The 57,671-nt window shown below is 35.3% G+C and carries 53 protein-coding genes, 2 tRNA genes and 1 riboswitch (2 of these 56 cut by a window edge); of the genes, 29 read left to right on the top strand and 26 right to left on the bottom strand.

The window, feature by feature from the left end; all coding sequences use genetic code 11:
- Nucleotides 1–883, top strand: partial view of a cell wall anchor protein gene (locus tag LY01_RS00560; protein WP_104513871.1) — the 3' portion only. The gene continues 590 nt to the left of window position 1, outside the view; only the last 883 of its 1,473 coding nucleotides appear in the window; its start codon lies beyond the left edge, outside the window; its stop codon occupies nt 881–883.
- Nucleotides 884–972: 89 nt separating this feature from the next.
- On the opposite strand, the gene LY01_RS00555 is transcribed toward LY01_RS00560, so the two are convergent.
- Nucleotides 973–2,358: a dipeptidase gene (locus LY01_RS00555; protein WP_104513870.1), complete on the bottom strand. Its 1,386-nt coding sequence runs from the start codon at nt 2,356–2,358 to the stop codon at nt 973–975.
- A 110-nt stretch (nt 2,359–2,468) separates the two neighbouring features.
- On the opposite strand from LY01_RS00555, the gene LY01_RS00550 reads away from it, so the two are divergent.
- Nucleotides 2,469–2,550 (top strand) — tRNA-Leu (locus LY01_RS00550).
- Nucleotides 2,551–2,737: 187 nt separating this feature from the next.
- Here the strand turns inward: LY01_RS00550 and LY01_RS00545 are convergent.
- The 3 genes from LY01_RS00545 to LY01_RS00535 all read right to left on the bottom strand — a co-directional run bounded on the left by LY01_RS00545 (nt 2,738) and on the right by LY01_RS00535 (nt 4,689).
- Nucleotides 2,738–3,166, bottom strand: coding sequence for a hypothetical protein (locus LY01_RS00545; protein ID WP_104513869.1), 429 nt, complete (start codon nt 3,164–3,166; stop codon nt 2,738–2,740).
- A gap of 136 nt (nt 3,167–3,302) precedes the next feature.
- Complete coding sequence (locus LY01_RS00540) at nt 3,303–4,385, bottom strand: heparan-alpha-glucosaminide N-acetyltransferase domain-containing protein (RefSeq protein ID WP_104513868.1); 1,083 nt, start codon at nt 4,383–4,385, stop codon at nt 3,303–3,305.
- Nucleotides 4,386–4,615: 230 nt separating this feature from the next.
- Nucleotides 4,616–4,689: transfer RNA gene (locus LY01_RS00535), tRNA-Asp, on the bottom strand.
- 281 nt (nt 4,690–4,970) lie between these two features.
- On the opposite strand from LY01_RS00535, the gene LY01_RS00530 reads away from it, so the two are divergent.
- Nucleotides 4,971–5,774, top strand: a complete 804-nt coding sequence (locus tag LY01_RS00530) for a Cof-type HAD-IIB family hydrolase (RefSeq protein ID WP_104513867.1) — start codon at nt 4,971–4,973, stop codon at nt 5,772–5,774.
- A gap of 53 nt (nt 5,775–5,827) precedes the next feature.
- Here LY01_RS00530 and LY01_RS00525 read toward each other — a convergent pair whose 3' ends face one another.
- Nucleotides 5,828–6,334 carry a dihydrolipoamide dehydrogenase gene (locus tag LY01_RS00525; RefSeq protein ID WP_104513866.1) on the bottom strand — a complete coding sequence of 169 codons (507 nt, stop codon included), beginning with the start codon at nt 6,332–6,334 and terminating at the stop codon, nt 5,828–5,830.
- 51 nt (nt 6,335–6,385) lie between these two features.
- On the opposite strand from LY01_RS00525, the gene LY01_RS00520 reads away from it, so the two are divergent.
- Both LY01_RS00520 and LY01_RS00515 read left to right on the top strand, forming a co-directional pair.
- Nucleotides 6,386–7,510: a tetratricopeptide repeat protein gene (locus LY01_RS00520; RefSeq protein ID WP_104513865.1), complete on the top strand. Its 1,125-nt coding sequence runs from the start codon at nt 6,386–6,388 to the stop codon at nt 7,508–7,510.
- A gap of 20 nt (nt 7,511–7,530) precedes the next feature.
- A complete protein-coding gene (locus LY01_RS00515) occupies nt 7,531–8,019 on the top strand; it encodes a hypothetical protein (RefSeq protein WP_146080349.1) in 489 nt (162 codons plus the stop codon).
- Here LY01_RS00515 and LY01_RS00510 read toward each other — a convergent pair.
- Complete coding sequence (locus LY01_RS00510) at nt 7,991–9,133, bottom strand: glycosyltransferase (RefSeq protein WP_104513863.1); 1,143 nt, start codon at nt 9,131–9,133, stop codon at nt 7,991–7,993. The two genes, LY01_RS00515 and LY01_RS00510, sit on opposite strands and share 29 nt — an antisense overlap.
- Complete coding sequence (locus LY01_RS00505; RefSeq protein ID WP_104513862.1) at nt 9,130–10,044, bottom strand: lysylphosphatidylglycerol synthase domain-containing protein; 915 nt, start codon at nt 10,042–10,044, stop codon at nt 9,130–9,132. Before LY01_RS00505 ends, LY01_RS00510 begins: the two co-directional genes overlap by 4 nt.
- An 18-nt stretch (nt 10,045–10,062) precedes the next feature.
- On the opposite strand from LY01_RS00505, the gene ruvC reads away from it, so the two are divergent.
- Nucleotides 10,063–10,617, top strand: coding sequence for a crossover junction endodeoxyribonuclease RuvC (gene ruvC, locus LY01_RS00500; RefSeq protein WP_104514695.1), 555 nt, complete (start codon nt 10,063–10,065; stop codon nt 10,615–10,617).
- Between the two features lie 3 nt (nt 10,618–10,620).
- Nucleotides 10,621–11,133 carry a rhodanese-like domain-containing protein gene (locus tag LY01_RS00495; protein WP_211289252.1) on the top strand — a complete coding sequence of 171 codons (513 nt, stop codon included), beginning with the start codon at nt 10,621–10,623 and terminating at the stop codon, nt 11,131–11,133.
- A gap of 3 nt (nt 11,134–11,136) precedes the next feature.
- Here the strand turns inward: LY01_RS00495 and LY01_RS00490 are convergent, their stop codons facing one another.
- The 5 genes from LY01_RS00490 to rplM all read right to left on the bottom strand — a co-directional run bounded on the left by LY01_RS00490 (nt 11,137) and on the right by rplM (nt 15,022).
- Nucleotides 11,137–12,042: a hypothetical protein gene (locus LY01_RS00490; protein ID WP_104513861.1), complete on the bottom strand. Its 906-nt coding sequence runs from the start codon at nt 12,040–12,042 to the stop codon at nt 11,137–11,139.
- 147 nt (nt 12,043–12,189) lie between these two features.
- Nucleotides 12,190–13,155 carry a translation elongation factor Ts gene (gene tsf, locus LY01_RS00485; RefSeq protein WP_104513860.1) on the bottom strand — a complete coding sequence of 322 codons (966 nt, stop codon included), beginning with the start codon at nt 13,153–13,155 and terminating at the stop codon, nt 12,190–12,192.
- A gap of 38 nt (nt 13,156–13,193) precedes the next feature.
- Nucleotides 13,194–13,994 (bottom strand): 30S ribosomal protein S2, encoded by an 801-nt coding sequence (rpsB, locus tag LY01_RS00480; protein WP_104513859.1) that lies wholly within the window; start codon nt 13,992–13,994, stop codon nt 13,194–13,196.
- Nucleotides 13,995–14,178: 184 nt separating this feature from the next.
- Nucleotides 14,179–14,565: a 30S ribosomal protein S9 gene (rpsI, locus tag LY01_RS00475; protein ID WP_104513858.1), complete on the bottom strand. Its 387-nt coding sequence runs from the start codon at nt 14,563–14,565 to the stop codon at nt 14,179–14,181.
- A 1-nt stretch (nt 14,566) separates the two neighbouring features.
- A complete protein-coding gene (rplM, locus tag LY01_RS00470; RefSeq protein WP_104513857.1) occupies nt 14,567–15,022 on the bottom strand; it encodes a 50S ribosomal protein L13 in 456 nt (151 codons plus the stop codon).
- Between the two features lie 302 nt (nt 15,023–15,324).
- On the opposite strand from rplM, the gene LY01_RS00465 reads away from it, so the two are divergent.
- The gene (locus tag LY01_RS00465) at nt 15,325–15,837 is read left to right on the top strand and encodes a hypothetical protein (protein ID WP_104513856.1); all 513 of its coding nucleotides are present in this window, start codon (nt 15,325–15,327) and stop codon (nt 15,835–15,837) included.
- Between the two features lie 83 nt (nt 15,838–15,920).
- Here the strand turns inward: LY01_RS00465 and LY01_RS00460 are convergent, their stop codons facing one another.
- The 11 genes from LY01_RS00460 to LY01_RS00410 all read right to left on the bottom strand — a co-directional run bounded on the left by LY01_RS00460 (nt 15,921) and on the right by LY01_RS00410 (nt 25,320).
- The gene (locus LY01_RS00460; RefSeq protein WP_104513855.1) at nt 15,921–16,202 is read right to left on the bottom strand and encodes a DUF427 domain-containing protein; all 282 of its coding nucleotides are present in this window, start codon (nt 16,200–16,202) and stop codon (nt 15,921–15,923) included.
- A 1-nt stretch (nt 16,203) separates the two neighbouring features.
- Nucleotides 16,204–17,166, bottom strand: coding sequence for an L-histidine N(alpha)-methyltransferase (locus tag LY01_RS00455; RefSeq protein WP_104513854.1), 963 nt, complete (start codon nt 17,164–17,166; stop codon nt 16,204–16,206).
- Nucleotides 17,163–18,329, bottom strand: coding sequence for an ergothioneine biosynthesis protein EgtB (gene egtB, locus LY01_RS00450; protein ID WP_104513853.1), 1,167 nt, complete (start codon nt 18,327–18,329; stop codon nt 17,163–17,165). Before egtB ends, LY01_RS00455 begins: the two co-directional genes overlap by 4 nt.
- A gap of 126 nt (nt 18,330–18,455) precedes the next feature.
- Entirely contained in the window at nt 18,456–18,749 is a 294-nt protein-coding gene (locus LY01_RS00445) for a hypothetical protein (RefSeq protein ID WP_104513852.1), read from the bottom strand.
- A 176-nt stretch (nt 18,750–18,925) separates the two neighbouring features.
- Nucleotides 18,926–19,585: a hypothetical protein gene (locus LY01_RS00440; RefSeq protein ID WP_104513851.1), complete on the bottom strand. Its 660-nt coding sequence runs from the start codon at nt 19,583–19,585 to the stop codon at nt 18,926–18,928.
- 9 nt (nt 19,586–19,594) lie between these two features.
- Complete coding sequence (locus tag LY01_RS00435) at nt 19,595–20,419, bottom strand: thymidylate synthase (protein WP_104513850.1); 825 nt, start codon at nt 20,417–20,419, stop codon at nt 19,595–19,597.
- Nucleotides 20,420–20,527: 108 nt separating this feature from the next.
- Nucleotides 20,528–20,929: a thymidylate synthase gene (locus tag LY01_RS00430; RefSeq protein WP_104513849.1), complete on the bottom strand. Its 402-nt coding sequence runs from the start codon at nt 20,927–20,929 to the stop codon at nt 20,528–20,530.
- A gap of 81 nt (nt 20,930–21,010) precedes the next feature.
- Complete coding sequence (locus LY01_RS00425; RefSeq protein ID WP_104513848.1) at nt 21,011–22,738, bottom strand: NupC/NupG family nucleoside CNT transporter; 1,728 nt, start codon at nt 22,736–22,738, stop codon at nt 21,011–21,013.
- A gap of 13 nt (nt 22,739–22,751) precedes the next feature.
- The gene (locus tag LY01_RS00420) at nt 22,752–23,363 is read right to left on the bottom strand and encodes a bifunctional nuclease family protein (RefSeq protein WP_104513847.1); all 612 of its coding nucleotides are present in this window, start codon (nt 23,361–23,363) and stop codon (nt 22,752–22,754) included.
- A gap of 104 nt (nt 23,364–23,467) precedes the next feature.
- Nucleotides 23,468–24,436 (bottom strand): electron transfer flavoprotein subunit alpha/FixB family protein, encoded by a 969-nt coding sequence (locus LY01_RS00415; protein ID WP_104513846.1) that lies wholly within the window; start codon nt 24,434–24,436, stop codon nt 23,468–23,470.
- Nucleotides 24,437–24,573: 137 nt separating this feature from the next.
- A complete protein-coding gene (locus LY01_RS00410) occupies nt 24,574–25,320 on the bottom strand; it encodes an electron transfer flavoprotein subunit beta/FixA family protein (protein ID WP_104513845.1) in 747 nt (248 codons plus the stop codon).
- Between the two features lie 293 nt (nt 25,321–25,613).
- Here LY01_RS00410 and LY01_RS00405 point away from each other — a divergent pair, with 293 nt between their 5' ends.
- The 3 genes from LY01_RS00405 to LY01_RS00395 all read left to right on the top strand — a co-directional run bounded on the left by LY01_RS00405 (nt 25,614) and on the right by LY01_RS00395 (nt 32,130).
- A complete protein-coding gene (locus LY01_RS00405) occupies nt 25,614–26,594 on the top strand; it encodes a pyruvate dehydrogenase complex E1 component subunit beta (RefSeq protein WP_104513844.1) in 981 nt (326 codons plus the stop codon).
- A 137-nt stretch (nt 26,595–26,731) separates the two neighbouring features.
- On the top strand, nt 26,732–29,260 hold the full coding sequence (locus tag LY01_RS00400) for a DUF5686 family protein (RefSeq protein WP_104513843.1): 2,529 nt from the start codon (nt 26,732–26,734) through the stop codon (nt 29,258–29,260).
- Nucleotides 29,261–29,427: 167 nt separating this feature from the next.
- Nucleotides 29,428–32,130: a BspA family leucine-rich repeat surface protein gene (locus LY01_RS00395; protein ID WP_104513842.1), complete on the top strand. Its 2,703-nt coding sequence runs from the start codon at nt 29,428–29,430 to the stop codon at nt 32,128–32,130.
- A gap of 164 nt (nt 32,131–32,294) precedes the next feature.
- Here the strand turns inward: LY01_RS00395 and metK are convergent, their stop codons facing one another.
- Nucleotides 32,295–33,551: a methionine adenosyltransferase gene (gene metK, locus LY01_RS00390; RefSeq protein ID WP_104513841.1), complete on the bottom strand. Its 1,257-nt coding sequence runs from the start codon at nt 33,549–33,551 to the stop codon at nt 32,295–32,297.
- Nucleotides 33,552–34,092: 541 nt separating this feature from the next.
- On the opposite strand from metK, the gene ilvD reads away from it, so the two are divergent.
- The 14 genes from ilvD to argH all read left to right on the top strand — a co-directional run bounded on the left by ilvD (nt 34,093) and on the right by argH (nt 50,451).
- Nucleotides 34,093–35,769, top strand: coding sequence for a dihydroxy-acid dehydratase (ilvD, locus tag LY01_RS00385; protein ID WP_104513840.1), 1,677 nt, complete (start codon nt 34,093–34,095; stop codon nt 35,767–35,769).
- A 68-nt stretch (nt 35,770–35,837) separates the two neighbouring features.
- Nucleotides 35,838–37,571 carry a biosynthetic-type acetolactate synthase large subunit gene (gene ilvB, locus LY01_RS00380; RefSeq protein ID WP_104513839.1) on the top strand — a complete coding sequence of 578 codons (1,734 nt, stop codon included), beginning with the start codon at nt 35,838–35,840 and terminating at the stop codon, nt 37,569–37,571.
- Between the two features lie 185 nt (nt 37,572–37,756).
- Nucleotides 37,757–38,287, top strand: a complete 531-nt coding sequence (gene ilvN / locus LY01_RS00375; RefSeq protein ID WP_104513838.1) for an acetolactate synthase small subunit — start codon at nt 37,757–37,759, stop codon at nt 38,285–38,287.
- Nucleotides 38,288–38,297: 10 nt separating this feature from the next.
- Nucleotides 38,298–39,767: a ketol-acid reductoisomerase gene (ilvC, locus tag LY01_RS00370; protein WP_104513837.1), complete on the top strand. Its 1,470-nt coding sequence runs from the start codon at nt 38,298–38,300 to the stop codon at nt 39,765–39,767.
- Between the two features lie 174 nt (nt 39,768–39,941).
- Entirely contained in the window at nt 39,942–41,201 is a 1,260-nt protein-coding gene (ilvA, locus tag LY01_RS00365) for a threonine ammonia-lyase IlvA (protein WP_104513836.1), read from the top strand.
- A 474-nt stretch (nt 41,202–41,675) separates the two neighbouring features.
- On the top strand, nt 41,676–42,299 hold the full coding sequence (locus LY01_RS00360) for a GNAT family N-acetyltransferase (protein ID WP_104513835.1): 624 nt from the start codon (nt 41,676–41,678) through the stop codon (nt 42,297–42,299).
- Entirely contained in the window at nt 42,289–43,485 is a 1,197-nt protein-coding gene (locus tag LY01_RS00355; protein WP_104513834.1) for an argininosuccinate synthase, read from the top strand. Before LY01_RS00360 ends, LY01_RS00355 begins: the two co-directional genes overlap by 11 nt.
- Nucleotides 43,482–44,459, top strand: a complete 978-nt coding sequence (argC, locus tag LY01_RS00350; RefSeq protein WP_104513833.1) for an N-acetyl-gamma-glutamyl-phosphate reductase — start codon at nt 43,482–43,484, stop codon at nt 44,457–44,459. The genes LY01_RS00355 and argC overlap by 4 nt, the downstream gene beginning before the upstream one ends.
- A gap of 10 nt (nt 44,460–44,469) precedes the next feature.
- Nucleotides 44,470–45,270 carry a pyrroline-5-carboxylate reductase gene (gene proC / locus LY01_RS00345; RefSeq protein WP_042247998.1) on the top strand — a complete coding sequence of 267 codons (801 nt, stop codon included), beginning with the start codon at nt 44,470–44,472 and terminating at the stop codon, nt 45,268–45,270.
- The gene (locus LY01_RS00340; RefSeq protein WP_104513832.1) at nt 45,267–46,391 is read left to right on the top strand and encodes an aspartate aminotransferase family protein; all 1,125 of its coding nucleotides are present in this window, start codon (nt 45,267–45,269) and stop codon (nt 46,389–46,391) included. Before proC ends, LY01_RS00340 begins: the two co-directional genes overlap by 4 nt.
- Nucleotides 46,388–47,326: an N-acetylornithine carbamoyltransferase gene (locus LY01_RS00335; protein WP_104513831.1), complete on the top strand. Its 939-nt coding sequence runs from the start codon at nt 46,388–46,390 to the stop codon at nt 47,324–47,326. Before LY01_RS00340 ends, LY01_RS00335 begins: the two co-directional genes overlap by 4 nt.
- Nucleotides 47,326–48,102 carry an acetylglutamate kinase gene (gene argB / locus LY01_RS00330; RefSeq protein WP_104513830.1) on the top strand — a complete coding sequence of 259 codons (777 nt, stop codon included), beginning with the start codon at nt 47,326–47,328 and terminating at the stop codon, nt 48,100–48,102. Before LY01_RS00335 ends, argB begins: the two co-directional genes overlap by 1 nt.
- Complete coding sequence (locus LY01_RS00325; protein WP_104513829.1) at nt 48,102–49,166, top strand: M20 family metallo-hydrolase; 1,065 nt, start codon at nt 48,102–48,104, stop codon at nt 49,164–49,166. The genes argB and LY01_RS00325 overlap by 1 nt, the downstream gene beginning before the upstream one ends.
- Nucleotides 49,167–49,176: 10 nt before the next feature.
- Nucleotides 49,177–50,451: an argininosuccinate lyase gene (gene argH, locus LY01_RS00320; RefSeq protein WP_104513828.1), complete on the top strand. Its 1,275-nt coding sequence runs from the start codon at nt 49,177–49,179 to the stop codon at nt 50,449–50,451.
- A 50-nt stretch (nt 50,452–50,501) separates the two neighbouring features.
- On the opposite strand, the gene LY01_RS00315 is transcribed toward argH, so the two are convergent.
- On the bottom strand, nt 50,502–51,560 hold the full coding sequence (locus LY01_RS00315; RefSeq protein ID WP_104513827.1) for an isocitrate/isopropylmalate family dehydrogenase: 1,059 nt from the start codon (nt 51,558–51,560) through the stop codon (nt 50,502–50,504).
- Between the two features lie 225 nt (nt 51,561–51,785).
- Between LY01_RS00315 and LY01_RS00310 the strand changes: the two genes are divergently transcribed.
- The 4 genes from LY01_RS00310 (at nt 51,786) to LY01_RS00295 (ending at nt 57,091) form a co-directional block, all read left to right on the top strand.
- Nucleotides 51,786–53,333 carry a hypothetical protein gene (locus tag LY01_RS00310; protein ID WP_104513826.1) on the top strand — a complete coding sequence of 516 codons (1,548 nt, stop codon included), beginning with the start codon at nt 51,786–51,788 and terminating at the stop codon, nt 53,331–53,333.
- Between the two features lie 100 nt (nt 53,334–53,433).
- A riboswitch (SAM riboswitch) is annotated at nt 53,434–53,554 on the top strand.
- A gap of 126 nt (nt 53,555–53,680) precedes the next feature.
- Nucleotides 53,681–54,973, top strand: coding sequence for an O-acetylhomoserine aminocarboxypropyltransferase/cysteine synthase family protein (locus LY01_RS00305; RefSeq protein ID WP_104514693.1), 1,293 nt, complete (start codon nt 53,681–53,683; stop codon nt 54,971–54,973).
- Nucleotides 54,974–55,984, top strand: coding sequence for an alpha/beta fold hydrolase (locus tag LY01_RS00300; protein ID WP_104513825.1), 1,011 nt, complete (start codon nt 54,974–54,976; stop codon nt 55,982–55,984).
- Nucleotides 55,985–56,005: 21 nt separating this feature from the next.
- On the top strand, nt 56,006–57,091 hold the full coding sequence (locus LY01_RS00295; protein WP_104513824.1) for a homoserine dehydrogenase family protein: 1,086 nt from the start codon (nt 56,006–56,008) through the stop codon (nt 57,089–57,091).
- 61 nt (nt 57,092–57,152) lie between these two features.
- Here the strand turns inward: LY01_RS00295 and LY01_RS00290 are convergent, their stop codons facing one another.
- Nucleotides 57,153–57,671: the end of a sensor histidine kinase gene (locus LY01_RS00290; protein WP_104513823.1), read on the bottom strand. Its footprint extends 687 nt past the window's final position; only the last 519 of its 1,206 coding nucleotides appear in the window; the start codon falls outside the window, past its right edge; the stop codon is at nt 57,153–57,155.

The raw sequence follows: 57,671 nt of genomic DNA, 5'->3' as shown, positions 1-57,671 counted from the left end.
TTTAGGTGCCAGCGCTGTAGGTACTCTAGATTCTTTGGGTACTGTGTTTTTTAGTATTTCGCAATTTGTAGGTAATACAGATGGTCTTGCAGTTTCTAATATGTCTACCTTTTTAATGAGTAATGTATTCTGGACGGCATCAAATACAGGAACGTTTATTGCTTTTTCTGGTACGTTCAATAATTTACAAATGAGTAGTGGTAGAATAGAGGCAGATACTGGTGAAGTAGGTGTGGATGTAAGTGCAAATCCTACTATTAATAATGATGCTACACTGTCTCAATTAAGTTTTGTAGGATCTGGTATGCATGTAAATCCTTATACCGTTGGTACTTATACAGGTTTTAATTTTACAAAACACTGGAATGTTAATTGTTCTGGACTTCCTGTAGAAACAGATCAAGTATCCGTAGCCGATATTAATTTTAATTTTACTGCTGGTGGTGGTGCTGGGACGACTTTTGGTAGTGTTAGTAATGGTACTCCTATAAAATTAGCCGGTGCAACAACATCTAATAATTTATTTAGGTTCTCTAGTTCTGGTAATAATAGAGTAGTTTATGAAGGGAAGAAAAAACGTTTTTTTAATGTTTCTTCTAGTGTCTCCTTTGAAGGAAGTACGCCAGGAGATCGTTATATCTTTTATATAGCTCGTGGACGTGCTGGAGATCCAACACCTACGGTAATAGACGCTACAGGTGTGTGGAAAGTAGTAAATAACGCTGCTTCTGTGCCTCCTTCTACAACGGTGCGCGATATTAGTGCCGTCCCTATTGTGGGTGTATTTGATCTCGAGCCTAACGATTATATTGAGGTATGGGTAGAGCGTTTTAGTGGTACTGGGCAAATATTTACCGTGGCGTTAAATCTAGCAATCAATTAAATTATATATCGCTTTCGCGAAAGCGTAACATGAAAAAATCCCATTCTATATAGAATGGGATTTTTTTGTTTACCAGTAAGCAACTATATCTATTTACTCATCTCAGTAAAGTGTTTATAGAAATGAGGTATGGTTTCTATACCTTTAAGATAGTTCCATACACCAAAATGCTCATTAGGTGAGTGAATTGCATCGCTGTCTAGTCCAAAGCCCATTAAAATAGATTTAGAGTTTAGCTCTTTCTCAAATAAGGCAACAATTGGTATAGAGCCACCACTACGTTGTGGTATAGGTGTTTTACCGAATGTATCTTCATATGCTGCACTTGCTGCTTTATATCCTAAAGAGTCAATAGGTGTTACATAAGCAGTACCACCGTGATGTGGGTTTACTTTAACCTTTACACCAGCTGGTGCAATGCTCTCAAAATGTTTTTTGAAAAGGTCAGTAATTTCATGCCAGTCTTGATCTGGTACTAAACGCATAGAGATTTTTGCATAGGCTTTGCTAGCAATAACAGTTTTTGCTCCTTCACCAGTATATCCACCCCAAATACCGTTTACATCTAGTGTAGGTCGTATGCTGTTGCGCTCATTAGTGGTATATCCTTTCTCACCATGTTCTTGTGCGATGTCTAAGGCTTTATTGTAAGCTTCTTGAGAGAATGGAGCTTTAGCCATTTCAGCACGCTCTTCGGCGCTTAATTCTTCTACTTTGTCATAGAATCCAGGAATGGTGATGCGGTTATCCTCATCTTGTAACTGTGAGATCATATCACAAAGAATATTGATAGGGTTTGCAACGGCACCTCCATAAAGTCCAGAGTGTAGATCGCGATTGGGACCTGTAACCTCTACTTCTACATAACTTAAACCACGAAGTCCAGTGGTTATACTAGGTACGTCTTTTGCTATCATACCAGTATCAGATATAAGGATAACATCGTTAGCTAGTTTTTCACGATTGCGTTCTAAGAACCATCCTAGTGACTCACTACCTACTTCTTCTTCACCTTCTATCATGAATTTTACATTACAAGGTAAGTCGTTATTTGCGGTCATGTATTCCATGGCCTTAACGTGCATGTACATTTGTCCTTTATCATCGCATGCTCCACGAGCAAAAATAGCACCTTCTGGGTGTAGGTCTGTTTTTTTAATTACAGGCTCAAATGGTGGGCTGTCCCATAGATTGATAGGATCTGGCGGTTGCACGTCGTAATGACCGTAGACTAATACCGTAGGAAGGTTAGGATCTATGATTTTTTCTCCATAAACGATAGGGTAACCAGGGGTCTCACAAATTTCTACTTTGTCACAACCTGCTTCTAGAAGAGAGTTTTTTATAACCTCACTAGTCTTAATTACATCATCTTTATAAGCTGGGTCTGCACTGATAGATGGGATTTTGAGTAATTCTACAAGCTCGTTTATAAAACGATCTTTGTTTTTCTCAACGTATGATTTAGTGTTCATTTCAATTGTGTTTGATGTAAAGATAAGAAAGGTTGAAAATTTTTCTAATAAAGAATTTGTAATTGTCGAAAAGAGTGTATATTTGCCGTCCCAAATAGGGACACCAGTAAGCGGATGTGATGGAACTGGTAGACATGCTAGACTTAGGATCTAGTGCTTCACGGCGTGCAGGTTCGATTCCTGTCATCCGCACAAAGGAAAAGCTCTTCATTTATGAAGAGCTTTTTTTTGATTTATAGTTATTTGTAAAATATTTAATTAGTGTTGTTGTGTTTTGAATTTCAATAATTTATCGGTAGCGTGTGTTTTACTTTGATTTAAAAATTGGGCATAAAAAAAACCGCTATAAAGCGGTTTTTAAAATATGAATGACCAGTTTTTAGTTACCGTTCATTTTATCTTTTAAGCTGTTAGTAGCTTTGTCAGTTGCGTCTTTAGCCTTAGTAGCAGCATCATCTACCGCTTTTCCAGCTTTGTCCATACCTTCTTGTGCAGCTCCTTTTACAGTTTCTCCAGCTTCATTAACACCTTCTTTTACTGCTTCCATTCCGTTGTTAGCTCCTTCTTTAACAGCATCTATACCGTCATTTGCAGCTCCTTTTACAGATTCTCCAGCTTCGTTTACGCCTTCTTTTACTGAATCTAATCCGTCAGCGGCAGCATCTTTCATGTCTCCTGCAGCGTCTTTCATAGAATCACCAGCTTCTTCCATTCCAGCTTTTGCGTCATCCATTCCTTTTTCTACTTCTCTACAGCTTACTGTGAAGATTAATCCTAAAGCTACTGCTCCTAAAAATACTTTTTTCATGGTTATGTTGTTTTAATTGTACGCAAATTTACATATTTATAGAACTTCTAAAATTTTGTTTTTATAATTATACAAATAGTCGTTTAAAAGCTGTTTTAACAGTTTAAATGCGTTATGATTACTTGTTTATGGTCGGTTAATTACGTCCTAGCAGTTTTCTTAATTGTATATAGATAAACTGGTTGGTCTTAACTCTATAAAGAGATAGTGCGCAAACAGTGGCAACAAATATGATTGCACCGGCGCCAGCCTGGTATGGATTGAGGTTTTTACCTATGATTTGATGTAGGCCTACACCTGTTAGGCTTCCATAAATAATTACAAAGTGTATGACGTATATGGATAGTGTTTTTTGACCTATTTTAAGTATCAACGATTGTTTGATATATTTTTCAAAACAGTAAAATATTCCCAATAGAATAAGTACGTTACCTAGCCTAGTGAAGAGATAGTTATAATAAGCGACTTTTTCAAATAGATTTATATCGGACTGAAGGTAGATCCAATTAAAAGATTTAGAAGAATACCATATAAGAGTTGTTCCTATTGTTAATAAGCTTGTGACTAATATAGTTTTAAATTTATTTTTTTCTAAAAAACCGTAGAATAAAGTAGCAATGAAAGCGCCGTATGCCATATAGCCAAACCATGGAATGATAGTGAATACAGAGCCATTTGTTTTAGTAAAATAATTTGCAATAAATAATGGTAGGTGTGAGGTGTCTAGAGATCTGTACAAGGGCTCGCAAAGAAATACCGTTGTCCCGATACTAATCATGACTAGTGAGAATACTGCAGACTTTTTAAAAGTAGCTAGATATATAAGTATGGTAAGTAGTATAGAAAGTCCTATACATTGTAGTACGTCTACAATTAAAAAGTAATCTTTAAACACACCTTGTATCCAGTCAAAAACAGGAGCTCTTAATGCGTAGCCTATTGCTATAAGCATCGCGCCTCTTATAGCGCCTTTTTTAATACGGATGTTGCTGGTTCCATTCTTCTTTGACTTCATCAATAAGTATGTAAAGATGATTCCAGAGATGGTGAAAAAAGTAGGTGCTGTAATGCCTCTAAAGTATTTCCAGATTTGAAAAGCTAGATTATCCTCGTCTCTGTATTCTACAGCAAGTAATGTATCTACAAAGTGACCTTGTAGCATCATTATGATAGCAAAGGCTCTAACGGCATCAATGAAAAATAAACGATTGGCTTTCAAGGGAGGTTAATTGGTATTACAAAACTACGGTATTATTTCGATTGGAAGTGTTTGTAGGAAAAAGGAAAGGATTTAAATATTGAATAGAATGCTTAAAATCTTAAACTTCTATAAAACAAAAAAGCCTCTCCGTTTGGAAAAGCTTCTCAAAAAGTAATCTATGATTACCTTCAAAGTCCTCAATTGTATCTGAGGACACACAACTTGAATTGCATACTAAAAAAGTATTGCGGTCTGGACGGGATTCGAACCCGCGACCCCATGCGTGACAGGCATGTATTCTAACCAGCTGAACTACCAGACCGTGTTCTAAAGAACGTTGCTAACTCGTTTCCTGCGTTAGCGGTTGCAAATATACGACTGTTTTGTAAACTGGCAACACTTTTTTAAAAATAATTTCAAATTAATTTAATTGTAGCGATAGTTTTGTGAGGTTAATTAGGCTTTTATTAGTTTAACTGTCTTGTATTCAGTGTTTAAAAAGTATGTAGCCATAAAGAAGAAAAAAATTTAATTATTCTAAAAAAAAATATATTGATCGCTGTATTGATATTAAAGAATGATGTAAATAATTATCTTTGAATTATGATAAAACTTTTTGCAACAGACATAGATGGTACTTTATTAAATGATAAAAGATACCTATCAGATAGAACAATTGCTTCTCTTGAGAAACTAGACATGCCCAAAATCCTTATTTCGGCAAGAATGCCACAGGCTATGGTTTACCTTCAAGAGGCTTTGGGTATAGTGAAATCTCCTATGATATGTTATAACGGTGCCCTTGTATTACATGAAGAAGAGGTGTTATATGAGTTGAGTATTCCTTTTAATGAAATAAAAGCGTTGTCTGAAATAGCTCAAGAGAACGGACTTCATGTATCTCTTTATAGAAAAGAGGAGTGGTTTGTGCCTTCTATGGATAAATGGTCTGAGAGAGAAATTCATAATACTAGAGTGCAGCCTACTGTGCAGGATGTTTCTGTTACTTTGGATTATTTAGAAAAGACCCAAGATAAAGGTGGTGCGCACAAGATTATGTTTATGGGTGATAGAGATGCTATTGATTCCGCTTTCGCGAAAGCGGAACAGAAAATAGGTCCTAGTGTACGACTTTATAGATCTAAAAGTACTTATATCGAAATCACGCCTAGTGGAACATCTAAAGAAGTAGCTCTAAGAAAGCTGTTGGATTTTAGATTTTCTGATATAGGAATGGAAAATGTTGTTGCTTTTGGTGATAATTACAACGACGAAGATATGCTAGGTGCTGTAGGTTATGGTGTAGCAGTAGAGAATGCAAGAGATGTGGTTAAAAAGGCGGCAAAATATTCTACAGTACATCATGCAGAGGATGGTGTTGCTCTTTGGTTAGAACAAAACGCATAAAAAAAGGCAGCCCTAATAATTAGGAACTGCCTTCTTCATGAGTGATTAGGTTATTATTCGATAACCATAATGTCTTGTGTATCTAATCCTACAGCGTTCATAACTGCGTCATAGTTGTTTAAATCTAGTTCTGAGCTAAAAAGTCCGACAGGAATTCTAACGATTCTAAAGATTTGATTAGAAATCTGTTCAGTACTTAGTTGGTTTAAATCTGTTGAGGCTGGAGCATTAATAAAAATTCTTGTATCAGTAGTTGTAGCGTCGTAATTATATTGAAATTCACCAAAGTCAGTATATATTACTTGTGGTAATAGTTCCCATACATCTCCAGCGTTTTCATCTACTTCAAAAAGCCTATATACTAATGTCATATCGTTTTCAAACTGGTCAATATTATTAGGTGTTTGGATCACTACTTCATAATCAGGAGCAGTAAAGTTAACTGGTCGTGTTTCAAAAGACTGTGCGATAGTATCAGTGTCTGTGTCAATAAAATCGTCGTTACTGTTGCACGACGTTAATGTAATAGCGAGAGCAAAAAGAATAGTGATGTATTTCATAATAAGTAGTTTATATTTTTAGTTTTCAATAAGTGTGCCTAAATTTAGAACATGAAAAACTATTTACTTATTTTGTTATTATTAATCTTTGTTAAAATGCATGGACAGCTTGCTGCTGCAGATAGCTTACTATCGATAGGAGATTATAAGAATGCTATCGAGATTTATAAAACTACCGATGATAGTTATTTTAAACTTGCGAGAGCTTACAGCCAGTTAGGTGACGTGCATAGCGCTCTATCTAGTTATCAAGAAGGTTTTAAGAAGGATAGTTTAAGTGTACAGCCTAGATTTGAGTACGCTCGTCTTGCTTTAGGAAATAATGATCCTGCTACTGCTTTTGATGTTCTAGATAAATTAATAGTTGAATTTCCTGAGAATGCTACATACCGTTATTATATGGGTAAGACTTATGTAGGTTTGGGCAGGGAAGATGATGCTGTGTCTTCTTTCGCGAAAGCGGTATCATTAAATGTTTCTTACAGAGCGGCTAGAATAGAGTTAGTGAAAATTCTTATTAAAAAAAGGATGTTTAATAATGCTATTCTTAATGCAAAAAAGGGTCTTGCTTTATATGAGAACGATTTGAAACTAAATAGTCTTATTGCTCAAGCTTATCTAGGTGCAAAAAGATATGATATGGCGATTAAGCATTTTGAGTTGCTTTTTAAATTGGGGTATGATACCGATTATAACCGTAAGAATCTGGCCTGGTCTTATCTTAATGACAGTCAGTGGCAGAGAGCTGTAGACAATTATAAAATATATAACGAGGTTTATGAAGATGGTAATTCTCTTATATATTTTAATATGTCTAGAGCTTATTTAAAACTAGGTGAATTAGATCTAGCACAGCAATGTATAGAAAGTTCTATTGCTTTTAAAACACCAGAATTGCATCAAGAATTCTTGCAACTTGCAACTATTTATGTGAAGAAAGGAGATTATAAAAATGCATTTTATGCTACTAGAACAGCTAAGAAAGAGAAGCCTGAAAATGATTTTATAGGTTATCAATATGTTCTAGCTGCTGATCAATTCTATGCAGATAAAGCTAAGAAGTTAGAGTTTTATGAGGAATTTATAAGTCAGTATCCTAATAGTTCTTTTATGGAATATGTAGAGGCGCGTAGTAAGGATTTACGTAAAGAGATCTTTCTAGCTGCCAAAAAATAGAAAGGTTGTAAATTAGCTCTATGAATAAAGGGTGTTTTGTTTTAATGATACTTTTCTTAAGTGTTTGTATTTCTTGTTTATCTGAAGAGGACAAAGAGGAGCGAGCGCTGGATATGGCTAGAAAAGAAATGCAAAATATCGATATGGATTATGTAGATCGTTACCCTGTATTTGATGATTGTGATGAGATGCTTACTACGTCAGATTGTTTTTATGAGACATTATGTAATGTTATAGATCAAAAATTGAGAGAAGATTACATCGCTATACAGCTGGAACAAAGAGATAGTGTCTATGCCTCTATAAGCGTTGATAATAAGGGTGTGATAGAGTATGATAGTATTTTTAAATGCGCTCGTACTATTAATAAGGAGCGACTCGATTCTATACTAAAAGATCGGTTAACTGATTTTCCAATTATAAAGAGCGCTGTAAAACGATCGATACCAGTATCTACTACTTATAGATTGCCTATTGTTTTTATTCCTGTGGATTCTCTAGGGAATTAACTTTCCTGCCTTGCCATTTTGGTTTTAATAGGCTTTTTAACGCAATTAAAATTACTATAAATGGATATATGGTAAAGTTAATTATGGCAACTTTCCATTTTACATTTTTAAATATTTGATCTCCTATCGATAGAGTAATGAAATCCGTAAACGCCTTTGTAAGAACTAGAGCTAGAAATGTCTTGCTTGAAATTAATGAAAAATGCCATAATATAGGGCTAGAAATAAATAATAAGCTCATGGTTAAAACCTGAAAGCTTACTAATTTATTGAGCAGGCTTTTAGTTTCACTGCCCTTTTGTGCCCATCGTGCACGTTGCGCTATTATGTCTATTAAATTGTTTTTAGGTTGTGTATTTACAGTTGCGTTTTTAGATTTAAGGTAATGGCATTTTGTAACATCTTTACTAGCTAGTTTTTCTAATAAGAAAATATCGTCACCACTAGATATATGATCATTGCCGTGATATCCATTTACGTCATTAAAGGCCTTTTTAGTAAAACTCATATTTGCGCCGTTGCACATAAAAGGTTTATCAAAAGCAAAACCACCTATAGTGACTAATTGCAAGGCTATCATTTCTTGATGTTGGAGGCTAGAAAGTAAGTTGTGCCCTTCTTGTATTTGAACCGGTGCTGCGATAAAATGAGCGTTTTTATGCTGTTGATATTTTGCGTTATAGCTAGAAATCCATCTAGAAGGTAAAATACAATCAGCGTCAGTTGTAATAATATGTTTGTTTTTAGCTTGTTTTATGGCTTGAGTAATTCCATCTTTTTTTGCGCTGGCAGACTTAGGTATTCTTTCTAGTAATAAAATAGTTAGTTTAGGATGGTTGTTTTTAAAAGAGTTTAAAATATGAATGCTTTGATCTGTAGAGCTATCGTTAATAAAAATCCACTGTAATAGACTGTAGTCATATTCTTGATTTCGTATTGATTCAAGTAATGCTGGTAGGTTGTTTTCTTCATTGCGGTAATTAATGATCACGGTGAATGGTAGTGGGGTACCGTCTGTAATAGCTTTTGTTTCTGGGTAGGTTAAGCCTTCTTTAGAAAGCAATAGAATAATCAGAACGTAGCCTATCATGACTGTAGAGAATAGCCAGATCATTCTTCAACAGTTTTTAGTTTTTGAAAAGGTAATAACAAGCAGCCTAGAACTGTAGGTACGATGGAGTTAGTAAACCAGATAAGGGTTGTAATTATAATTGTAGTTTCTGAGTTATGGAAAGTTTCGGTAAAAACGTATGCGGCGACGGTCCATTTTACAGCTATATCAAACAATTGAAATACGGGAATGATAGAAACGGCTAGGTAAAAGATAGTAATGTTTCTAATCATTATTAAAAGGGAAGAGTCGTTATCTAGAAGCGCTAGTATTATTAACCAATTGCTTGAAAAAATAAGATATCTTAATAAAGAATAAGATAATATAGACCACCACTTTGTGTTATCCATAGATCCTGAATCCCATTTTTTAAGTATCCATAGAGTTAGTATAACTGCAAGCAAGCAAAGTAGTGTAACTGTAAATAAAAGTAAGAATACCGATTCTATGATTAGGTTTTTTTGCAAATAGAATAGTATCCCTGTAATCCCTAAAATGGTAGTGATTATCATTTGCGACGTGTTGCCAGCTAGTATTCTTGATAATATGCTTTTGCGTAGAGACTTGTTGTAATATAAGGACTTGACAGCAAACTCTCCTGTTCTAAAAGGAGTTATAAAGCTGGCTGCTTGCGCGGTGAGGTTTTGAGTTACGCTTTCGCGAAAGCGTAACACATAAAGATCATTTATTAAGTATTGCCATTTTTTACTTTCTACCATCCAGCTAAGTATGCTTATTGCGATCATTAATGGTAATGTGTAAAACGGTAAATTTTTAATGGTAGACCAAATAATGTCTGTGTTTATAGAGCGATCTTGCCATTGTGAATAAAGTGCATATGTGCAAATTACAACAATGATGAATTTAATCAATGGAGCGAGGAATTGCTTAGATTTGTGAAGCGCGAGAAACATGTGCGAAAAATACAACAATTGGCAACAGAAAAAATTATTCTAGGTGTAGATCCTGGTACTGCAATCATGGGTTTTGGTATCATAAAGGTAAAAGGCAATTCCATGAGTTTTATCCAGATGAATGAGTTGGATATGAGGAAAATAAAAGATCCGTACGTGAAGTTGCGTCGTATATTTGAGCGTACTATTGAGTTAATAGACACTTATAATCCAGATGAAATGGCTCTAGAGGCACCGTTTTTTGGTAAAAATGTACAGTCTATGCTCAAGTTAGGTCGCGCTCAAGGTGTGGCGATGGCAGCAGGATTATCTAGAGATATACCAGTTTTTGAGTATGCGCCACTTAAAATTAAACAAGCGATTACTGGAAAAGGAAGCGCTAGTAAAGAACAAGTGGCAAAGATGTTGCAGAGTCTTTTAGGGATTAAAGAATTGCCTAAAAATCTCGATATGACCGACGGACTTGCTGCTGCAGTATGTCATTTTTATAACAGTGGCCGTATCGAAGTAGGTACGAACTACAGCGGTTGGGCATCGTTTGTAAAACAAAATGAAAAGAGAATTAAAAAATAAGTTATGAGACGTATTTTAAGTTTAGTGATATTCACCTTTTTGGTTACCTATTCTACTATTGCTACTGGGCAAGAAAAGGAAGTTGTGCAAAAAGATATTCCTGAATTATTAGAGACTTATAATAAAATGACTGTCCCATATTTAAGTGTGCAAAATCTGAAAACAGATTATGATCAGTATGTAATTTTAGATACTCGTAAAAAGAAAGAGTATGAGGTCAGTCACCTGCCAGGAGCCATATGGGTAGGTGAGAAGTACTCCAGTAAAAGGATGCCAGAGTTAGCCAAAGATGTGAAAATAGTAGTTTATTGTAGCGTGGGAATACGCTCTGAAGGCTTTGGAGAGAAGATGCTTAAAGATGGTTATACAGATGTTAATAATCTTTACGGCAGTATATTCTCGTGGAAAGACGCCGGTTATGAAGTTCTAGATTTAAATAATACTCCTACAGATAATGTACATGTATATAGCAAAGTGTGGGGTAGATTTTTAAAATCAGGAGTTAAGGTTTTTTAATCATTATTTCAGCCACTTTACTTTGTATAGTTGACTAGTAGTAAGCGCTTCGTCTTCTCCTAGTTTTATGTTAGTTGCTTCAGAAGATAGGTAGTACGTTTCTTTATTACTATCACTGTGGATTGATATAATTCCTTCTATCTGTGCGCCACCTTCTATTAAAAGCTCTTCTTTTTTTGCGAACTCAAATTTGCCGTTTTGATAATTTATTCTGTGCACAAAAGGAATTAAGTTGCTATTATAGCCGCATACAGTTACGGTATTAGATCCATTATAAGTAGCTCCAGTAACTAGACCTTTAATATTGTAGAATGTAATGTTTTGAGCAGTTTGACGCTGTTTATTTTTATCTATTTTATAGATAATTGTCGTTTGATCCTTCCAGTCTTTGGAGAACACATAAAGATTTTCTTCTATCGCGACTATTGATTCTGCGTCATAAGGGTGATTTTGCTCGCCTCTCTCAAATGATTTTTGATCAGGGTAATTGATGTTTAACCGAGTTACTGTAGCGTTTTCATTTTGTAAATCAGTTAATGCAATTTTAAATATCGTTAAGTCTTTCCGGTCGCCATAGTTATTTCCTAAATCTGCTATGTAGAGGTACTCGTCATCCTTTGTTACATCTTCCCAATCGATAGCTGTCATGTGCTTGTATGTTTTATGATAGAGAAGGTTTCCTAGAGTGTCTAAAAAGTATAATGTGGGCGTGTCACCGCTATCGTTATGAGTAATGATCTGATTTTGATAATATTCTAGACCAGATGTTTCTGTGATTGTTTGCGCTAAGTCTGTTACATGATTAGTGGTTATTCTTTGAGGCTTATCGTGTCGGTTTGACTCTTGTTGTACTGTTTTGCAAGAGTGTATTGATAGTGCTATTAAAATAATTAGGACCAGTTGTTTCATTCTATAAAGTTCGTAAAAGTTAATTGAAGCAACGATTAATAAAAGTATTTTAACTGTTTCGCTTTCGCGAAAGCGGAATTTAAAACAAAAAAAATCCGATTCAGTTTAAAACCAAATCGGATTAATTATTATAGTAATAAAGCTTAATTAAGCGATAGATACTCTTTTGAAACCTACAACATCAGCACCTTTAGACTCTACAAACTTAGCAACAGTTTGCTTATCGTCCATGATGAAGTCTTGGTCTAATAACGCTTGCTCTTTATCAAGAGAAGTGTTGTCAGCAACAAAACGCTCTAATTTTCCAGGTATGATTCTATCCCATATAGCTTCTGGCTTTCCTTCAGCTTTAAGTTCAGCTTCATAAGTAGCTTTTGCAGTTGCAAGAGCTTCGTCAGTTAACTGAGATCTAGAGATAAATAATGGAATGTTTAAAAGGTTTTTACCTAAACGTCCACGCTCGATATTATCTTTTTCGATAGCAGCGATACGAGAAGCAGTTTCTGCTTGTACATATTCTGCGTCAAAATCTTTGTAAGATAATGTAGTAGCGCCCATAGAAGCTACTTGCATAGAAACAGATTTTGCAACCTCTGCTGCGTGATCACTACTAGTAGAAAGACCAGTTAAAGCACCGATTTTATTACCATGTACATAACCACCTACAAATGGAGCTTCAAAAGCTTCAAAACCACCTATTTCAATTTTCTCACCGATAACACCAGTTTGCTCAATAAGTTTTTCTTCTACAGTCATGCTGTCATCAAATTTAGAAGCAAGAACTTCTTCTTTTGAGTTACAGTTATGAGCTACAGCAGCAATCTTATTTGCTAACTCTACGTAAGTGTCGTTTTTTGCAACAAAGTCAGTCTCACAGTTAAGAGATAAAAGAATACCTCTAGTGTTACCTTCATTAATATTTGCAACAACAACTCCTTCAGAAGAATCACGGTCAGCACGCTTTGCAGCTACTTTTTGACCTTTTTTTCTAAGGATCTCAATTGCTTGATCAAAATCACCTTCAGCTTCAACAAGGGCCTTTTTACAGTCCATCATTCCAGCTCCGGTTGTTTTTCTTAGTTTTCCTACTTCAGCAGCAGATATTTTAGCCATTTTGATAAGTTTTATACTAGTTAACTAGCGTTATAAGTTTATTCTTCTTCGTCTTTTGCAGGAGCAGCAACTTTAGCTTCTTCAGCTTTTGGAGCTTTCTTTTCTGCTTTTGCAGCTTCTTTAGCTTTATCTTCAGCGTTCTTTTCAGACTTGCGATCTTCAAGACCAGCTTTGATAGCACCAGTAACTTCTTTAATGATAATGTCAATAGATTTTGAAGCATCATCGTTAGAAGGAATTACGTAATCGATATCACGTGGGTTTGCGTTAGTGTCAACCATTGCAAAAATAGGAATACCTAATTTTAAAGCTTCTTTAACTGCGATGTGCTCACGTACAGTATCTACAACAAAAAGTGCAGCTGGCATACGAGTCATGTCAGTAATAGAACCTAAGTTCTTTTCTAGCTTTGCACGCATACGGTCTACTTGAAGACGTTCTTTTTTAGAAAGAGTTTCATAACGACCATCTTTCTTCATACGGTCTACAAGAGCCATTTTCTTAACAGCTTTACGGATAGTTACAAAGTTTGTAAGCATTCCACCAGGCCATCTTTCAGTGATGTACGGCATGTTAGCTTCACCAGCATATTGTGCAACGATATCTTTTGCTTGCTTCTTAGTAGCAACAAAAAGAACCTTACGACCAGATGCAGCTATCTTACGTAGCGCTTCTGTAGCTTCGTTTAACTTTGCAGTAGTTTTATAAAGATTGATAATATGGATCCCGTTACGTTCCATATAAATGTATGGAGCCATGTTAGGGTCCCATTTACGAGTAAGGTGACCGAAGTGGACACCTGCGTCAAGTAATGACTTGACATCTGAAGTATTTGCCATAATAAATAGTTTACGTTCTGTCGATAGCAATAAAAAAGTGGTCATAAGCAATGCTTAATCGCCTTCATTATTTAGATGCTAAACTGAGCTCTGGCGGCAACCAGGCGTGACAGCAAATTAATATAAATAAAAAAAGAACAAATCCCGTTTAATTGTGAAATTAAACGGGAGTAATAATAATGTATTAACGCTTTGAGAATTGGAATTTCTTTCTCGCTTTCTTTTGACCGAATTTCTTACGTTCAACCATTCTAGGATCACGTGTCATAAGACCTTCTGGTTTCAATGCTAGACGATTTTCTTCATCTATCTCTACAAGAGCTCTTGAAATTGCAAGACGAATTGCCTCAGCTTGTCCAGTGATACCACCACCTGTTACAGTAGCTTTTACATCGTATGTGTCAGTTGTTTCAGTTAAAGTAAAAGGTTGTTTTACTTTGTATTGTAACATTCCTGTTGTGAAATAGTCAGAAAGTTCTTTTCTGTTAATTGTTACGTCACCTTTACCTTCTGAAAGGTAAACACGAGCAACGGCAGTTTTTCTTCTACCAATTTTGTGTAATGTTTCCATATTACTTTACCTCGTTAAGATTAATGGTTTTAGGTTGTTGTGCTTCATGTCCATGCTCAGAACCAGAATACACTTTTAGGTTGCGATAAATAGCGCTTCCTAACTTGTTTTTAGGTAACATACCTTTTACTGCGTGCTCTACAACACGTGCTGGATCTTTTTCAAAAAGCTCAGTTGCAGTAAGACTACGCTGTCCACCTGGGTAGCCAGTGTGTCTGATATATGTTTTCTCGCTCCACTTGTTACCGCTTAGCGATACCTTGTCGGCGTTTATTATGATTACGTTATCACCACAGTCTACGTGTGGAGTAAAATTAGTCTTGTATTTTCCTCTCAAAAACTTTGCAGCTATTGAAGACATACGACCTAGTGGCTGTTCAGCAGCGTCTATCAGTACCCATTCTTTGTTTACTGTTGCGCTGTTTGCTGAAACCGTTTTGTAACTTAAAGTATTCACCTTGAAATAGTTTTAATTCTGTGTATGATTTTACTAACTAAAATCGGGCTGCAAATGTAATCTTTTAATTCCGATTACCAAGCGCCTTTTTTTAATTTTATTATAAAATTCTAAACTAAGAATATTTTTTGCAATAATATGACTTTGTTTTAGTTATGCGTCGTTTTTAATTCGATTCTTTTTTAATTTTTTACTTTTTAACAAAGATGTTGATTTATGCTTGATTTGTGATTGTATCTAATAACTACTTGATTCATAGTTATTAGGTAACTTTGCTTTATATTTAGATAAATTTTGATATTATGAAAAATGTTTTCTTTTTATGTATACTTATCTTATCGTTAAGTGGTTGTGAAAGTGATGACGCTGCTAGGTCTTCTTTAAACTCTACTGTCGCTGGTGATTACATTCTTACTTCACTTATTTCTAATATCCCTGTAGATTTTAATGGAGATGGTGTCAGTAATGTAGAGCTGTTACTAGAGGCGTCTTGTTTTTCTTCTATGGATGTGTCATTCTTAATAAATGGTGACTTTACAAGTACTGTTGCTGAGCCGTCTTTTGATAGTAATAATAATTTGAGTTGTCCACTAAGTTTACAGTCTGGTAATTACTCGTTAGATACAAATAGTGTCCTTACTGTAATAGCAAATGTAAATGGTGGTACTATTACAGACAGTAAACAAGTGATTTTTACGCCTACTACTTTTGAATTTACAGTTACTGGTGCTGAAATGGATCGTTATATAAGTGGTCGTAATTCTACACCTGCTGCTGGTGTTACTAGTTTAGTGGCGGTTTATACAAAGAATTAATAGTGATAACAGTATATTTAAAAAGCCACAATTTCAAGTTTATATGAAATTGTGGCTTTTTAAATGTTGGTATATGGTGTGAACTATTCTTGTACTGTCACGCCTTTCCAGAAAGCTACGTAACCTTCTATTTCTTTTGCTGCATGTTTTGCTTCAGGATAATACCATGCGGCATCTTTGTTCTCACTGCCATTTACTTCTAAGGTGTGATAACTTGCTATACCTTTCCATGGGCAATTAGATTGTGTATTACTAGGTTTAAAGAATTCTTTCTTTATACTGTTTGCAGGAAAGTAATGGTTGTTCTCAATTACTTTTGTTTCATTACTTTCTGCAATGATTTGATTGTTCCAAATGGCTTTCATATTAGTTTTTTTTAAATAAGTAGTTTTTGAACAGTTTTTTATTGTCTTCAAATATCTGAGTTATTTTAAGTCCAGATTGATTTGCTAACCATTCTACTATTTGGTCGTCATATTTTTGAGAAATTTCAGTATGAATGGTTTCCCATTTATTGAAACTTACTTTTAGATCTAATTTTTTAATATGAACGTCACATGCTTCGGTGGCCAAAAGATAACTCTTAGCTGTTCCTGTTTCTGGGTCATAGGCTTCCCAATGTTCGAATTGGTCTACGTTAAAATCTGCTTGCATTTCTTTATTTAATCGGTGTAATAAATTGCGATTAAATTCTTGTGTAACGCCAGTAGTATCAGCATAGGCATTTTGAATGGTTAGCGGATCTTTTTTCTGATCAAACCCCATAAATAAAACATCTTCTGGAGACATTATTTCCTGAATTTGTTTTAAGAAATTGATTGCTTCGTCATGAGATAGGTTACCTATGTTAGATCCTAAAACTATAATGGCTTTGGGTCTCTGATTGTATTTTGCTAACTCTTTAAGAACGTTGAAGTAAGTTCCTTGTTCTCCTTGCACGTCCATATTAGGCCATGTTCCTTTAATACTACTTGCTAGATCGTCTATAGCATGTTGGCTTATGTCTATCGGTATGTAAGTGAAGTTAGTCCCGTTTTCATGCAGCTCTTTAAGGAGTACTTTGGTTTTTTTACCGTCTCCAGCACCTAATTCTATGAGGTCAAATCCTTTGTTGTTTTCAAAAAGCATTCTTAAGTCTGCTTTATACTGATCAACTATATTGTACTCTGCATTAGTTAAATAATATTCTGGTAAGGCCATGATTTGCTGAAACAGCTCATCTCCTCGATCGTCATAAATATATTTTGAACTCAAAAACTTAGGGAAAGCTTTTAGTCCTTCTGTTACGTGTTGTTCAAATTCCAGTTGGAATGATTCTTTTTTTGTCATAATGATTTTGCAAGACGCAAGCTTGTAAATTGCCATCTAAGTGGCGCGTGAAAAAAGTTTCTATAAGTAGGTCTAGCATGGTTTGCTGGTGTAGCGATAGAGCTGCCTCGCAATACCTTCTGGTTGACCATAAATTTACCATTGTACTCTCCTAGAGCGCCATCTGGTTTTTTATAATTAGGGTAGGGTAGGTAGGCACTTTCTGTCCATTCCCATCTATTACCATGATTAAAGTGTGATTGTGCAGCTTCCCATTCAAATTCTGTCGGTAGTCTCATGCCTTTCCATTGAGCAAAGGCAAATGCTTCGTAATAAGAAATGTGAGTTACAGCTGCGTCTGGATTTATAGTAGTGTTACCTTCTAATAAATAATTATTCCATTGTCCATTATTGTTATGCCAGTACATAGGTGCTGTAATTGAGTTTTTCTTTACCCAATCCCATCCTTCAGTATGCCAAAGCATAACTTCAGAATAGCCGCCACTATTAATAAATTCTATCCATTCTCTATTTGTTACCAAAGTAGAGCAAATTGAAAACGGCTCTAAAAACACTCGGTGTCTAGGTAATTCATTGTCATAGCAAAACTCCTCAGAGTCGTGTCCTATGTTGTAAATACCTGATTCGATTTTGATAAATTCTTTCTTTTCAGTCTCAATTAATTGTTCATTTGAGAAATCTTTATATTTAGGTTGTAATGGGTTGTTACCTAGTATATATTTAATATCTGTAAGTAGTAGTTCTTGATGCTGTTTTTCATGATGTATACCTATCTCGAGAATAGGAGCAAACTCTTCATTAAAATGATTTTCAATTAGCTCTATCATGTTAGACGTCACATGATGTCTGTACTCATAAATTTCTCTGACACTAGGTCTAGAAAGATTACCGCGATCCGTACGTACGACTCTTTTTCCTATACTCTCATAATAGCTGTTAAACACATAGGCATAGCTATCGTGATACCTTTTGTAATTAGGTAAGTAAGGATCTAATAAAAATTCTTCAAAAAACCAGGTAGTATGACCTAGGTGCCATTTAGGTGGCGATACATCAACAATAGGTTGCACAACATAATCTTCCGTTTGTAACGGTTCACATATGTGTTCAGAATCTGATCTCGTTTCTTTAAAAAGAGAAAGAATTTTGTTTTTAGGAATCATCTTCTCAAATTTATGGTGTTTTTTCTTTAAGTCTATTGTTCTCATAGACTTTTATGAAATTGTTGTGTTTTTTTATTGTTCGCTTTCGCGAAAGCGTTAACAAAAGTTAAACAACTAGCAGGTTTTCTATTCTACCTTAAGTATACTGTTGATGGGTATAGTGACTCCTTTTTTAAGAATAATTGATTTTTGGGTAAGTCCCCATATGGTTGTGTTGATCATTAAAAGATTGTTTAAAGAGTCTTTGAACGTGATGAATACCTTGTTTTTGTACAAGTTGCCTAATTGCATGCCGCGATATAGCTCATGAAATCTTAATTTCTGTTCATTTTTATCTTCTAAGACATCTGCAGTGTCAAATTTTACTAGGTAAAGAAGTTCTTTTTGTGTGCGGTAAACTTGAGATGGATATTTATGCATAGTCTATTTTTTTATAGTGAGATAATAGTATAGGTGTGTGGTCCTATCGCTTATCGCTAATTAAAAAATAAGATATCACAAAAAGAAAACGTAAAGATCAATTTTAGATATCATTTGAGTTTATGACATACATTTTATAAAAAGACATCGTGTTAATAAGGGCAGTCGTAAATACTTTAATTCCAGCCTTGGTTATTCTTGCGGTAATTAATTTGAGGGGTTTTGTCTTTAGTAAGGTAGCCTACCAGCCATATGATCAATACTATTAACACGGCTAGAAATAGTACTATAATAACTAGAATAACTACTTTAGGAGTGATGCGGTTTGCGCGTTCATCTGCTGCCTGTAGACGTAACTGTTCATAACGATATTCTTGTTCTATTCGTTTTTTATCGCGTTGTTTTGCCTGTTCTTCTTTCTCAACTGCGCGATAGTAACTTTTAGGACTTACAGGAGCGTAGTTTCTAGCTTTGGCATCTGCCAGGTTTATTGAAATGGGTTCTCCTTTTTGTTTATAGTATAATGGGTATATAGTGAATAATCCGTTTTCAGGAAACTCTGCTATGTTAGTATAGTGTTTCTGTCTATAAATAATTTTATGAGTATCTGGATCGCGCATCTCTATCATGTGATAGGTAATGTTCTTTTGGTTTTTCCATTCTAAAATTACTTTGCCAGTGTTATGAGATTCTTTTATGGTAAGGTCGTATAGGTATAACGCATCAGTAGGTTTATACTGCGTGGTGTCTATAGCGTGATAGTTTGCATATGGATCTTCAATGGCAGTGGAAACACTGCAAGAGATTATGAATAAAAATGCAATAATTAATCTCATAAGTGTAATTTAAACCGCTACTATTCCCTTGATTGCAGGATGTGGGTCGTAGTTCTCTAGTGTAAAATCTTCATATTTAAAGTCAAATATGTTTTTCACATCTGGATTTAATTTCATTTGTGGTAATTCTCTAGGTTCTCTAGTTAATTGTAAATCTACCTGTTCTCTTAAGTTATTGTATATATGAACATCTCCGAAACTGTGTATGAAATCTCCATACTCTAGATCGCATACTTGTGCAACCATCATAGTTAATAGTGCATAGCTCGCTATGTTAAATGGTACGCCCAGAAATACGTCTGCACTGCGCTGATATAATTGGCAACTTAATTTATTGTTAGACACATAGAATTGAAAAAAGGCGTGACATGGTGGTAAGGCTGCTTTTCCATTAGCAACGTTTTCAGAAAAACTCTTGCTAGTATCTGGCATTACACTTGGGTTCCATGCGGTTACCATCATCCTGCGGCTGTTAGGATTAGTCTTAAGTGTGTCAATAACCTCTTTGATTTGGTCTATTCCCTGACTATCCCAGTTGCGCCATTGGTGACCATAAACAGGTCCTAGATCTCCATTTTCGTCGGCCCATTCATTCCATATTCTGACGTTATTATCTATTAAATATTGAATGTTAGTATCGCCTGATAAAAGCCATAGCAGTTCATGTATGATAGACTTAAGGTGTACTTTTTTAGTAGTTACTAGAGGGAAACCTTTTTGTAAATCAAAACGCATTTGATGACCAAAAAGGCTGCGTGTACCAGTGCCGGTACGGTCACCTTTATCAGTTCCGTTATCAATTATGTCTTGTAATAGGTCTAAGTATTGTTTCATAAGAGTCTAGTAAATGATGATTCCGCTTTCGCGAAAGCGAATACAATATACAAAGAACTTGAAATTTTAGTTCAAATGATAATAAAACAAACTAAGATTACAGATTTATTAATTTAAAAGAGAGTCTGGGTTTTCTGAAACAAATGAACTTGCCCACTCTACAGCGCTTTCTACGTTATTAAAGTATCCAAATGAGCCACTGTATAACGACTGTTCACTTGCGGCTTGCATTTTTTGTTCTTTAGAAGTGCCTATTATGGCAATCCCTACGATCATTTTGGAATCAACTAATTTGTACACCTTAGGCTCTACAGCATGTCCGAACTCACGATTTGAAATAAAAACGATTTTATTTTTACCGTAAAATTCATTAATATCATTGAGAATCTTAGTGGCTATCTCATTATTTACGACAACATCTGTATGTAGTTGACCAACTACATAGTTATCATAGCAATAGATTTTGCCAAAGCTATAATTGAAAAGGTTTTTGTAGTCTTTAAAGTCCAATGCTTATTAGTTGTTATAATTTATAACAAATTTACAACATTTCTTTAACATAAAATTAGGTTAAAGAAAAAGCAATTAAATTTATCCAAAAAGCATTCCAGCTATAGTTGCAGTAAGTAACGCGGCACATGTACCGCCTATTAATGCTTTTACACCAAAGGCCGCTAGGGTTTTACGCTGACCAGGTGCTAGTACGCCTATACCTCCTATTTGAATACCGATAGAGGCAAAGTTTGCAAAACCGCAAAGTGCGTAGGTTGCGATAATGATAGATTTAGGATGGAGTATTTTACCTGCTTCTTTTAACTCTTTTAGAGATCCATAGGCTATGAATTCATTAAGAATTGTTTTTTCACCTAGTAACTGTCCTACTAGAATTATATCTTCAGAATGTACACCTATAATCCATGCAATAGGTGCAAATAGATTACCTAGTATATATTGCATAGAAAGGCCATCGTACCTACCATCGCTAGAAGATGCGATAATAGAATTAAGTCCAGAATATTCTCCTATAAGGTCTTTAAGTCCAAAGTTCACCACTGCTATTAAGGCTGTAAATACTAGTAACATAGCACCTACGTTAACAGCTAGTTTTAAACCATCTGTCGTACCTCTAGAAATGGCATCTAGTATGTTCGTACCTATTTTATCCTTTGATACTTTGAGGGAGCGGTCTATCTTGTTATTTTGATCTTCTGGGTAAAGCATTTTTGCAATTACAATAGCTGCAGGAGCACTCATTATAGATGCAGTAAGCAGGTGTTTTGTAAATAATATTTGTTGCGCTTCACTTTCTCCACCTAAGAAACCGATAAATGCCGCTAGTACACCACCGGCTATGGTGGCCATACCGCCTACCATAAGACAAAGCATTTCTGATTTGGTCATTTTTTCTAGGTAAGGCTTTACTACTAAAGGAGCTTCAGTCTGCCCTATAAAAATATTTGCTGCTGCTGCAAGAGATTCAGCACCACTTAATCTCATTGTTTTGCTCATAACCCATGCGAGTACATAAACGACTTTTTGAAGTATGCCTAGGTAATAAAGTAAAGATGTAAATGCAGAGAAGAATACAATCGTAGGAAGAACCTTAAATGCAAATACATAGCCCCAGTTACCACTAGCGTCAATGAAGTTACCGAACACAAACTCAGCACCAGCCTCACTAACAGCTAGGAATTTTACTACTCCTGTAGATATTCCATCAAAGATGTATGCGACACTTTCAAATTTAAGTACAGATATAGCAAACACCACTTGTAATGTTACACCGACTATTACTAGTCTCCAGTCTATTTTCTTCCTGTTATTACTTAATAGATAACAAAATCCAAGGATAAAAAACATACCTATTAAACCACGATAGAAACTTTCAAAGCTAAAGCCAAGGTCATTTGATATTTGAACATTATTAGAGGTTGCTGCGACAGTTGTTTCTTCTTTTTTGATTAAGAAATGATAAGTAATATCTTTATTTTTAATTGATAAGCTATCGTTATTTACCTTTTTTAAATCAAACTGCTTTAATTGTGTATTATTTGAGTTAGGGTATAGGGCGATAAAATCATTTTGGATTATAAATCTACCGGTAGAATTAAGGCTGTCTACTCCAGTGTAAAATTTGTAATTTTGTTGTGAAAAGGAGATACTGTCTAGATCTTGAGCGTTTGCTTGTGTGTTATCAACTATTGTTGCAGTATCAAATATCCAAGTTCCTTCTATTGGTGTGTTCTCTTGTGCATTTCCTATAAATGAAAAGCAAAGTAATGCTAAAGCAGTAAAAAGTCTGGCTATAAAGGATTTCATAGAATGGTAATGATTATCGTTTAGATATTTCGTCTCTAATTTGCGCTGCCAGTTCGTAGTCTTCGTTAGAAACTGCTTCGTCGAGCATTTTGTTAAGTTCTGATATGGAGAATTTGCTGTAGTCATCCACTTCTTGCGCTGCAGCGTTGATTAATTCTTCTATCATTTCTTCTCCGTCTAGCTCTTCCATTTCCAGTTCTTTGTCTGGTTTAATGTGCTGTTGTATACCTGCTTCTTCAAGAATGTTTTCATAAGTAAAAACAGGGGCTTTAAATCTTACAGCTAGTGCTATGGCATCGCTAGTGCGAGCATCTATAATTTCTTCAATTTTATCTCTTTCACAAATAAGACTGCTGTAAAAAACACCATCTACTAGTTTGTGAATGATTACTTGTTTCACCACAATAGAAAATCGTTGGGCAAATGTTTTAAACAAATCATGGGTGAGAGGTCGCGGCGGACTCAATTCTTTCTCTAGTGCAATAGCTATACTTTGAGCTTCAAAAGCTCCTATTACAATAGGTAGTTGTCTTGATCCGTCTACTTCTTTAAGCACAAGGGCGTATGCGCCATTTTGTGTTTGGCTGTAAGAGATGCCTCGTATGTTAAGTCGTTTTAGACTCATTATGTTTAATTGCTATAAATAAAAAAAAAGCTGTGCAAAAATGAGGTTTTTCTCCTATTGCACAGCCTTAAATCTAATAAATTCTTAACTAATTATTAAGAATCTTAAGCATTTGCAGCTTTAAAAGCCTTTAATTTCTCGATTAGAGCAGGTACTACCTCAAAAGCATCACCTACAACACCATAATCTGCAGCCTTAAAGAAAGGTGCTTCTGGGTCTGTATTAATAACAACTTTTACCTTTGAAGAGTTAATTCCTGCAAGGTGTTGTATCGCTCCAGATATACCGATAGCGATATATAAGTTAGATGCAACTGGCTTACCAGTTTGCCCTACGTGTTCACTGTGTGGTCGCCATCCCAGATCACTTACCGGTTTAGAACATGCTGTTGCAGCGCCTAGAACGTCTGCTAGTTCTTCTACCATACCCCAGTTTTCTGGACCTTTTAATCCACGACCTGCGCTTACTACTATTTCAGCATCTGCGATAGTTACTTTGTCGGTAGCTTTATCTACAGATTGTACAGTTACATTAAAATCTGCATCGTTTAAAGTAGGTGCAAATTCTTGTACGGCACAATCGGTTGCGTTCTCTTTAAGACCGTAAGCATTTTTAGAAAGCCCTACTAGTTTTACATTAGTAGTAATAGCAGTGTTAGAGAAAGCTTTATTAGTAAACACAGTTCTCTTAACTGTAAATGGCTCTGTAGAAGAAGGTAGCGCTGTAACGTTAGATACATAACCTGCTTCTAGTTGTACGCTTACTAGAGAGCCTAAATACTTAGAGTCTGCACTAGAACTGATAACGACTACTGTTGCTCCTTCAGCTTTGGCAGCTTGTGCAATAGCGCTAGCATAGGCAGCAGCATTAAATTTTTCTAGTTTTGAATTTGCTACGTTGTGTAATTTATTTACACCATATGTACCTAGTTCTCCAGCGTCATTTGCATTAAAAGATATAGCGGTAACAGTTGTTCCCATCATATCTGCAACACCTTTTGCATAACTAGCTACTTCATAAGCAGTCTTTTTAAAACCACCGTTTTCTGATTCTGTATATACGAGTACTGACATATATTTTATTTTTATATAAACATCCTAGTTATCAGGACGATTACTTGATTTGTTGTGGGTCTCGCTTTCGCGAAAGCGAAACTCTTAATAATTTTAACCTACAAGATTTAGAACCTTGAATTTTTAACTTTTAAAGATTAAATCGCTTTTGCCTCGTTGTGAAGTAAGTCGATTAATTTATCAAGATCTCCAGCGTCTACAAGAGTTACCTGGCCTTTAGGCTCTGGCTTTTCAAAAGAAACGCTATTAGTCTCTGTACTAGCATCTGTTGCTGGTACAACATTAAGAGGTTTTTTACGAGCCATCATAATTCCACGCATGTTAGGAATTCTTAGGTCACTTTCCTCTACGAGACCTTTTTGTCCACCTATTACTAGGGGTAGGCTAGCGGTAACAGTTTCTTTACCACCATCGATTTCACGTACAGCAGTTGCGTTAGTTCCTTCTATTTCTAGAGATATACATGTATTTACAAAACTAGCTCCAGTCATAGCGGCTACCATACCTGGTACCATACCACCATTATAATCGATAGATTCACGACCTGCGATAACTAGATCATAACCACCGTCTTTTATAACTGCAGTTAGTTGTTTTGACACCTGGTAACCGTCAGTTGCTGGCGTGTCTACTCTTATTGCTGTGTCTGCACCTATTGCTAGAGCTTTTCTTAAAGTCGGTTCAACTTCTGCACCACCTACAGTAACTACATCTACACTAGCGCCTTGTTTTTCTTTAAACCACATAGCTCGTGTAAGACCAAATTCATCATTTGGGTTGATGACAAATTGTACACCGTTAGTGTCAAATTGAGTATCGTTATCTGTAAAATTGATTTTGGAAGTGGTATCTGGCACGTGGCTGATACATACTAATATCTTCATATTTTATAGTCTTTAAAGTCTTTTTCAATCGTTTGCGAAGTTAGGAAAAAAACAAGTAATAAACTATGCATGCATAATAAATTTTTGTTTAATATTTCCTCAAGTATTGATTTTCAATATTTTTCATTCTAGGGTGTAACTCTTGTCTGTCTTGATGTTTAGACGGTTCAGGAATGTTTTGTATGATAATAGTATGTAAAAGAGATATTTTTTAGCCTAAAAATCTAGCATACTAAGTTCATGTAAGTTATTTTTGTTTTCTTGAAAAACTGAATAACATCATATCCTAATATATGAAGACAATACAATTCCGCGAGGCAATTTGCGAAGCGATGAGTGAAGAAATGAGACGCGACGAGTCTATTTACCTTATGGGTGAAGAAGTTGCAGAATATAATGGAGCTTACAAGGCTTCTAAAGGTATGCTGGACGAGTTTGGTGCAAAGCGTGTGATTGATACACCTATTGCCGAGTTAGGTTTTGCTGGTATAGCCATAGGTTCTACCATGACTGGTAATAGACCTATCGTGGAGTATATGACGTTTAACTTTTCTCTTGTTGGTATCGATCAGATAATTAACAATGCGGCAAAAATACGCCAGATGTCTGGTGGACAGTTTAAGTGTCCTATCGTTTTTAGAGGTCCTACTGCAAGTGCAGGACAGCTAGCAGCTACTCACTCACAAGCTTTTGAAAACTGGTTTGCAAACACACCAGGTCTTAAAGTAATCGTACCATCTAACCCTTATGATGCAAAAGGTCTTCTCAAGGCAGCGATACGTGATGACGATCCAGTAATTTTTATGGAGTCTGAGCAAATGTATGGTGATAAAGGTGAGGTGCCAGAAGGTGAGTATGTTTTACCTATAGGTGTTGCAGAGTTAAAAAGAGAAGGTAATGATGTGACCATCGTTTCTTTTGGTAAAATTATCAAAGAAGCTTATAAAGCTGCAGACGAGTTAGAGAAAGAAGGTATCTCTTGTGAGATTATCGACTTAAGAACTGTGCGTCCTTATGATAAAGAAGCGATTTTAAAATCTGTTAAGAAAACAAATCGTTTAGTGATTCTTGAAGAAGCGTGGCCATTTGGTAACGTCTCTACAGAGATTTCTCACATGATACAGGCTGAAGCTTTTGATTACCTAGACGCTCCAGTTTATAAAATAAATACACAAGATACACCAGCACCGTACTCTCCAGGTTTACTTGCAGAGTGGTTACCAGATTATACTGATGTGGTAGAAGGTGTTAAAAAAGTAATGTACAGAAAGTAATTTCTGACAACATTTTTGATCAAAGCCCATCTCGTTTGAGGTGGGTTTTTTTGATTTATAGCTAGATATAATTTTTTTTGTCTTAAGTTACTATCATTTACGTCAGTAGCCCTACTTTTGACTTTTGCCCTTTGCTTATGAAAACTCTTTATAAAAGTTACGCTTTCGCGAAAGCGATAACAGAATCAGTCCTGTATATAGGTATATTACTTTTCACCTTAACAAGTGTTGCACAGACTAAAGTTGGTGGTGTGATTTATGACGATTTTGGTGATACGGTGCCTTTTGCAAACGTTGTATTTCCTGGTTCTAGTGAAGGAACAATCACTAACGATAATGGTCGATTTTATTTACAATCAGAGAATACGTATGATAAAGTTGAGTTTTCTTTTGTAGGGTATAAAACGCAAACCATAAAATTAGATAATAGAGTGAATCTAAATATGAAGGTTACACTTGAAACTGATACGGCAGAGTTAGATGCGGTGGTAGTATATGCTGGTAAAACGTCTAAAAAGAATAACCCTGCTATCGATATACTACGTAAAGTATGGGAAAATAGACGTAAAAATGGTCTTTCCCAATTTAAGCAATACCAGTACGATAAATATGAGAAGTTAGAATTTGACATGAATACCATAGATAGTTCTTTGATCAACTCAAAGCTTTTCCGTGGTATGGAATTCGTATTTGACTATGCAGACACGAGTAGAATAACAGGTAAAACCTATTTGCCTATTTTTATTAATGAATCGCTTTCTACTGTTTATGGAGATAACGAGATCAATAAAGAACTAGATGATGTTAAGGCCAACAAGAATTCTGGTTTTTCAAACAACCAGACTTTAATAGCATTTGTAAAAGATTTATATAATGACATAGATGTCTATGACCGTTATTTAAAATTCTTTGATAAAAGTTTTACGAGTCCAGTGGGTAAAAGTGGTATTGACACCTATAACTATGTGTTGAGAGATACGGCGATAGTAGATGGGGTAGAGGCATATAATATAGTTTACTATCCGCGTCGTAAAGGTGAGCTTACTTTTAAAGGTGATTTTTGGGTAGCTACAGAGTCGTATGCGATCAAGGAGATCAATATGCAAGCGACTAAAAGTGCCAACATAAACTGGGTAAAAGAAATCTATATAGAACAGGAATATGACGTACTTAATGATAGTCTGTTCTTAATTACACGTGATTATTTCTTAAGTGATTTTGCGCTTAACAAGAAAGAGAAGTCCAAAGGTATTTATGGAAAACGTACCACCTTATTTAATGATTATAAATTTGATATAGAAAAAGAGCCAGATTTTTATAGACGTAGAGTTAATGATTATGATCCAGAAATTTATAATCGCGATGAGGCTTATTGGGATGAAAATCGATTAGAAAAACTTAATAAAGATGAGAAACAAGTGTACACCATGCTGGATACACTTAAAAAGAACAAGAAGTTTAAACGTCTTTATAATATAGGTACAGTACTAGCGTCTGGTTATTATGAATTTGATGGTTTTGATTTTGGACCTATATTTTCCACCTTTGGATTTAACGATGTAGAAGGTTTGCGATTACGTGCTGGAGGTAGAACATACTTTGGTGCAAATGACCCATGGAGAATAGAAGGTTATGGCGCATATGGTTTTGATGATAAAAAATTTAAATTCGGTATAGGTGGTAAATGGTTGTTAGATAAACAAAGCCGTTTGATACTAAGTGGTGGTTATAGAAAAGATGTAGAGCAACTAGCTGCCAGTCTTACTAAAACTAATGATGTTTTAGGGCGTAGCCTTGCTTCTAGTGCGATAGTAAGTGCTGGTAATAATGGTAGATTATCTAATATTAAACTAGGTCTTGCTGCCATTAGTTTTGAGCCGTTATATAACTTAGAATTTAGATTAGGTACTAGTTATAGAAAGATAACGACGGCTAATCCTGGATTCTTTAGTCTGGATTATTTTGATGCAGACTCTCCAGGCGGCATACAGTCAGAAACTAACCAGGCTGAAGTGGACTTTTCTATGACTTATAAACCAGGACGTAAAACGACTAATTATGGTGTAGATCGTACGGTTATAAATGAAGGAGCTTATCCTATATTATTCTTAAATTATTCTAAAGGTTTTAAAGATCTCTTTAGTAGCGATTTTGATTATGATAAGTTTCAATTTTATTATAGTCATCCTATCCAGATAGGTGCTTTTGGTAGATTAACGGCGCGTATAGAAGCTGGTAAAACCTTTGGAGAAGTGCCACTAGCATTACTAGATGTCATACCTGGTAACCAGACTTATTTCAATGTGTCAGGATCTTTTAACACGATGGATTTTTATGAATTTGTAAGTGATGAGTATTTGATGGTGAATCTTGATCATAATTTTAACGGTCGTATTTTTTCTCGCATTCCTGGTTTGAGAGATTTGAATCTACGTGAGTTAGTAGGTATAAAAGCTGCTTATGGTAGAATTAGTGATGAAAACGTAGCCTTAAATGCAAGCGGTCTTAATTATCTAGCTCCAGAAGATATTTATTGGGAATATAGTGCTGGTGTAGGTAACATCTTTAAAGTATTACGTATAGATGTAAGTTTTAGAGGTGGTTATAATTACTTACCAGACGCTAGACAGGTAGCTGTTACTGGTAGTTTTGGTTTCTTCTTTTAATAGGTTCACTATTTGAATTTATAGATTATTATTTATTTTAAAACCCCATTTACGATTAAGTAAATGGGGTTTTTTAGTTTCCGACTTAGCGAAAAGTAATAGCATAAATCTCTCTTTTTTAGTAATGTGGTGTGATAATCTTCTATTTTAGCGCAAAATATATTTTTATGAGGCTTTTTACTTTTGTAGCTGTTTTGTTTTGTGGGTTGGTTGCAAGTGCGCAGACTGCTGATGATTTTGTTTTTAACTCACCATTAGTCAATATGTCGCCATTCAGTATATCATCATCAGCCGGTGTTACCATAGATTGGGGTGATGGAACGACAACTAATGTTCCTATGGGTAATAATCAAATTGTACCAGCACATTCTTTCAGTTCCACAACGAATATGGTCTTTATATCAGGTTCAATAGACTCTATAGTTTTTAATTTATCATCATCATCATATAATAGTCCTAGTATTACTCAATGGGGTACTTCACAATGGAAATCAATGGAATGGATGTTTTATGGTTGTAGGCTTTTGAATATCAATGCCTCTGACACTCCAGACTTAAGTACTTGTAATTCGATGAAAAATATGTTCGAGGATTGCGATCTATTTAATTCTGATATTAATAATTGGGATGTTTCAAATGTTACTGATATGAGTGATATGTTTTATGAGGCATATACTTTTAATCAACCGTTAAATAATTGGAATGTTTCTAATGTTACAGATATGTCTGGGATGTTCTGGGGAGCAAGTAGTTTCAATCAACCACTGAGTAATTGGGATGTTTCAAATGTTACTGATATGAGTGCTATGTTTTATGAGGCATATACTTTTAATCAACCGTTAAATAATTGGAATGTTTCTAATGTTATTGACATGGGTTATATGTTTTATTATGCAAACTCCTTTGATCATGATATTTCAAATTGGGATGTTTCTAATGTTAATGTTATAGAATATTTGTTTTGTCGCGCTAGTTCTTTCAATCAAAATATATCAAACTGGGATGTTTCTAATATCACTAATATGTATGGCGCGTTTCGGCTTGCAACTTCTTTCAATCAGTCATTAAACAATTGGGATGTGTCGAGTGTAATTACTATGGAACATATGTTCGATTATGCAACTTCTTTTAATCAAACTTTAGACAATTGGGATGTATCGAATGTAACTACTATGGAAAGTATGTTTAATTATGCAACCTCTTTCAATCAAGATATTTCAAGCTGGGATATTTCTAATATTACCAATATGGATGAAATGTTTTATGATGCCTCTTCTTTTAATCAACCGTTAAATAATTGGGTTTTTAACCAGTATTCAAATTTTGATAGATTTGTTACGTCCTCAGGACTGGACACAAATAATTATGATAAGTTATTACAAAGGTTTGTTAATCTTGGCTTGCAAAATAAGAGACTGAGATCTTCAGGTCTAACTTATTGTAGCACATTTTCAAGAAACATTCTTCTACAAAACGGATGGACTATTTCTGGCGATTCATTAGACCCTAGTTGTTCTGCACTAGATAATCAACTTCAGGGTTCTATTACTTATGATTTCGACAATAATGGTTGTAACCCAAATGATTTGACTTTTTCTAATGTTGCAATTGAAATTTCAAATGGAACTGCTAATTTAACATTGTATACTGATATAAACGGTAATTATTCAACCTCTTTACCAGATAATACTTACACGATGACTCCAATAATCGACACAAATCTTTTCACGGCAACACCAGCAAGTGTAACCTTTACAGCCGCAAATCAAAATATAACGACGGAAGATTTTTGTCTTAGCGCAACAACTCTAGTTGATGACCTAGAAATCTCCATCCTACCACTAGAAGATGCACGGCCAGGCTTTGATACTGAATATAAGCTCGTTTACAAAAATAAAGGAAATACAAGATTATCTGGATCAATAGATTTCACCTTCCAAGATGATTTTATGGACTTTCTAACTGCAAGTCCAGCAACTACATCTTCAAATGTAGGAATGTTAAGTTGGGATTTTTCAAACCTAGATCCATTTGAAACTCGTGAGATTGAATTCTTCATGAATCTTAATACACCTACAGATCCTACCTTCCCATTAAATAGTAATGATCTGTTAGACTTTAGTGCAACTATAAATCCAACGGCAAATGATGATACACCACTAGATAATGTATTTGATTTACAACAAACTGTTGTGAATTCTTATGATCCTAATGATAAAACTTGTTTACAAGGCGAGACTATTTTACCGACTATGGTTGGAGAGTTTGTGCATTACCGCATCCGTTTTGAGAATGAAGGAACGGCAAGTGCGGTAAACGTAAGAGTTGTGGATTATATCGATACGACTAAATTTGATATTGCTACTTTAACTCCTTTAAGTGGTAGCCACGATTATACAACAACAATTACAGATGGAAATAAAGTAGAATTCAATTTTGAAAACATTATGCTGCCATTTACCGCGCCTGCCAGTCAAGGCTATGTGTTGTTTAAAATTAAAACAGTAGATACATTAGTTTTAGGAGATGATTTTTCTAATCAAGCAGAGATTTACTTTGATTTTAATTTTCCAATTATTACTAACATGGAAACTACAGGGGTTGCTGTTCCGTTAAGTTTAAATGATAATAATTTATTACAAGTCAGCCTTTACCCTAATCCTGCTAAAAATAAGATTAGTTTAATGAGTAATATAGAATTCAATGAATACACTATTTATGATACTTTGGGTGCCATCGTTTCTCAAGAAAAGTTAGATGCTGCTATAATGAATAAGGATATCACATTAGATCATTTAGTTTCGGGATTGTATTTTGTTGAGGTAAAAGGAGATCAAATGAATTCTGTTTTAAAACTGATTAAGGAATAAACTCACAACAATTTAAAGTATTCAAAAACCCCATTTACTTAATCGTAAATGGTTTTTATTCTTTTAAAGCTGCAGAGCAACCATACTTCAATAAAATAACAAAAAAAACCTCCGATTCAATTAGTTGAATCGGAGGTTTTTAAAATATATAAACTTTCTAATATTTACAATTCAAAAGCTTTCTTAACTTCTTCTACAAAGTCTAATTTTTCCCAAGTAAATAACTCTACTTCTCTTTCTACTTTTCCATTGTATGGAGATTCAAAAACAAGTTTTTCAATACGTGGTGTTCTACCCATGTGACCATAAGCAGCCGTTTCAGAATAGATAGGGTTTCTTAATTTTAATCTAGATTCTATTGCAGCAGGACGCATGTCAAATATCTCTGCAACCTTTTTAGAAATCTCACCGTCAGTTAAGTTTAATGTAGAGGTACCATAAGTTTCTACATTAATAGAAGTAGGTTCTACTACACCTATGGCATAGGAAACCTGTACAAGAACCTCGCTAGCAAGACCTGCAGCTACTAGATTCTTTGCAACGTGACGTGCAGCATATGCAGCACTTCTATCCACCTTAGAAGGGTCTTTACCAGAAAAAGCACCACCACCGTGAGCACCTTTACCACCATAAGTATCTACTATAATCTTTCTACCAGTTAATCCAGTATCACCATGTGGTCCACCTATAACAAATTTACCAGTAGGGTTAATGTGATAGGTAATGTCATCATTAAATAAATCCTGAGCATAAGCAGGTAATAATGCAGTAACACGAGGAATCAATATTTCAACAAGATCTTTTTTGATCTGAGCTAGCATTGCAGCATCATCTTCATTAAAAGGATCGTGTTGTGTAGAGATTACGATAGCATCGATACGTTGTGGCACGTTATCATCACTATACTCTATAGTTACTTGTGATTTTGCATCTGGTCTTAAATAAGTAATTTCCTTATTCTCACGACGCAATGCAGCAAGCTCCACTAGTAATTTGTGCGATATGTCTAGAGCAAGAGGCATGTAATTCTCTGTCTCGTTAGTTGCATAACCGAACATCATACCTTGGTCTCCAGCACCTTGCTCTTCTTTAGTAGCACGATCTACACCTTGGTTAATGTCTTGCGACTGCTCATGGATTAAAGATATTACACCACAAGAATCACCAGAAAACTGGTAAGCACCTTCGGTATAACCTATTTTATTGATCACATTACGTGCAATTTGAGTTGCATCGATGTAAGTGTTTGATTTTACCTCTCCGGCAAGAACCACCTGTCCAGTAGTTACAAGCGTTTCACAAGCAACCTTTGATTCTGGATCAAAAGCAAGAAAATTATCTAATAAAGCATCACTGATCTGGTCAGCAACTTTGTCTGGATGTCCTTCACTAACGGACTCTGATGTAAATAAGTAGGGCATTTTATATGTGCGCTTTCGCGAAAGCGTAATAAATACAAATCTCGCGTGATTAATAATATAAGAAAATAAAAGTGGCTGTATTGTTTTGCGCAGTACACTGTTTTAGCGTTTATGTTTTCTTTTTTGAAAACGAGGTCGCAAGCAGCCAAATCTTTCCCCTTAATTGAATTGCAAATTTAATGAATGTAATTATTTATTGGCACATCACTTATAAGATTATTAACATGTACTATAATAAGACTTTATAGATATTTTTAATTCCCTACAGATTAAGTAGGGTAAATAATGTACACGTTCATATATGATAAATTTAAAATAGAGATAAATAACATTGGATATCATATTTGGATCATTGTTTAATTTTTGATATACAGATGGTTAAGTGTAATTAATGCTGTTTGGATAACAATGGCAATATGAATTGTCTAGTGAGGGACCTAATTGCAAACTTTAATTTTGAATCGATATTCTATCATCTAAAATAATAGAAGAATTATAAGGAAGTAAGTTAACGCTTGCCCTTAAGATTTAAAAATTAAATATGTCACTCACTAAATATAGTAAAACAGTAACCCAGGATCCTACACAACCAGCTGCACAAGCTATGTTGCATGCTATAGGTCTTTCTAAGGAGGATCTGCTCAAACCATTTGTAGGTATTGCGAGTACTGGTTATGAAGGTAACCCATGTAACATGCATCTTAATGATCTTGCAAAATTGGTTAAAGAAGGAACTTTAGATGCTAACCTAGTTGGATTAATCTTTAATACAATAGGAGTAAGTGATGGTATCTCTATGGGGACGCCAGGTATGCGTTATTCTCTACCGTCACGAGATATTATAGCAGACTCTATGGAGACTGTGGTGCAAGCGATGAGTTATGACGCACTAGTAACAGTTGTAGGTTGTGATAAAAATATGCCAGGTGCATTAATGGCAATGATAAGACTGGACCGTCCTTCTATACTAGTTTATGGAGGTACGATAGATTCTGGCTGCCATAAGGGTAAGAAGTTAGATGTAGTTTCTGCTTTTGAAGCTTGGGGTAGTAAAGTTGCAGGTACTATGGAAGAAGAAGAATATCAGAATATAGTAGAAAAAGCATGTCCTGGTGCTGGTGCTTGCGGTGGTATGTATACCGCAAATACCATGGCAAGTGCGATAGAAGCATTAGGAATGTCTTTACCGTTTAATTCTTCTAACCCTGCATTAAGTGATGATAAGAAAGAAGAATCTGTCAGAGCAGGACAAGTAATGTTAGAATTACTAGAAAAAGACATCAAACCGTCTGATATTATAACACGTAAATCGTTAGAGAACGCAGTACGATTAGTCACAATTCTTGGCGGTTCTACAAATGCGGTTTTACACTTTCTAGCGATAGCAAGAGCAGCACAAATAGATTTTACACTTAAAGATTTTCAAGATATAAGTGATAACACACCTTTTCTAGCAGATTTAAAACCTAGTGGTAGGTATCTTATGGAAGATATTCATCGCATAGGTGGCATTCCTGCAGTTATGAAGTACTTACTTTCTAAAGGGTTAATTCATGGAGACTGTCTTACGGTAACTGGTAAAACAGTAGCTGAGAATCTAGCAAGCGTAAAAGATCTTTCTGAAGAACAAGATGTGATTAGAACTGTAGAGAACCCTATTAAAATTTCTGGACACTTGAGAATGCTTTATGGCAATCTTGCTAGTGAAGGTAGTGTTGCAAAAATCACAGGTAAAGAAGGGTTGCAGTTCTCAGGAAAAGCTAAGGTTTTTAATGGTGAGTATGAAGCAAATGATGGCATACGTGATGGACTGGTAGAAAGAGGTGATGTAGTAGTCATAAGATATGAAGGACCTAAAGGAGGACCAGGAATGCCAGAAATGTTAAAGCCTACAGCAGCTATTATGGGTGCAGGACTAGGTAAAGACGTGGCGCTTATTACAGATGGTCGTTTTTCTGGCGGTACGCATGGCTTTGTTGTAGGACATATCACACCAGAAGCTCAAGAAGGTGGTGTGATTGCTCTAGTTAAAGATGGTGATGTCATTACTATCGATGCAGAAGCTAATACAATACAATTAGAAATCTCAGATAAAGAATTAATTAAACGTAAAGAACAATGGCAGGCACCAGAGTTGAAGTTTAAAAGAGGTGTTCTTTATAAATATGCAAGAACGGTTTCTAATGCTTCAAAAGGTTGTGTTACAGACGAGTTTTAATAGCTTATCCCTGTAAATACCTACTCAACAAATAGAATAAAAAATTACAATAATCAAAATCGATGATTATGAAAGAACATGCGCTAATAAATTCCCCTACTTCAAGCATAGTAACAGAAAAGATATCTGGTGCAGAAGCTATCATAAAATGTTTCCTTGCCGAAGGTGTTGATACGGCATTTGGTTATCCTGGTGGTGCGATTATGCCGTTATATGATAAGCTTTATGGCTATCAAAAAGAGTTGAAACATGTACTCACCAGACATGAGCAAGGAGCAACACATGCAGCACAAGGTTATGCACGTATATCAAATAAAGTTGGAGTTTGTATAGCCACTTCTGGTCCAGGAGCAACAAATCTTATCACTGGACTGGCAGACGCGATGATAGATTCTACACCTATGGTATGTATCACTGGTCAGGTAGCTTCTCATTTATTGGGGACAGATGCTTTTCAAGAAACAGATATTATAGGTATTTCTACACCAGTAACTAAGTGGAATGCTCAAGTAACTAAAGCAGCAGATATTCCTAAGGTTCTAGCCAAAGCTTTTTACATCGCTCAAAGCGGTCGTCCAGGTCCTGTATTAATTGATATTACAAAAGATGCACAGTTTGAAGAGTTTGATTTTGCATATGAAAAATGTAAATCGATAAGAAGTTATGTGCCAGTTCCAGATACAGATTTACAAACGGTAAAGGACGCTGCTCTCTTAATTAATAACGCTCAGAAGCCTATGATTATTTGGGGTCAAGGAGTCGTATTGAGCGAGGCCGAAAAAGAATTGCAATCGGTTATAGAAAAAGCAGGAATCCCATCTGCATGGACCATTTTAGGTGCAAGTGCTATTCCTACTTCTCATTCACTTAATGTCGGTATGGTAGGTATGCATGGTAATTATGCACCTAATTTATTAACTAATGAATGTGATGTTTTAATAGCGATAGGAATGCGTTTTGACGACCGTGTTACTGGTGATTTATCTCGATATGCAAAGCAAGCCAAAGTGATACATTTTGAAATAGACCCATCTGAGGTGAATAAGAATGTAAAAGCAGATATTGCTGTTCTTGGTGATGCAAGAAACACTTTAGAACTATTACTTCCTTATTTAGAACAAAGAGAGCACCCTAAATGGTTAGCGAGATTTAAGGAACTTTATGAAGTAGAAGTAGATAAAGTTATAAGAGAAGATATGGAACCATCTGTAGATGGACTTACTATGGCTGAGGTTATACAGCAAATTAATGTACACTCAAAAAGTGAAGCAGCTATAGTAAGTGATGTGGGCCAGCACCAGATGATAGCATGTCGGTATGCTAGTTATAATCAGACACGTAGTAATATAACATCAGGTGGATTAGGTACTATGGGATTTGCACTTCCGGCAGCTATAGGAGCACAAGTAGGTGCGCCAGATAGAGATGTTGTTGCAGTAATAGGTGATGGTGGCTACCAGATGACTATTCAAGAATTGGGAACCATTTTTCAGACTAAAGTGCCTGTAAAAATTGTTGTGCTTAATAACGAGTTTTTAGGAATGGTACGTCAGTGGCAACAGCTGTTTTTTGATAAGCGCTATGCCAGTACAGAAATGACAAATCCTGATTTTATAAAAATAGCCGAAGGATATCACATCAAAGCAAAACAAGTAACAGATCGTAAAGATCTTGCTGGTGCCGTAGAAGAAATGATGAAGAGTGACGAAGCATATTTTCTTGAAGTGAGAGTGCAAAAAGAAGGAAACGTTTTCCCAATGATCCCAACAGGAGCATCAGTTTCAGAGGTGCGCCTCCAGTAGAAACGCATCGCAAGCGTTCAAGCAGTGACGCATCGCATGCGTCCGAAAACAGGGCGTTCAAGCAGTGACGCATCGCATGTGTCTAAAACAATGCGCATCGCATGCGTCTGGAACTTGTCGAAGACGACGATATCGAGAAAAGTAAAGCAAAGCTGTTCATTAACAGCTGAACGAAATAAAAAATTATGGAAAACCAAGAACAACTTTTTACCATATCCATTTATACAGAAAACAATATAGGGTTGCTGAATAGGATTTCGGCAATATTCCAGCGTCGTCATGTGAATATAGAAAGCATAAACGGTTCTGCATCAGAAATAGAAGAGGTTTCAAAATGGACCATTTTAGTAAACATGACCGAAGAAAACATGAAGAAAATCATCGGTCAGATAGAGAAACAAGTAGAGGTTATAAAAGCCTACTATCACTCTGACGAAGAGACCATTTATCAAGAGTCCTGTCTGTTTAAAATTAAATCTGACCTTCTTTTTGAAGAACCTCAGATTCAAAATATAATTAAAGAAAGTAACGCACGCATAGTAACGGTAAATAAAGAGTTTTTTGTTTTAGAAAAATCTGGAAGAAGAAGCGAGGTCGATTTATTATACCGTGAATTAAGTGCCCACGGCATATTACAGTTCAATAGATCTGGACGTATAGCTGTAACTAAAGAACCAATGGAAATTTCAAAAATGCTAGAAGCATTAAACTCATAAAATAAGTACCATGTCAAATTATTTTAATACCCTATCACTTTCACAAAAATTAGAACAATTATCTAAATGCAGATTCATGCAACAAGCAGAATTTGAAGATGGTGTTAACGCTTTAATAGGAAAGAAAATCACGATAGTAGGTTGTGGCGCACAAGGATTAAATCAAGGTCTTAACATGAGAGATTCTGGATTAGATATTTCTTATGCATTAAGACAGGCTGCTATTGATCAAAAAAGGCAGTCGTTTAAAAATGCTAGTGAAAATGGTTTTACTGTTGGGACTTATGAAGATTTAATTCCTAATTCAGATCTAGTTTTAAACCTAACACCAGATAAACAACACGCAGCTGTGGTAAAGGCGATTATGCCACACATGAAAAAAGGGGCAACACTTTCTTACTCTCATGGATTTAATATAGTAGAAGAAGGACAGAAGATAAGAGAAGATATCACTGTTATAATGGTGGCTCCTAAATGTCCAGGCTCTGAGGTGAGAGAAGAATATAAAAGAGGTTTTGGAGTCCCTACTTTAATAGCTGTACATCCAGAAAATGATCCTGAGAATAAAGGATGGGAGCAGGCCAAAGCATATGCAGTAGCAACAGGTGGGCATAAAGCAGGAGTTCTTGAATCTTCTTTTGTTGCAGAGGTGAAGAGTGATTTAATGGGAGAACAGACCATTTTATGTGGTGTTTTACAAACGGCTTCTATACTATTGTTTGATAAAATGATCGCACAGGGCGCAGACTCAGAATACGCATCTAATCTTATTCAATACGGTTGGGAACGTACCACAGAGGCTTTAAAACATGGTGGTATTACTAATATGATGGACAGGCTAGATAATGCGTCAAAGATTAAAGCGCACCAACTGTCTGAAGAGTTAAAAGTTATTTTAAAACCACTTTTTGAAAAACACATGGACGATATTATGTCTGGTCATTTCTCACAAACCATGATGGAAGACTGGGCAAACGACGATGTAAATCTATTAAAATGGAGAGCCGAAACGGAGAACACGGCATTTGAAAAATCTACAGCTTCTACAGAAAAGATAGAAGATCAAGAATATTTTGATCATGGTGTAGCGATGGTTGCCTTTATTAAATCTGGTGTAGAACTGGCATTTGAGACTATGGTAGCATCAGGTATTGTAGAAGAAAGTGCTTATTACGAGTCTCTTCACGAGTTGCCATTAATTGCAAACACGGTAGCTAGAAAGAAATTATTTGAAATGAATCGCATTATTTCTGACACGGCAGAGTATGGTTGTTACCTATTTGACCATGCATGTAAGCCTTTAGTTTCTTCATTTGTAGATGGTCTCGATGGGGCTGTTATTGGTTCCGCTTTCGCGAAAGCGGAATACAAAACAGACAACCTAGAACTAATAGCAGTCAATAAAGCTATAAGAAATCACCCTATAGAAAAAGTAGGAGCAGTGTTGAGAGATTCTATGATTGCAATGAAAACCATCTAGATAATAAGTTAGGATAGATGCTGGTGGTGCTAGAAATTTTGAACAACAAAATTCTGTCTATATAGTACGCAGTCGAGAATCATTACTAAGTGAAAAAAGATTAAAGTGTGAGCCTATAGGAATTCTCTTTAATGAAAAGCAAAGCTGTTATGCGACGGCTGGACCATAAAAGATATGAAAACAGTGACTTATTATCCAAGATTACAAGATGTAAAACAGGCTGCAAATCGTTTACGCGACGTGGCCTGTTTAACACCTCTAGAGTTAAATGCACTTTACTCTGACAGGTATCAAAGTTCTATCTATTTTAAGAGAGAAGACTTGCAGCCCGTGCGTTCTTATAAAATACGTGGTGCATATAATAAGATCTCTACGTTGAGTAAAGAAGATTTATCAAACGGAATAGTTTGTGCCAGCGCAGGTAACCATGCCCAAGGAGTTGCGATGTCTTGCAAGTTACTCAAGATACATGGTACGATTTACATGCCTACACCTACACCGGTGCAAAAGATCCAACAGGTGAAAATGTTCGGTGGTACGTATGTAACCATAGTCATGCATGGTGATACCTATGATGACTCTTACTATGCTGCTATGGAGGAGAACAAGAAACTAGGGAAAACATTTATCCACCCTTTTGATGATGAAAAGGTGATAGAAGGCCAGGCTACTGTAGGACTAGAGATTATGGAACAGTCTAAAGTCCCTATAGATTATGTAATCATGCCTGTAGGTGGTGGCGGTTTAAGCGCTGGTGTTTCCAGTGTGTTAAAGTACTTATCTCCTCATACTAAAATTATAGGAGTAGAGCCTAAAGGAGCTACCTCTATGGCGACTTCTATTTTTAATAGAGAAAATACGACACTGGATAAGATAGATAGTTTTGTAGATGGTGCTGCTGTTAAAAGAGTAGGAGAACGCAATTTTGAAATATGTAAACAGAATCTTACAGAAACTATTAATGTAAGTGAAGGTGCCATATGTCAGACTATTCTAGATTTATATAATAGTCAGGCGATAGTGGTAGAACCTGCAGGAGCCATGTCTATTACAGCATTAGAAACTATTAGAGAAAAGATAAAGGGAAAGAATGTGGTATGTGTCATAAGTGGTAGTAACAATGACATTACTAGAACAGCAGAGATTAAAGAACGCGCCTTATTAGAGTCGCAACTAAAACATTACTTTATAGTTAGGTTTCCGCAACGAGCAGGTGCGCTGAAAGAATTTGTAGAGAAGGTTATAGGACCTAATGACGATATTACTCATTTTGAATACACTAAGAAAACAAATAGAATAAACGGATCTGCGGTAGTGGGAATAGAATTGAAAAACACATCAGATTTTGATTCTCTAGTACAACGTATGAAGTCACTTAATTTTTATGGAGATTATATAAATGATAACCCTACACTTTTTGAGTTTCTAGTGTGATCTACACACTTATCGATTTAATAGTAAATTGTTATTTGTTTCCTTTTAAGAGTTCGTGATATATGTTTACTTATAGTTTGTATTTAATAATTCTAATAACAGATTATTATCAAAACACTAAATTTTAGAAGTTTGTGTAGGTTATTGATGACTAGTCCAAATAAATACTTACATTTACCGCATGAATTTATCTAGAAATAAAAATATATCCTTACCGGTGCGCTTTACATTGCGACGCCGCTGTGCTTAATCTCACTTAGCATTTAGATATAATTTTTATTTTTTTTACATTGAATTCACTTCCATTATTATTTACTACCTTTTTAACTGCTCCTTCTAGGAACGGTTTTTCTGTGCGTCCTACTTTACGACGCCGACGCCCGTAAGGGGTCTTTCTTTTTGGGAATTTAGGTGCGTCCGGTTCTTCTTTTCACAACTACACTTTACACTTTTTAATTTATAAAATCAATCACAATGGAAATTGTTATTGCTCATAAATCGCATTCAAAATATGCGCAAATCATTTGTGATACCATAGCCGACGCTGCCAAAGTGCGCGGTACAGGAATCGCAAAACGTACACCAGAATATGTCACTACCAAAATGGAAAATGGCAACGCGGTTATCGCACTGGATAACGGGAAATTTGCAGGCTTTTGTTACATAGAGAAATGGGGACACGGCAAGTTTGTCGCAAACTCAGGCCTTATTGTACATCCAGATTATAGAAATCTAGGACTGGCCAAACAAATTAAAGAACGCATCTTTTTACTCTCTAAAGAAAAGTTTCCTGATGCAAAGATATTCAGCATCACCACTGGACTTGCTGTTATGAAAATGAATAGCGACCTAGGTTATAAGCCAGTTACTTTTTCTGAATTAACAGACGACCAGCAATTCTGGAACGGTTGCCAGACCTGTAAGAACTATGACATCTTACAACGTACTGAACAAAAAATGTGTTTGTGTACAGGAATGATCTATGACCCTTCTAAGAAAATAACAGAAGAAAAGAAACCTATTAAAAAGTCTGTTTTCAACAGATTGAAACAAATTAAGCAAACGCTTATCCTCAAAAAAGATCAAAATGAACAATAATAAAAAATTAGTAATAGCATATAGTGGCGGACTGGACACCTCATATTGTGCCGTATATCTTTCACAAGATCTAGGTTATGAAGTGCATGCTTTGTGTGTGAACACAGGTGGTTTTACTCAAGAAGACCTTAAAACTATAGAATCTAATGCTTATAAAATGGGCGTGAGCACTTTTAAAGCAATAGACGCTGTCAGCACTTTTTATGATAAAGTCGTTAAGTATTTGATTTATGGAAACGTGTTGAAGAACAATACGTATCCACTATCGGTAAGTGCAGAGCGTATTGTGCAAGCCATTGAGATTATTGAATATGCAAAAACTATAGACGCACAATTTATCGCTCATGGAAGTACTGGCGCCGGAAATGATCAAGTGCGTTTTGATATGATTTTTCAAACTCTAGCACCACATATAGAAATTATTACACCTATAAGAGATGGTAAACTATCACGTAAACAAGAGATAGATTATCTCATAGAAAATGGAATAGCTATGTCTTGGGAAAAGTCTCAATATTCTGTCAATAAAGGACTGTGGGGAACTAGTGTCGGTGGAGCAGAAACACTGACCTCGCTCAAAGCATTACCAGAAGAAGCCTATCCGTCACAACTTCAAAAAGAAGGAAAGGAACAAGTAAAATTGACCTTTAAAAAAGGAGAGTTAATTGCTGTAAATGGGAAAGAGCAATCTTCAGAACTGGCTATACAACAGCTCAATGATCTTGCTTCTTCATATGCTATAGGTAGAGATATCCATGTAGGCGATACCATAGTAGGTATGAAAGGTAGAGTAGGTTTTGAAGCCGCAGCAGCGTTGATTACTATCAAAGCACATCATTTATTAGAAAAGCATACACTTACTAAATGGCAGTTACAGCACAAAGATTATCTGTCTAGTTTTTACGGTATGCACCTGCATGAAGGTCAGTACCTCGATCCTGTAATGCGTGACATGGAGGCTTTCTTAGAAAGTAGTCAGGCCAAAGTTACTGGAGATGTTTATGTCACTTTGCAACCTTATCACTTTACTCTGGATGGTATAGAATCGGTAAACGATTTAATGAATGCAAAATTCGGTACTTATGGAGAGGAGAATAAAGCATGGACAGCAAGTGAGGCCAAAGGTTTTATCAAGATCATAGGAAACAGCAATAAGATTTATAACCAGATACATCAAGAATCATGATTAAAGCAGGAATAATAGGTGGTGCAGGTTACACAGCAGGAGAATTAATAAGACTTTTAATTCACCATGATGAGGTAGTTATAGATTTTATATACTCAACCTCAAACGCTGGTAATGCCGTAAGCGATGTTCATCAAGATCTTTTGGGTACTACAGATTTGGTGTTTACAAGCCAGTTAAATAACAATGTGGACGTTTTGTTTTTATGTCTAGGTCATGGCAATTCAAAATCTTTTTTAGAGAAGCATCAATTTTCAAAGAATACAAAAATTATCGATTTAAGTAATGATTTTAGGTTGATAGAATATGCACGCTTTCGCGAAAGCGAGTTCACATATGGACTGTGCGAGTATCAAAAAGAAGAGATTAAAAAAGCTACTCATGTGGCAAATCCAGGATGTTTTGCAACCGCTATACAACTTGCCATTTTACCACTAGCTGCACAACAATTGATAAAAGAAGATGTGCATGTAAATGCGGTTACTGGTGCGACTGGTGCGGGCACAAGTCTGTCACCTACGACACATTTCACTTGGAGAGATAATAATTTCTCACACTATAAAGCTTTTACGCATCAGCATCTAGGAGAAATAAATCAGACTTTAAAACAGTCACAACAAGATTTTAATTCTAATGTGTTATTTGTGCCTAATCGTGGTGATTTCAGTAGAGGGATTTTTGCGACAGCCTACACTAAAATAGACCTATCACTAGAAAAAATAAAAGACTTTTATAAGGACTACTATAAAGACTCGCCATTTGTATTTGTGTCCGATAAAGAAGTGCATTTAAAGCAAGTAGTTAATACCAATAAGTGTCTTATTCACCTACATAAGCATAATGACATTTTATTGATAACGAGTGTCATCGATAACTTATTAAAAGGTGCGTCTGGACAGGCAGTACAAAATATGAACTTGATGTATGATTTTCCAGAGGATCAAGGTTTACAACTTAAAGCCAACTTTTTTTAAACTCAAAATCATGAAAATAGCCATTATAGGAACTGGTAATTTAGGCCGCTCCATCGCAAAGGGATTGATTCATAATAATGCAATCACCACATTGTATTTAACTAAAAGAAATCTAGAAGATCTGGAGTTTTTTCAAGATTATTCTGGCGTGTTTTTAACTGCAGATAATGAAGAAGCAATCAAGAAATCTGACATTATCATTTTTGCGGTACAACCAGCACATTTTACGGATATTCTAGAAACAACTAAAGATTTATTTAATGAGAACCATGTGTTGATATCGACGATAACTGGTTTTACCGTTGATAAAATAGAGGCAATTGTAGGTTCAGATCAGCATGTGATTAGAGCAATGCCCAATACAGCGATCGCGGTTGGTAAATCGATGACCTGTCTGTGTCATAATGAAAAAGGGACTCGTAGAATAAAAGTAGCTCAGGCTATTTTTAATCGTTTGGGAACCACCCTAGTTATTCCAGAAACACAAATGCAAGCTGCAACCGTGGTATGTGCTAGTGGAATAGCTTTCTGGATGCGATTAATAAGAGCGAGTACACAAGCCGCTATTCAGTTAGGTTTTGACGCTAGCGAGGCACAATTATTAGCAATGCATACTGCCGAAGGTGCTGCAAGTTTATTAATAACAACAGGCAATCACCCAGAACAAGAGATCGATAAAGTTACCACGCCCAAAGGTTGCACCATAGAAGGTTTAAACGAGATGGAACATAAAGGATTGAGCAGTTCGCTTATTCAAGGAATGATAGCTTCTTTTCAAAAAATTAATACGATTAAAGAAAAACAGATATGAGTTTATTTGATGTTTATCCACTTTTTGATGTGACGCCAGTGCGTGCACAAGATGTTTATGTTTATGATCATAATGATGTCGAGTATCTAGATTTATATGGTGGTCATGCTGTTATTTCTATAGGTCATTCTCATCCAGAATATGTAAATAATATAAGTGAACAGGTTTCTGAAATAGGCTTTTACAGTAATGCGGTTCAAAACCCATTGCAAGAAGCGCTTGCTCATAAATTAGTTGACTTTTCTGGTTGTAAAGACTACCAACTATTCATGTGTAATTCTGGCGCAGAGGCAAATGAAAACGCATTAAAACTAGCTTCTTTTCATAATGGAAAGCATAAAGTAATCGCTTTTAAAAATGGTTTTCATGGTCGTACATCTGCAGCGGTGGCGGCTACAGATAATGCAAAAATTATCGCACCATTAAATGCACAACAAGAAGTAGAAATTATTGAATTAGGAGATCTGGAAGCTGTAGAAAAAGCACTAGATAAGAATAATGTTTGCGCGGTGATTGTAGAATGTATTCAAGGAGTAGGTGGTCTAGATGAAGATACTACTGTATTTTATCAAGGTTTACAAGCTTTATGTCGTCAGTACAATACTTCTTTTATTGCAGATGAGGTGCAATCTGGTTTTGGTAGAACCGGTAACTTTTTTGCATTTCAAAAACATGGACTAGAACCAGATATTATTTCAATGGCAAAAGGTATGGGAAATGGGTTTCCTGTAGGTGGTATTTTGATCCATCCACAAATTAAGGCTTCTTATGGATTGCTGGGTACGACTTTTGGCGGTAATCATCTGGCATGTATCGCAGTTTCTACGGTGCTAGATGTTATAGAAAAGGAGCAATTAATGGATAATGCAAAAGCAGTATCTGCTCACTTCTTAAAAAGAGCTCAAGAATTACCGCAGGTTAAAAATGTAAAAGGACGCGGATTAATGTTAGGACTAGAATTTGATTTTCCTATTGCGACAATAAGAAAGAACATTCTTTTTAATCATCACATTTTTACTGGTAGTGCAAAGAATCCTAACGTGATAAGAATTTTGCCGCCATTAACGATTAAAGAATCTCATATCGATTTATTCTTTGACGCTTTAAAAGCTGAATTATGAAAAAATACACTGAACTTAAAGATATAAAAGACCTTGCTCAATTAGTAGATGAGGCAATTGCAATAAAACAAACACCATATTATTTTCAACATCTAGGTAAGAACAAAACTCTAGTAATGTTGTTTTTTAATGCGAGTTTAAGAACGCGATTAAGCACAGAAAAGGCAGCAAAGAATCTAGGGTTAGAAGTGCAAATATTAAATGTGAATGATTCTTGGAAACTAGAATTTGATGATGGAACGGTGATGAATGCAGACACTTCTGAACATGTAAAAGAAGCTGCTCAGGTCATCTCTCAATATGCAGATGTGATTGCGGTAAGAGCTTTTCCTTCTTTAGTGGATAAAGAAAAGGATGCTCAAGAAGTAGTCCTAAATAGTTTTATAAAATATGCATCAGTACCTGTTGTAAATATGGAAAGTGCAACAGCTCATCCTTTACAAGCTCTTGCAGATGTTATTACTCTGGAAGAATTGAAAACCAAGAAAAAACCCAAAGTGGTCATTTCTTGGGCGCCACATCCTAAAGCATTGCCGCAAGCAGTGGCAAACTCATTTATTGAAGTGATGCAAATGGCAAACGTAGATCTTACGATTACGCATCCGCAGGGATATGAATTATCTGATGCGGTTGTAAAAGATACACCGGTGATTTATGATCAGGAAAAAGCTTTGAAAGAAGCCGACTTTGTCTATGTGAAAAACTGGAGCAGTTATACTGATTATGGTAAGATTTTAAGTCAAGACGCGAGCTGGATGATGACTCAGGAAAAATTAGGTAATGCAAAATTTATGCACTGTCTTCCTGTAAGAAGAAATGTTGTGGTAGAAGATGCTGTGCTAGATAGTGAGAACTCTATCGTCATCCACCAGGCTAATAATAGAACCTATGCAGCTCAAGTGGTTTTAAAAAATATTTTAGAAAACATAGAATAATGGAACAGCTTAAAGTTATAAAAATAGGTGGGCACATTATCAATGATCAGCAAGCACTAGATGATTTCTTAACCACATTTACTGCGATAAAAGGGCCTAAAGTTCTTATTCATGGAGGTGGAAAAGTAGCTACAGAATTAGCTCATAAAATGAATCTTGAGGTAAAAATGATCGATGGTCGTCGCATCACCGATTCAGAAACACTGGACATTGCCACTATGGTTTATGCTGGTAAAGTAAATAAAACCATTGTAGCAAAGTTACAAGCTAAGAAGTGTAATGCTATAGGATTTACAGGAGCTGATGGGAATACTATTTTGTCTAAAAAACGAGATGTAGAAGAGGTAGATTTTGGTTATGTAGGAGATGTTGTAAAAGTAGATACAGAGATTGTTGAGGTGTTGCTTTCGCGAAAGCGTACTCCAGTATTTTGCGCCATAACGCACGACGGACATGGTCAATTATTAAATACAAATGCAGATACTCTAGCTGCAGAACTAGCTATCGAACTAGCCAAAAACTATGAAACAGAACTGTATTACTGTTTTGAGAAAAAAGGAGTTTTACAAAATATTACAGATGAAGATTCTGTAATTAAGAATATCAATTTAGAAAATTATCAAGATTTAAAATCTCAAGGGATTATTGCCGACGGAATGTTGCCTAAAATGCAAAATTGTTTTTATGCTATTCAAAATGGCGTGCAAAAAGTATGTGTAGGATTGCCAGATATGCTTCAAAATTCAAACAGTTTATTCACTACAATATCGAACTAATGAAACATCAAGATTTAAAAAAAGAGGCTCTAGAATTGTTGAAAAAAATGATTGAAACACAATCGTTTTCTAGTGAAGAAGAAGGAACTGCTCTACTGATAGAATCATGGTTTAATAATCATAAAATTCCATTTAAAAGAGATCATCATAATATATGGGCGACTAATAAATATTTTGAAAAAGGGAAACCTACGTTATTATTAAACTCACATCACGATACGGTACAACCTAATAAAGCCTACACAAAAGATCCATTTAAGGCAGTAGTTGAAGATGGTAAATTATACGGTCTAGGCAGTAATGACGCAGGTGGTTGTCTGGTTTCTTTAATCGCTACGTTTACTCATTTTTATAACCAAAAAGATTTAAAATATAACTTAGTCATAGTAGCTAGCGCCGAAGAGGAAAGTAGCGGCCCAAACGGTTTAAATAGTATGCTAGATATCATACCACATACAGATGTTGCTATTGTAGGCGAGCCTACTTTAATGAATCTAGCAGTCGCTGAAAAAGGATTGGTCGTTTTTGATGCTAAAATAAAAGGGACGCCAGGACACGCTGCTCACCCCAATGATAATAATTCGATTTACAATTCTATAGAAGTTTTAAAATGGTTTCAAGATTTTAAGTTTGACAAATCATCTGAGACATTAGGTGATGTAAAAATGACGGTAACGCAAATTAAAGCTGGCGTGCAACATAATGCTGTACCGTCAGAAGTAGAACTGGTCATTGATGTAAGAGTCAATGATAAATACAGCAATCAAGAGATCGCTGAAATGCTTAAAGAACAGTCGCCTTGTGATGAAATTATTGCACGAGGTTTGCGATTAAATTCTTCTTCCATTCCTGTAGAACATGAGTTGGTGCAAGCAGGAATAGCGATGGGAAGAACCACTTATGGATCACCTACTTTATCAGATCAGGCGTGTTTAAGTTGTCCTTCTTTAAAATTAGGACCTGGCGATAGTACGAGATCTCACAGCGCAGATGAATTTATATATCTAGAAGAGATTGAAGAAGGCATCGATATATACATCAATTTATTAACGAGTATTTTTTAAAGATAGAATTATGAAACTTTGGGATAAAGGAATTGCAATAGATAAAAAAATGGAACAATTTACAGTAGGTAATGATCGCGAGATTGATCTACATATAGCTCCTTATGATGTAATAGCATCTCGCGCACATGCTAGAATGCTTGCAAAGATTAATATCATTTCTAGCGAAGAGTTAAAACAATTAGAATCTGGACTGGATGTGATTGCATTACAAATAGAAGAAGGTACTTTTATTATTGATGATCAGTTTGAAGATGTACATTCTAAAATAGAACACGAACTGACTCTACAACTGGGAGAAGTAGGGAAGAAGATTCACACGGCTAGATCTAGAAATGATCAAGTTCTAGTGGCGTTACAATTGTATTATAAAGAGGCACTCGGACAAACTAGAACTAGTGTAAAGACATTGTTTGATACATTATTAGATTTAGCCGAGTCACATAAGGATCAATTGTTACCAGGATATACTCACTTACAAGTGGCGATGCCGTCATCATTTGGATTGTGGTTCTCGTCTTATGCAGAGTTGCTAGTGGATGATGTGTATGTTCTAGACGCTACGATGCGTATCGTAGATCAAAATCCGTTAGGAAGTGCTGCAGGTTATGGAAGTTCTTTTCCTATCGATAGAGAATTCACTACCCAAGAAATGGGTTTTGCAACGTTAAAATATAATGTAGTTGCGGCACAACTCACTAGAGGCAAAAATGAACGAAGTATAGCTGCTTCTTTATCAAACGTGGCTAATACACTTTCTAGATTTGCGATGGACATCTGTTTGTATATGAGTCAGAATTTTGGGTTTATAAGTTTCCCTGATGAGTTAACGACTGGTAGTAGCATCATGCCGCATAAAAAGAATCCAGATGTCTTTGAATTGATACGTGGTAAGTGTAATAAAATACAAGCTTTACAAACAGAAATGTTATTGATAACAAACAATTTACCTAGTGGTTATCACAGAGATTTTCAATTGCTCAAAGAGAATGTGATCGCTTCTTTTATAGAATTAAACGACATTCTAGAAATCTTTAATTATTCTATAAAGAAAATTATAGTAAAGGAAATCGATCTTAACGATGAGAAATATCAATATCTATTTACCGTAGATAATATCAATAACCTAGTGGTAGATGGAGCATCTTTTAGAGAAGCGTATAAAACGATAGGTGAGCAGGTGGAGAATGGAACGTATGTTCCAGATACATCAAAGCATCATACTCATATAGGTAGTATTCATAATCTAGGATTAGATCAAATAAGAAATAAATTTCCTGATTAATTCTTAAAGACAAAGAGGTATAGCATTTCTCTACACCTCTTTGTTTTATTTTATATAATCGTGCTTTGGCCTAAATGTATATTTTTAAAGTTTGCATTAGAATCATGCGGATTCATAATGAAATCTGCAATGAAGTCTCCTACTTTATTAGTTGTAATGTTGTTATAAGTAGAGTTTAAATCTGGAGTAGTAATGTTAAGTTCTAGAGAACGATTTACAGCAGTTTTAATCATTTCTGATTCACTGTATAATCCAAAGTGCTCTAATAACATTGCGGCACTAAGTATAGAAGCTAATGGGTTAGGGTTTTTATAATCAGTGTCATCTAAATGATTATGAATTGTTGGAAAAAAAAGAGATTGCTTGTGCCCTATGTAACTAGTGGATTGTAAGCTGGTGGAGCCAGTCAAAACACTAGACTGTTGAATCAATACATTACTGATTATACGTTCTGTTAAAACGACATCAAATAAGTTAGGAGTTAATAGGAGTTGAGTAACAGCGTTTTCTAAATTAGTGATGTTAAATTCTATTTCAGGATACTGTAAAGATAAATTACCAGCTACTTCACTCCATAAAGCAGATACTTGTGATGTACTAGATTTATTTATAAGTGTTACTCTTTTACCTCTAGTTTGCGCGGCTTTAAATGCTTTTTTTGCAACAAGTTCTATCTCTTGGCGAGTATTTTCATTTGAGTCAAAGGCATAGTTGTTATTCTTAGAAGCATGTTTTTCACTTAACTGATTGCTTAAATTCAATTCGTTAAAAAATAAAATGTTTGTTCCCGATATAACTTCCTTCTTAAGAGGAGAATTTACTGCCAAAGATTGGTAGCTCTTCACAATGGTTGAGCTTGCGTATACGTTTAATTGTGCACTAAGCGTGTTACTTTGTAAAAACGAATCATTACTAGCTAAAATAGCATCACTACTTTTACATAAATCAATGACTTCATTTGAAGAAGAATTTTTACTATTTAAGTCTGCAATTTTGATTAGAAATTGATGATCAAATTCTAATGCAATAGCTTTTAATACTTTGATCGATTGGGTAGTTATTTCTGGACCGATTCCATTCTTGGGTATAACTGCTATATTTAATCTCATTTTCTCTACTTATTTATATGAAATCAATAGATTATTACCCCTATTAAAATATTGATTTCAGGACTTGCTTTTATTTTAAAGCTGATATTATTTCTTTATTGTATTACTAAGTTATATTTTGGACTATTCTAACTAATCGTTTAATTGAATATTTTACGATGTTCAACAATTTTTTTAGTTGTTTAAAACATTGAATTAAAGTTAGTTAGTTTAATAAATTAGTTGATGACAAAGGATCAAAAAGATGGACTATTTACACTGGTTAAGTCATTAACTAAGTCAGAAAAGCGTCAGTTTAAATTATATGTAGGGAGACTAGATGTAAATGCCGATTCAAAATTTTTGAATCTGTTTATGCATCTAGATAAAGCTGCTAGTTACAATGAAAAGCAAATCTTAAAATCTACTGACATTCAAAAAAGACAATTAGCTAATGTAAAAACACATCTTTACAAGCAAATTTTAATAAGTCTTAAGACAAATCCTGCCCATCAAAATATAAGGTCTCAAATAAGAGAACAATTAGATTTTGCCTCTATTCTATATCATAAAGGATTATATAAACAAAGCTTAAAAATACTAGACAAAGCAAAAGAACTAGCGGTTGCTCACGAAGAGAAGAATCTCGCTTATGAAATAGTAGAGTTAGAAAAGATTATAGAATCACAATACATTACTAGAAGTATAAGTACTCGTACAGCTCAACTTACTACTCAAGCTAGAGAACTGAGTAATTCTAATATAATAGCAAGCCAGCTTTCTAACCTTTCTTTACAAATGTATACCGAGTTTATCAAAACAGGTTGTGTAAAGGACAAAGAAGAAAGTGAGAAGGTAACCGCTTATTTTCACGATCATTTACCTACGTATGAGTTTGAGGAATTAGGATTTAGAGAAAAACTATGGTTGTATAAAGCCTATTTGTGGTATAGTTTTTTAATGCAAGACTTTTTGAATTGTTATAAATATTCATCAAAATGGGTCGATTTATTCTATCAGGATAAAAAGATGATAGTTCTTAATCCTGTGTTTTTCATTAAAGGAAATCACTATTTACTAGAATCACTTTTTTTCTTAAAAGAAAAAGAAAAATATCAATCTACTTTAGATCAATTAGAGAAAACTTTAATAGGCAAAAGTTTTCCTAAAAATGAGAATCTAGAAGCGCTCAGTTTTTTATATATCAACCTCAATAAAATTAGTCAGTACTTCATAGACGGTAGTTTTAAAGATGGATTACCATTAATATCAAACGTAGAACAAGACCTATTAGGATTTAAAGACCGTCTCGATGAGCATCACCAAATGGTGTTTTACTACAAATTTGCTAGTATGCATTTTGGGGCTGGAAATTATTCAGAAACTATTTTTTACCTAGATAAAATTATCAATAATAAAACACTTACCATGCGAGAAGACTTATTGTGTTTTTCTCGTATTTTAAGTCTTATAGCTCATTATGAAGCAGGACAAGATGAACATCTTGAAACCTATTTGAGAAGCGTATATAAATTCTTAATTAAGATGAACGATCTGTATGAGGTACAAAAAGAAATGATCAAATTTATACGTGGTTTACAAGATATTTACCCTCATGATTTGAAAAAAGCCTTCCAGGATTTACTTCTTAAACTTAAAAATTATGAAAATCACCCTTATGAGAGGCGTGCCTTTTTATATTTAGATGTTATTTCTTGGTTAGAAAGTAAGGTTTTAAATACCCCTATAGATCAGGTTGTTAGAGGTAAATATCTAGCTAAAAACAGTATTTAAACCCATTACCCTACTAATTCAATAGGATAATAATTTGTTAAAAATTTGGAATTAACAGATAGTTTTCTGAATATTTACACTCACGTTCATAACCATACTGAAATTATCAAGAAAGGACGAGGGAACAGACCCATCGACTCCTTAGCAACCCTTTATTTATGTCGACAATAAATAGAGAAGGTGCTACATTCTGCTCACAACTTTGTGAGACGAGATGATCAAACACATAGTAGGTTATACTACCACAAGTTTCTTTTTTGATTTTACTTTTTGATTCAGTTCAAAGAGCAAATCTATATTTCTAATTGGTTTTGAGCATAACTCAATTTTTAATTTTTAAAGAAACAATTATGTCTCAAAAATTTTCAACAAACGCACTTCATGCAGGTCATGATTTTAAAAACAACGGTGGTACAAGAGCAGTGCCTTTGTATCAATCTACTAGTTACGTCTTTAACAACAGTGATCATGCAGCAAACCTTTTTTCACTAGCAGAGCCAGGTTTTATTTACACTAGAATTAATAACCCTACAGTAGATGTTCTAGAACAACGTCTAGCAGCACTAGAAGGTGGAATAGCAGCCGTTGCAACGGCTTCTGGAACTAGCGCTATTTCTACAACATTGCTTACCTTATTGAGAGCAGGAGATCACATTGTTGCCAGTAACTCGCTTTATGGAGGTACTTATAACTTGCTTTCTGTGACCTTGCCTCGTTTAGGCATAACAACCACGTTTGTGAATCCTAATGATAAAGATGCTTTTACTAATGCAGTACAAGAAAATACTCGTGCCATATTTGTAGAATCGCTAGGAAATCCTAAACTGGATGTACTAGATCTTAAAAAAATAAGCGCGCAATCTAGAGAGGCTCGTGTACCGCTTATCGTAGATAATACGGTAGCTACCCCATATTTACTCAACCCTATTGAGCATGGAGCTAACATTGTGATTCACTCGCTTACTAAATACATAAACGGTAATGGTACTGCTCTAGGTGGTATTATAGTAGACGCAGGTACCTTCGACTGGACTAATGGTAAATTTCCAGAATTTACAGAGCCTAGTGCTGGTTATCACGGTCTAGTTTATAGCGAGGCACTAGAAGCAGCAGCTTTTATTGCCAAAGTACGTATAGAAGGTTTAAGAGATCTAGGAGGCGCTATCTCACCTTTTAATGCATGGCAAATTATTCAAGGCCTAGAAACATTACCACTTAGAATAGAAAAGCACTCTAAGAATGCACTAGAATTAGCTAAGTGGTTACAAAATAGAGAAGAAGTAGAATGGGTTAATTATCCTGGTCTAGAAACTAGTAATTATCATGATCTGGCAAAAGAATACTTGCCAAAAGGTCAAAGTGGTGTAGTTACATTCGGTCTTAAAGGCGGTTATGAAAGCGCTAAGAATGTAGTGGATAACACAAAACTTTTCTCATTGCTAGCAAACATAGGTGATAGTAAATCCCTTATAATTCATCCTGCAAGTACAACACACCAACAGTTAAGTGATGAGGAGCAAATAAGTAGTGGTGCGACTAAAGATCTAATTAGACTTTCTGTAGGTCTAGAAGACGTCTCTGATTTAACTGCAGATCTTGAAGAGGCCTTTGCTACTATAGATAAAAAAGTTCTTGCATAAATGGCTCACAAGCTAAAATATATCGAGCTTCCTGATTTTAAATTAAGATCAGGAAAAGTGCAAGATATTAGTGTTTCCTATCAGATTTTTGGGCGTGCTTTACATACCGCGCCCATCATTCTGGTTAACCATGCACTTACAGGAAATTCTTCTGTAACGCAATGGTGGAAAGAGCTGGTAGGTGATGGCAGAGTCATAGATACGACTCAATTTACCATTATCGCCTTTGACATACCTGGTAATGGTTATGACGGTAACATCGATCATTTAATTTTTAATTATCAGGACTGGACATTGTATGATGTGGGTTCCGCTTTCGCGAAAGCGTTACACATATTAAACATTTCCTTTATAGATTTAGGAATAGGTGGTAGTATAGGTGGTACAATATTATGGGAAATGCTAGCGCAACAACCAGAATTATTCGGCACCATAGTACCTATCGCTGCAGACTGGAAAGCGACAGACTGGATTATAGCATGTTGCCACATACAAGAAAATATACTCGCGACTTCTACAAAGCCAGTAGAGCTAGCAAGACAACATGCGATGACATTCTATAGAACGCCAATAGGCTTAAATTCTAAATTTGGAAATGTAAAGGAAGAAAATTCTTTTAAGGTTCAAAAATGGTTGGACTACCATGGAGTAGAATTAAAAAAGAGGTTTTCCTTACCGGCCTATAGGCTGCTCAATAGGTTATTATCTAGTGCACAAGCCAGCACAGATAACCAGATAGCGCCTACGATTGCAGCTTCTCAAACAGCCATAGAGCTAGTTGCAATAGATAGCGATGGACTATTTATAGCCCATGAAGATAGAAAGACGTACCATTTATTAAAGCGAGATCGAGATATTAATTATCACGAGATCACTTCCATTCATGGGCACGATGCTTTTTTAATAGAACATGATCAGGTACAAGAAATTCTATGTCAGATTATAGAAAGTCGTTTACCTAAAACATCAAAATCGATTTGTAATAAAATCAGATTGCTTGAAACAATTTAGTGATCTATCCAAAACTCACAAATGAAACAAATACATTTATATATATTCGGAATAGGGAATGTAGGCAGTACGTTGATTAATCAAGTACTGCAATCACATTCCTTTTTTAAAAACAAACATAATTTAGACCTTAAAATTATAGGTCTTGCAAATTCAAAGAGAGTACTAATTGACCCAAATGGGATGACACAAAAATGGAAAGAAGATTTCAGCTCTATCTCTATAGTTAGAGAAAGTGATAGTTTTTATAAAGTTGCAAACCTTTATGACGTTACTAAAATAGCAATAGATGCCACGGCAAGTAAAGAGCTGTCTCAGCATTATCCTGAATTATTAGATCATAATTTTAATATTATAACAGCAAATAAAATTGCAAACACCTTATCGCAGTCCTTTTATGATGTCATACGCACTGCTCTTAAAAATAAAGGATTGCAGTTTGAGTACGAGACTAATGTAGGAGCAGGTTTACCTATCATTAATGCGGTAAGAGATCTCTATAATAGCGGTGAACAATTGTTTGCTATTAATGGTGTTTTTTCAGGATCATTAAGTTACATTTTTAACCGTTTCAGTGAAGAAAACAAGCCGTTTTCTGAAATAGTAATCGATGCATTAAAAGATGGTTATACAGAGCCCGACCCTAGAGAAGATCTATCAGGTAATGATGTGGCTAGAAAACTATTAGTACTTGCTCGAGAAGCAGGATTAAAACTAGAATTTGACGATATAGAAATCGATAATTTAGTTATTCCTTCTTTGAGAACAGCGTCACTTAATCAGTTTCTAGACCAAGTAACTTTATTAGATGAGGTGTTGCAGGAGAAGAAAGATGCCCTCGCTAGCGATCAAGTATTGCGACATCTAGGCGAGTTAGATGTGGTTAATGGAGTACTTAAAGTATCGCTTAAAGCTGTACCTAAAAGTAGTCCAGCTGGGCAGTTAAAAGGTAGTGATGGCTTCTTTGAAATTTATTCAGAAAGCTATGCGTCACATCCGCTGGTGATAAAAGGTGCTGGTGCTGGTAGAGAAGTAACAGCTAGAGGTTTACTGTCAGATATTATAAAGGTGAGTAAAACGTGTAAAGAGGTTTTAGTGGCTGGATAAGTACTTATGATTTTATTGGATACATGTTCCGCTTTCGCGAAAGCGGAACATGTATCTTAATTTATTGAGCAATACTAAATGTAAAGGTGGTGTTTTTACCTAATACGGAGTCTACTGAAATTTCTCCTCCTAATTTTTCTACGAGCTGCTTTACAGTGGAGAGCCCTATTCCATGTCCTTTCTGTCCCTCACGATCATATTCTCCTACAGTAGAAAATAAATCAAAAATGGTTTCTAATTTATCCTCAGGTATGCCACGACCATTATCCTTAATTTTAAAAATATAATGACTATCATCTAGAGTGATGCTTAAATCTATAACGGTTTCTTCTTTGTCGTTATACTTAATGCTATTACCTATTAAATTCAGGAATATTTGTTCAAGAGCCACACGATTGCAGTGAATGGTATGATTGAATTCTGGCAGGTGAATATCGCAATGGTGCTTTATATTGATAAGCTCTATAATGTTCTCAAGTAGATCATTAACATCAAAGCTTTTACGGTCATCTACATTATAAGAAGAGCTCTCGTAATGAGCAAGAATATTTGTAATATAATCGCTTAGTGATAAAGAAGA

This window comes from Nonlabens xylanidelens, assembly GCF_002934445.1.
Taxonomy (GTDB): Bacteria; Bacteroidota; Bacteroidia; order Flavobacteriales; family Flavobacteriaceae; genus Nonlabens; species Nonlabens xylanidelens.
This window is presented reverse-complemented; position numbering and strand designations above follow the sequence as displayed.

Coding starts and splice junctions, on each gene's coding strand:
- LY01_RS00395 (WP_104513842.1), top strand. CDS start 29,428: ATGAGGCTTTTTACTTTTGTAGCTGTTTTGTTTTGTGGGTTGGTTGCA.
- ilvA (WP_104513836.1), top strand. CDS start 39,942: ATGAAAACAGTGACTTATTATCCAAGATTACAAGATGTAAAACAGGCT.
- ilvB (WP_104513839.1), top strand. CDS start 35,838: ATGAAAGAACATGCGCTAATAAATTCCCCTACTTCAAGCATAGTAACA.
- LY01_RS00465 (WP_104513856.1), top strand. CDS start 15,325: ATGAAAAATGTTTTCTTTTTATGTATACTTATCTTATCGTTAAGTGGT.
- rpsB (WP_104513859.1), bottom strand. CDS start 13,994: ATGGCAAATACTTCAGATGTCAAGTCATTACTTGACGCAGGTGTCCAC.
- LY01_RS00415 (WP_104513846.1), bottom strand. CDS start 24,436: ATGTCAGTACTCGTATATACAGAATCAGAAAACGGTGGTTTTAAAAAG.
- ilvD (WP_104513840.1), top strand. CDS start 34,093: ATGTCACTCACTAAATATAGTAAAACAGTAACCCAGGATCCTACACAA.
- LY01_RS00420 (WP_104513847.1), bottom strand. CDS start 23,363: ATGAGTCTAAAACGACTTAACATACGAGGCATCTCTTACAGCCAAACA.
- LY01_RS00435 (WP_104513850.1), bottom strand. CDS start 20,419: ATGAAACAATACTTAGACCTATTACAAGACATAATTGATAACGGAACT.
- LY01_RS00495 (WP_211289252.1), top strand. CDS start 10,621: ATGAGACGTATTTTAAGTTTAGTGATATTCACCTTTTTGGTTACCTAT.
- LY01_RS00405 (WP_104513844.1), top strand. CDS start 25,614: ATGAAGACAATACAATTCCGCGAGGCAATTTGCGAAGCGATGAGTGAA.
- LY01_RS00445 (WP_104513852.1), bottom strand. CDS start 18,749: ATGCATAAATATCCATCTCAAGTTTACCGCACACAAAAAGAACTTCTT.
- LY01_RS00400 (WP_104513843.1), top strand. CDS start 26,732: ATGAAAACTCTTTATAAAAGTTACGCTTTCGCGAAAGCGATAACAGAA.
- argB (WP_104513830.1), top strand. CDS start 47,326: ATGGAACAGCTTAAAGTTATAAAAATAGGTGGGCACATTATCAATGAT.
- LY01_RS00340 (WP_104513832.1), top strand. CDS start 45,267: ATGAGTTTATTTGATGTTTATCCACTTTTTGATGTGACGCCAGTGCGT.
- rpsI (WP_104513858.1), bottom strand. CDS start 14,565: ATGGAAACATTACACAAAATTGGTAGAAGAAAAACTGCCGTTGCTCGT.
- LY01_RS00490 (WP_104513861.1), bottom strand. CDS start 12,042: ATGAAACAACTGGTCCTAATTATTTTAATAGCACTATCAATACACTCT.
- LY01_RS00425 (WP_104513848.1), bottom strand. CDS start 22,738: ATGAAATCCTTTATAGCCAGACTTTTTACTGCTTTAGCATTACTTTGC.
- argC (WP_104513833.1), top strand. CDS start 43,482: ATGATTAAAGCAGGAATAATAGGTGGTGCAGGTTACACAGCAGGAGAA.
- LY01_RS00520 (WP_104513865.1), top strand. CDS start 6,386: ATGAAAAACTATTTACTTATTTTGTTATTATTAATCTTTGTTAAAATG.
- metK (WP_104513841.1), bottom strand. CDS start 33,551: ATGCCCTACTTATTTACATCAGAGTCCGTTAGTGAAGGACATCCAGAC.
- LY01_RS00310 (WP_104513826.1), top strand. CDS start 51,786: ATGACAAAGGATCAAAAAGATGGACTATTTACACTGGTTAAGTCATTA.
- argH (WP_104513828.1), top strand. CDS start 49,177: ATGAAACTTTGGGATAAAGGAATTGCAATAGATAAAAAAATGGAACAA.
- ilvN (WP_104513838.1), top strand. CDS start 37,757: ATGGAAAACCAAGAACAACTTTTTACCATATCCATTTATACAGAAAAC.
- LY01_RS00510 (WP_104513863.1), bottom strand. CDS start 9,133: ATGATCTGGCTATTCTCTACAGTCATGATAGGCTACGTTCTGATTATT.
- LY01_RS00555 (WP_104513870.1), bottom strand. CDS start 2,358: ATGAACACTAAATCATACGTTGAGAAAAACAAAGATCGTTTTATAAAC.
- tsf (WP_104513860.1), bottom strand. CDS start 13,155: ATGGCTAAAATATCTGCTGCTGAAGTAGGAAAACTAAGAAAAACAACC.
- proC (WP_042247998.1), top strand. CDS start 44,470: ATGAAAATAGCCATTATAGGAACTGGTAATTTAGGCCGCTCCATCGCA.
- LY01_RS00460 (WP_104513855.1), bottom strand. CDS start 16,202: ATGAAAGCCATTTGGAACAATCAAATCATTGCAGAAAGTAATGAAACA.
- LY01_RS00315 (WP_104513827.1), bottom strand. CDS start 51,560: ATGAGATTAAATATAGCAGTTATACCCAAGAATGGAATCGGTCCAGAA.
- LY01_RS00410 (WP_104513845.1), bottom strand. CDS start 25,320: ATGAAGATATTAGTATGTATCAGCCACGTGCCAGATACCACTTCCAAA.
- LY01_RS00355 (WP_104513834.1), top strand. CDS start 42,289: ATGAACAATAATAAAAAATTAGTAATAGCATATAGTGGCGGACTGGAC.
- LY01_RS00515 (WP_146080349.1), top strand. CDS start 7,531: ATGAATAAAGGGTGTTTTGTTTTAATGATACTTTTCTTAAGTGTTTGT.
- egtB (WP_104513853.1), bottom strand. CDS start 18,329: ATGATTCCTAAAAACAAAATTCTTTCTCTTTTTAAAGAAACGAGATCA.
- LY01_RS00300 (WP_104513825.1), top strand. CDS start 54,974: ATGGCTCACAAGCTAAAATATATCGAGCTTCCTGATTTTAAATTAAGA.
- LY01_RS00325 (WP_104513829.1), top strand. CDS start 48,102: ATGAAACATCAAGATTTAAAAAAAGAGGCTCTAGAATTGTTGAAAAAA.
- LY01_RS00440 (WP_104513851.1), bottom strand. CDS start 19,585: ATGAGATTAATTATTGCATTTTTATTCATAATCTCTTGCAGTGTTTCC.
- LY01_RS00545 (WP_104513869.1), bottom strand. CDS start 3,166: ATGAAAAAAGTATTTTTAGGAGCAGTAGCTTTAGGATTAATCTTCACA.
- LY01_RS00530 (WP_104513867.1), top strand. CDS start 4,971: ATGATAAAACTTTTTGCAACAGACATAGATGGTACTTTATTAAATGAT.
- LY01_RS00360 (WP_104513835.1), top strand. CDS start 41,676: ATGGAAATTGTTATTGCTCATAAATCGCATTCAAAATATGCGCAAATC.
- LY01_RS00505 (WP_104513862.1), bottom strand. CDS start 10,044: ATGTTTCTCGCGCTTCACAAATCTAAGCAATTCCTCGCTCCATTGATT.
- LY01_RS00335 (WP_104513831.1), top strand. CDS start 46,388: ATGAAAAAATACACTGAACTTAAAGATATAAAAGACCTTGCTCAATTA.
- LY01_RS00455 (WP_104513854.1), bottom strand. CDS start 17,166: ATGACAAAAAAAGAATCATTCCAACTGGAATTTGAACAACACGTAACA.
- LY01_RS00525 (WP_104513866.1), bottom strand. CDS start 6,334: ATGAAATACATCACTATTCTTTTTGCTCTCGCTATTACATTAACGTCG.
- LY01_RS00295 (WP_104513824.1), top strand. CDS start 56,006: ATGAAACAAATACATTTATATATATTCGGAATAGGGAATGTAGGCAGT.
- ilvC (WP_104513837.1), top strand. CDS start 38,298: ATGTCAAATTATTTTAATACCCTATCACTTTCACAAAAATTAGAACAA.